Raw genomic sequence first — 53,338 nt, forward strand, 5'->3', positions numbered from 1 at the left:
ACCTACACCACCCAGCTCACCGTCCTGACCATGCTCACCATCGAGCTCGCGAGGGTTCTCGGAACGGCGGATGAGGCGTACCTCTCCTCCCTGGAGGACGGCCTTCAGAGGGTTCCCGACCTCGTGGAGAGCGTCCTTAAGCACGACGCTGCCCTCAGGGAACTCGCCGAGAGTCTCGCGGATAGGAGGGACTTCTTCTACATTGGAAGGGGCATAAACGTGCCAACCGCCCTCGAAGGGGCTCTCAAGCTCAAGGAGATAAGCTACATCCACGCCGAAGGTCTCAGTGCGGGCGAGCTGAAGCACGGCCCGCTGGCCCTCCTCGAAGAGGGCGTCCCGGTCGTCGCGGTGGCCCCGAGCGGGAAGACCTTCGACAAGATGGTGGGCAACGTGGAGGAGTCAAGGGCGAGGGGAGCGTTCATAATCGGCCTGGGGGACAGGGAGGAGCTGAGGCGCGTCTCCAGCGCCTTTATCGAGATGCCCGGTATCGACGAACTGCTAACCCCCATCGTATACATCATACCGCTCCAGCTCATCGCATATCACCTGGCGGTTTTGAGGGGCAACGACCCCGACAAGCCGAGAAACCTGGCAAAGTCCGTTACCGTTGAATGAGGTGATCCGGATGGTGAAAACAGAAATTAAGGAGAAGCGGAAGAAGAAAGGGGAAAACACTCCCCTCCCCGGATACTATCAAAAGTTCAAAAGTTACGGCCTTCCGCTGATAGCACTCCTGCTCGCGTATCTGGGCTTCAAACTGAGGAACATAACCTCCAACTACAAGACCTTCCTTGACCCAGATACGTTCTTTCACTACGAGATGTACAGGCAGGCTATAACTGAGTGGATTCCCCAGTATTTCGCCTACGCCGACCCGCCGGCGGGAGTAAAAGCAGGCGGCTACCTCGGTCTCTACACAGTCCAGGCAATATTTTACAAAATCGTATCCATATTCGGCTACGACCAGCTGGGAGCGTTCAAGCTCTGGCCGCCCTTCGTCGGAGCGATGACCATCGTGGCAGTGTACCTCCTTGGAAGGAAGCTCCACTCCAACTGGGCGGGCCTCTGGGCGGCGGCCTTCATGATGTTCTCCTACGCCAACTTCAGCAAGACTTACTCCGGCAACAACCGCGGTGAAGGACCGTTCATGATGTTCTTCCTCTATGCGGTATTCTTCCTGCTGGTCTACCTCGACGAGAGGAAGTGGAACCCGAAGAAAATCCTCTCAGGTGTCCTGTTCCTGCTGACGAGCGTTCTCTACATGGCGGTCTGGACCGGAAGCCAGTTCGGTGTCGGAATTCTGCTCCTCTTCGCAGGGCTTACCGTGGTGGTATTCTTCACCTTCGGAATGATGGATGTCCTCAGGAGGTTCGTCAGGGACTTTTTCCCACTCTTTGGGCTCTCTCTTGTTATTGGACTAGTGTTCTCGTACACCAGGCTAGTGGGCATCAGAAGCTTCCTCGTGTTTGCTATTGAGGGCCTTGTAGCCCTGAGCGCTCTTGTCGCAATAATGATCTACGGCGAGCGGGTAGGCCTCAACTACTCTGACAAGAAGCACCGGTTTGGAACCATCATCGCCATAGCGATCCTTGGGTTCCTAGCGTTCTACGGATACTTTGGCAGGGACCTCCTCAAGTTCCTCGGCGGCGCCACCCAGTCGAATCCACTCTACCAGACCGTTGCCGAGCTCGCGAAAACGGACTGGAAAACCATAGCGGCATACTACAGCGTCAAGAGCAATGACGCCATAATCTTCATACTATCCGCCGTCGGATTCATCACAGTGGCTGCAAGGTTCGTGAGGAAGCTCGTCAAAAACGACCTGACCGGTCACAAGGAGATATTCCTAGTATCTTACTACGCGGGTTCCCTCTACCTTCTCCTGCTCGCGGTTCGCTTCGTGTTCCAGGCTTCGGGAGCCATACTCCTCCTCGCGGGCGTTGCAATCGGCGAGGCGTTCCTCTTCGTGGAGACCATGAAGGAGAGCGCCACAACCAAGGCCCTCTACGCGGTACTTCTGATAATCCTCTTCCTGCCACTGCCCATCATTGGGGCCCAGTACACGGGAGACATCGCCAAAAGCACCGCCAAGGCCCAGGGTTCCGTCCCAGCCGAATGGATGAACACCCTGAACTGGCTGAAGGAGAACAGCCACCCGCTCGACAGCGCCACGAGCTGGTGGGACTACGGCTACTGGATTGAGTCAAGCCTCCTCAGTCACAGGCGCTCCGCCACCGACGGCGGTCACGCATACGACAGACGCTACATAGTCGCGGACTTCTTCTCCCACTACGGCAACGAGAGCGAGCAGGACTTCGAGGCCTGGGAGCTGAACTACATGATAGTCTGGCAGCAGGACATCTACAAGTTCAACGCCATAAGCTACCTCGGCGGTGCGATAAACTACTACGAATACAGCCACATCCCGATGTTCCAGGTCGTGCCAATGCAGTACGTTAAGTACGCCAACGAGAGTGGAAAGACGGTTGTCTACCTTAAGACGGCCGCGGGTGACAAGCAGCCAGCGATGACAGTGGATCTGGCCAGGGGACAGATTATTCAGGGCAGGGGAGACATTCCGTACGTCCTCTATCTCTTCGGCAACTATGGCATTCTGGCGTACCACAAGATAGCCTTCAGCAACTTTGTCAGGCTCGTGTTCCATATGCCGTACTCCCTCGAGCCGTGGGATGCTCAGAAGCTCTTCGCCAACTTCAAGCCGGTCCACAACGACGAAGGCGTCTCAACCTACGAGTTCAGGCCATTCGCTGTGTATAGAATCGATCGGTACGAGAACGGCACCTGGAAGACATTCTACAGCACTATGGGCGGAGGAAAACTCCCGCTCGGAGAGCAGAAGCTCAGACTCTGGATTTCGGCCTTCGGCAGGGACGTCAAGGACGCAGCCCTGGTCTTCGAGGCATACAACGGAACCGAGCTCATCAAGAGGGAGACCCTCGCTGAGGGCCTCGGCATAAACCACCTCAACGAGACCCCCGTGGAGGTCAGCCTCTTTGTCCCGAACGCCACCAAGTACCGCTTTGTCCTAATCCAGGACGGTCCCGTTGGAGTGCTCAACGGCGAGCCGAGGGTAAACGGGAAGGTCGCCAATCCAACCTACCTCTTGGGTGAAGGCCAGAGTGGTCAGCTCGAGCTCAAAGCCGCGTTCAGAAAGGACTACAGCAATGTGCAGCTTGCACTCAGGGCGAGCATAGTTTACTACGTCGCCCCCAACGGCAAGGACATCTATCAGGATAAGTTCTATCTAGAACCCCACCAGGACATCATAACCTACGTTCCGGTCAAGGAGCTGAGCGTCAAGGCCGGTGACAACGTGATAACGGCGCAGGCTTCGATGCCGTCCGATGTGTTCAGTGCATACATCGAGAAGCTCTACCAGAAGTACGGTGAGGACAAGGTTGTCATAGTCAAGAAGCGCGTGGAGCCGGTGTTCATAACGAAGAAGGAGTACGTAATCTGGGAGGGCTGAGCCCTCCTAATCCCTGACTATTTTTATCCCTCCTATGCCCCTAAGTCCGCTCTTCTCCGCGGTCCTCACAACCCCTGGCAGGAACCGAACCTTCGGCCGCAGCACGAGCGCCTCCACCTCTCTGAAGCCCAGCTTCCAGAGGGCAAAGGCCCTGTGGTGGCCGTCGAGGATATAGTAGCGCCTCCCGTAGGGTATGACTGTTATCGGGGCATCGTACCCGTGTTTTATCTCCTCCAGCACCACGAGAAGCTTCACCTCACTGAGCTCCGCCTGTGTTGGGACGAGAAGCTCCACGGGCAGGAAAGAATACTCCATCTCAAAATCGATACCGTAGGCCGCCCTGTATTCGTTCATTATGTGCTCCGCGCGTTTAAACGCCTCCTCCCGGGTTATGAGCCGTATCCTCCTCAAACCTTCCTCCCCCTGACCGCCACGAACGCCGCAAGGTTCCTGCATTTCCTGTGGCACTTCCTGTCCGTTCCCTCGGCCAGTCCCGTGAAGGGCCAGAACGAGGGGAAGAATATTACCCCCGCACTCTCAACCTCCCCGAATCCCGCCCCCAGGAGGAGCTCCTCAAGCTCGCTGGGAGTGTAAAAGCGAGCATAGCGGTAGGCTGTTTCAACGAAGAGGCTTTTAAGCCGTTTGAAGAGGAACCATACGCTGCGTCCGTTCATGGTGCCGATGACCGCCTCACCCCCCGGCCTCAGGACGCGGTAAATTTCGGAGATGACGTTTTCCGGCTCGTGGATGAACTCGAACATCGTGACGCTCAGAACGAGGTCAAAGCTCCCATCCGGAAACGGCAGGCTGTAGGCGTCTCCTCTGACGCAGTTCAGGCCCTTCGAGCGCGCTACCCTCAGCATCCCCTCGCTGGCGTCGAGGCCGACGACGTCGAAGCCCATTCTTTTGAGCTCCAGGGTATAGTTCCCGGTCCCGCAGCCGAGGTCGAGGGCCCTTCCCCTTCTGGTCCGCAGCATGGAGAATATCAGCCACTTCTCCGTTCTGTCCACGTAGCGGCCCGTCTTCGTCCGGTACCACCCGTCGTAGCGTTCGGCTATCCTGTCAAAGTACTCGACCATTCAGACGCCCACCTTGCCCTCGATTGTCGGCGGCTTATCAATGCGGTCGTCGATTTTGAGGCTTATCACGACGCGCTTTGCCCCCGCTTCCAGAATCGCCCTGTGGCATCTCTCAACCAGTTCGAGAATCTCATCCACCGGGCCCTCCACCACCGTCCCCATTGGACAGACCCTGTACTTCAGTCCGCTGGAGGCTATAACGTCGATAACCGGACGCAGGTACTCCCCGACGCTGGGACTCTCCGTGCCGAGCGGGAAGAGGCAGAGCTCCGCGACCGCCATTCAACCACCCCCCGCGGGAGGGAATATGTGAACCACATCCTCCTCACTCAGCTCGGTATCGAGGCCCTTGAGGTGAAAAACGTTGTGGCCGTTGACGAGGACCATGCCGTCTATGGGCTTATCCGGGCCGACGCGGGGCGTTCCAAGGAGCTGCTTCTTTATCTCTGGGGTATAATGTTCGGCAAGGTAATCTATGAGCTCGCGGACGGTCCTCACCCCGTGAACCTCAACCTTCCGCCTGCCGATTATCTCGCGGAACGTGGCATAGAACATGACCTTCATCTGGGTCACCTAGGGGAGGTTGGACAAAAACCCTTAAAGTGATTTCGCCGTAGAACTATCAAATGACAGTACTAACCGTTGAACCCCCCGAGTACTATCCCGTGGTCGAAAAACTCTTCGCTGGGAACATCCGGGACGCCCTCGAAACCCTAGGCGTGGAGCTCGTGGGTATGAAAGTCGGCGTGAAGCCGGTTGGGAGGGTCATAAAGCTGGCATTCCTCTTCGAAATCCGCAGGCCCGAGACGTTTCTTCCCGGCGAGCTGGACTCGATAATATCGGGCCTCCTTGAGAAGCTAGCCGAGGACGCCACCCGCACGTTTGGGAGGCTGTACGACGCCAGGTTTCAGGTGGCGGGATTCAGAACCATAGAGGCAGCCAGAAAGCCGCGGAAGGAAGAAGTCAGCCTCGTGGTAAGCTGCCCCGACGATATCAGGAGGACGATAGAACGACTGGGGAAGGGACTTGTAATCTACCTGAAGGACAAGCGGGTTGAATTTTCCACCATCACGTTAACAATGCCCGTGGATGGAAGGCCCAAACTGACGATCACTCTGCTCGTTCCGGAGAAAAAGTCACCGCATGATAAAGAGGCCCTCGCAAGGGAGCTTGAACGCAAAGCAACCTCCTACCTCAGAACCCTCAACGCGGGATACATATCCGTGGAGGCCAAGGTTCTGGATCCAGGCGACAAGAAGATAGGGGTAATCATGAAAAAGCTCGACGAGATAGAAAAGGAAGCGGAGGAACTTTCAAGGATGGACGATATAAGGGAGCTTATGAGCGTCCTTGGAAAAGGGACTCCCGAGAGCTGATGTAATCCAGAAGAGGACGTATCCTCTTCCACACCTCCTCGACTCCCCCGTTTCCTTCTATCCTAACGTATATCCCCTTTCCCCGGTAGAATTTTATTATGGGCTCCATGTTTTTCGTGTATATGCTGTATCTGCGCTCAACGATTTCAGGCATATCATCTTTTCTCTGAACCAGCCGCCCCCCGCAAAGGTTGCATATACCTTCCCGCTTTGGTGGATTGAACCTAACGTGATAGACGGCACCGCAGTTGGAGCATATCCTCCTGCCGGAAATCCTTTCGATGCTTGTTTTCAGGTCTATGAATATCTCCATCGCAAGGTCAAGCTTGATGCCGTGATCGTAGAGGTAATTCTCAAGGGTTATCACTTGTTCGGGGGTTCTGGGGTACCCATCGAGGATAAAGTTGCTCCTCTGCCTGCGGAGCTTTGATATTATTAGAGTGTTCACTATCGTGTCGGGTATCAGCTCACCCCTCGATAGGTAGTTGTCCATCTCAACGCCAAGGGCGGTTCTCTTTTCGATCTCCGAACGGATTATGTCCCCTGAGGAGATGTACGTCAGACCGTAGCGCTCGACTATCCGTTTGGCATGGGTGCTCTTTCCACTCCCGGGAGGGCCAAAGAGGAGTATGTTCACGGACACCACCAGTGATTTTCTCTGTACTTCTTCATTGAAATATTTTTTGAGTCGTCCACTCCAACAAATTTAAATTTTCCTAGTACACAGATACTAACAGGTTGAGTACCATGATAATCGGGAGGTTCCTGAGCCCGAGCTATCACATAAGAGTTCTCAAACTCGACAAGTTCAAACCGGAGGAGATAGTTAATGGGTTCCGCCGGAGGGGCGCCCACGTCTCCGAATTCCCGAGGGACATCGATATCGAACTCGCCATAGAGTCGTTCATGGCCTCGAGCTACGGGGACTACGTTTACGTGCTGAAGTTTCCGAAGGGCCGGCTGTTCCTGGCGAGGCACACCAAACGGCTTCATGAAAAGAAATGGCCAAATTCGGGGCGCTACATCGCCCGCGATGAGAACGGGCTTAAGCGCTTCCTTCTGAGGGAGGTCTCAAGGAAATCAATGGTCATTATAGAGGTGCCCCGCATCATCATCTGGGGTGCCGTGTGGTGGCTGGTCTGGAACTACTTTGAGAGGTATCCGCTCGGAACGTTCCTGCTGTTCTTCGTCGGTTTCTTCCTCGACGACCTCTCGAAGGTGTTGGAGTACTTCGTCCTAGGCCACTGCAGGGATTGATTCGCTCCCTTCACCTTCTCGACCACGTGAATACCCTCTATCATCGTGAACGGATATTGACCGTTCTCGTCCTTCTCAACGGCCTTGACCATGTCCCATATCGTCAGCAGGGCGACGGTGACGCCGGTGAGGGCCTCCATCTCAACCCCGGTCTTGTAGGTGGCGCGAACCTCGCAGGTGGCTTCTATGTAGTCTTCACCGAACTCGAATGAGATGTCAACGCCCGTGAGGGGTATCGGATGGCAGAGCGGAATCAGCTCGGGCGTTTTCTTAACGGCCAGGATTCCCGCTATCTGGGCCGTTGCGATAACGTTCCCCTTCTTCGTCTTCCCGGATTTTATCAGCTCGATGGTTTCGGGCTTCAGTTTTATCCTGCCCTTTGCCAATGCCCTCCTAAAAACCTCGTTCTTATGGCCTACCTCCACCATTTTAACGCCCTTTTCATCAACATGGGTCAACTCCATCCCAAACGCCTCCGGGAATGATAGTGAATACAAAAACAGAAAGGATTCACCCCTTGGCGACGCCCATCGGGCGCATTCTCGCCACGAGGTTCGCTATTCCTGCCTGGTGGACGACGTTGACGACGTTGTCAACGCTCTTGTAAGCCCCTGGAGCCTCCTCGGCAACGACTCTGAGAGACGCCGCGCGGATGTAGATTCCCTGCCTTGCGAGCTCGTTCCTCAGCCTGTCGCCGCGGTACTGTCTCGTCGCGGCGTGCCTGCTCATCAGCCTTCCCGCACCGTGGCAGGAGCTACCGAAGGTCTCCTTCATCGAACCCTCCGCACCGGCCAGGACGTAGCTCGCGGTTCCCATCGAGCCAGGAATCAGAACCGGCTGGCCGACGTCGCGGTAGGCCCTCGGCACGTCGGGGTGGCCGGCCGGGAATGCCCTCGTCGCTCCCTTCCTGTGAACCACGACCTTGACTTTCTTCCCATCGACCTCGTGCTCCTCGACCTTAGCTATGTTGTGGGCGACGTCGTAGACGATGCTCATCTCCATGTCCTCAGCCTTCCTCTTGAAGACCTCCTCGAAGCTCTCCCTGACCCAGTGGGTTATCATCTGCCTGTTGGCCCACGCGAAGTTGGCAGCGGCCTTCATCGCGGAGAAGTATCTCTGTCCCTCCTCTGTCTGGAAGGGAACACTGACAAGTTCTCTATCTGGCCACGGAACCCCATACTTCCGGTTGGCCTTCTCCATTATCCTGAGGTAGTCGCTCGCCACTTGGTGCCCGAGCCCCCTGCTTCCGGTGTGAACCATGACAACGACCTGCCCCTCGAAGAGGCCGTAGGCTTCCGCTATCTTCTCGTCGAAGACCTTATCAACCACCTGAACCTCAAGGAAGTGGTTTCCTGAGCCGAGGGAACCGAGCTGTGGAGCGCCCCTTTGCTTTGCCTTCTGGCTGACGGCATTTGGATCCGCACCTTCCATCCTTCCGCCTTCCTCGAGGTGCTCCAAGTCCTCCTTCCAGCCGTAGCCGTTGTCAACTGCCCACTTGGCACCGTCAGCGAGAACGTCGTCAAGCTGCGTCCAGTGGAGTCTCACCCTTCCCTTGCTTCCCAGCCCGCTCGGGACGTTCTTGAAGAGCGTGTCCACGAGCTCCTTGATGCGAGGTCTTACTTCCTTCTCGGTGAGGTTGGTCCTGATTAAGCGGACGCCGCAGTTGTGGACGACAACGCCGTTGGCTATGAAGTTGTGGGCCTCGTGATAGACTCCGATGTCGTAGAGCCTTTTGGAGTCACTTTTTATCCTTTTGACTTCAATTACTGGATCAAGCACGAAGCCACCTTCAAGCCCGTAGGTCTTGAGAAAGCTCTCGAAGTCGGGTAGAAGTTCTCTCATCCTTCTGTTTCTCTGGACTAAGTTGCTCTCTGAGATGTTTTCTCCTATCACGATTTTTCTCCTCAAGTATTCCGCGAAGATCAGTGCGTAGGGTTTCTGGGCGGTGTATTCGTAGCCAATTCTGGAGAGGAAGTTGTACATCTCCCTCGTGTTGGAGTATATTACAAGCCTGTACATTACCCGATTGTCGTACTCTTTGACTTTTCTTACGTGCGAGGTGACTTCAAACTCCGCCAGCAGTTCTTTAATTGAATTTAGGAATCCCACGAGGCTTTCTTCGAGTTCTTTGGTCTTAACTGCAGTTAGGGATATGGAATTTGGCGTGTATTTATACTCATCTGAAATCAATGTCGGCTTGCTTCCGTCTGCACCGAAAAGCCCCGCTAGGAAGTTCCTCTTAACCCATTTGGGAGCCTTTTTGATCCATTCCGGAACGTCGAAGTCAACGTTGGTTTTCTTGCCCACCGGAGCACCCAGCTTAATGAGGAGTTTTGAAAACGCCTTTGATGTAACCTTTATCGAGTACTCAGTTCCCTCGGTCTCAAACTCTCCCCATGCAGTCTTAACGTTCTCTTTTCTGATCCTTTTGTAGACTCTGGAGGCCCTGACGTTAAAGTAGAACTCGATATCCTTTCTAAGGGCCTCCAGTCCCACCTCGTCTCCGTAGAAGCCGGTGATTATCCGTTCCCTACCGTTCTTCTCGCGGTAAATGTTAAAGGACCCATCGCCTATAAAGTATCCCAGTATCCTTGCCAGAATCCCAATCCTTGGGTCGTTCATCCTCAGTGGGAGCAGTCCCCTCTCTTCCAAGTACTTAACCAGCTGTCTGTCTTCGTTTTTGAAATCTTCGCGAGTTAAGAGAACCCTCGGTTCGGGTTCTTCGTATTTCACTCCTTCGAATGGATAGACCGCAACTAAATCGCCGGGATTTAGGTCTTTTGCCATTATGTACCCGTTCTCTGTCAATACTGGATGGTCTCCCGAAGCCTTAAGGATTCTCCCACTTGCAAGATTTATTTCGTATATCTCCTCATCGGCGTCCCTCTCTGCAACCAGCATTATCCTTGAGTGATCGTTGTGGCCCTCCTTTGCGTCGTAAACCTTCAGTGGAACCTTTTTGAATGAATCGGGAAGATCTTTTACCTGGATCTTGAATCCCAAATCACTTATGACCTCAGTCTCTTCGTGAAGACAATTCACATCGTATCCCACGCCCCCAGGGCTTATTATACCTTCTCTGGCGTCAAACGCCGCCACTCCGCCAATCGGGAAGCCGTAGCCCTGGTGACCGTCGGGCATGACGATTGAGTACTTGTAGATGCCGGGCAGCATCGCAACGTTGGCAGCCTGCTCAAGGGTTCTGTCTCCCCTCATCTTCTCTATCAGCTGGTCGTCAGCGTAAACCCTGCCCGGAACGCGCATTCTCTTGTCGTACTTCGGTATCTCCCAGCGTATTTTATCTATCCTCTTCAGCGGCACCATCCTCCCACCTCCTGTTTAGATTACCCTAACGTTATTTTAAGCTTTCGTGGGGTCTTCGAGCTTCAGCCTCCTCTCCTTCGGCACGTAGTTTATGAGCCTGCCTTCCTTGGCCTTGGCCGAGCCGAGGTAGTAGGAGCGCCACTTGACTATCACCCATCCGTGAAGGTCTTTATCATCAATCTCCACGCTCTCGCCGGCCAGATACCGCTTAGCCCTCCCGTCGTCCAGCTCAACGACGTTCTTTGTGGCTTTCGGCCCAACGAGGAAGGAACCTTCGATGCTCAGCCTTATCCCGTCGCTCTCCACCCTGCCGAAGTACACCCCGTTTCTGTCGGGGCCCCTGATTTCAAGGGAGCAGGGTTTCCAGGCGTAGACCTTGTGATACCTCCCGCGTATCTCATAGAGGAGCTCCGGCGCATAGCCGTAGTTCTCAATGAGGAGCCTTTTGACGAGTTCGGCGTCATTTGTCTGCCCTATCTCCGCCCTCGGATTGTCGTTCATGCCCCTCCCTCCGGCTTTACAATCTTTGCGATGAAAAACGCCTCGGTGTCGTTGTCGTTGGGATGAATCCTCAGGGCCTTTCTCAGCTCCTCCGAGTAGGTTCTCCCCTCCCACTCGAGGATCGGCTCGCTGGTCTTCACGGGCAGGTCTATGCGCTCGAGCCTCGCGTCGGTCTTCCGGAGCAGGTAATCGACGACCTCCTCGTTCTCTATGGGGTCTATGGTGCAGGTGGAGTAAACCAGCGTTCCGCCGGGCTTGAGCGCCCTGTAAGCTGCCATGATGAGCCTCTTCTGGATGTTCATGTACCGGACAACCTCTTTCATGCGCCACTCTGTCAGGAACCTCCATTTCTTCCGTATCATGCCAACCGAAGAGCACGGGGCATCCAGCAGGATCCTGTCAAAGCGATTCTCAAAGCGGGCAAAGTAAACGCCGTCCTTCACACTCACCCGGGTGTTCAAAACCCCCATCCTGTTGAGGTTCGCTATGAGAACGTTCGCCCTGCTTATTTTGGGGTCGTTGGCTATTATGCAGCCCTCGTTATTCATGTACTGAGCAATCTGGCCCGTCTTCGAGCCCGGCGCGGCGGCCATGTCGAGAACCAGCTCACCAGGTTTGGGGCCGAGGACGACGGGGGGTATCATGGAGCTCGCTTCCTGGCCAAAGATGAGGCCCAGGCTGTGCTCCGGCACCTTCGCGAGGTTGTCAACGTTGATGAAGAACCCCTCACGAACCCAGGGAACCGGTTCAAGCTCGAACTCCTCCTTAAGCCTCTCAACGACCACATCAAGCGGAGCCTTGAGGGTGTTCACCCTTATGCTCTGCCGCAGGGGTCGGATTATGAACTCCCAGAACTCGTCCGTGTCTTCAAGCATCGAATAGCGCTCGTAAAAGGCGGGATTGGTCTCCTTAATCCTGTCCCTCGCGCTCATGGAACCACCTCAGATGTCCGGAACCAGCTGCGCCATCCATCTCCCGTCCGGCAGCTGTTCTATCTTCATCTCGTGGTAGGTTATCGCCTTCACCTCTTCCTTCGGCTCGTGCTTCTCGTAGTCGAGAACCTCGCCGCAGGCCTTCGCCCTGAGCCGGTAGCCTTCCCCGGCATTCTCTATCTCGACGTTAACGTCCCCAAAGACCAGACCATCCATGTCGTGAAGCACGAGAAGCTCCTCAAGGAAGTTGTACAGGAGCGCCATCAGGTCCTCGCCCTCGGCCTCGACCTCACGGCATTCTTTGCTCTCCACCTTCCTCACGTCAACCATCACATCAAAGAGCGCTAGGGCAACTGCTTCAAATGCCTCCTCGAGGCTCTCACCGTAGCCGCGGATGCCCACATCCGCCGTGTGCTCGTAGTGCTCCCACTCCCTCATTCCCTCACCTCCCACAGCCCTTTCTTTGAAAGCGCTGGCGGAAATTTCGTTACTTTTAAATCCGCCCCTTCAAGATGCCGAGCATCAATTAACGTCTCCTCATGAGCGTCCGCACTTGAAACGTACTGAGCCTGCATCTCCTCCATCACTCTCAAGGCAGGTTTTCCCTTGGCTTTGACTGATCCAAAGGATGGCTCCCCCACTACTGGCACCTATACTATCTCCGCTCACTGCTTAATAAACCCAACCATCGAAACCGTTAATTAGACCGCCGTCTAACCCTTCAGAGGTGGAGAACATGAGGGAAATAACGGCGCGAAGGATTATCGAGATGAAGGGGAAGGAAAAGATCGCGATGATAACCGCCTACGATTACCCGTCCGCACTGATAGCCGACAGGGCAGGGATGGACATCATCTTCATCGGCGATTCCCTAGGCATGGTTGTTTACGGCGAGGGGAACACGCTGAACGTTTCTATGGAGCAGATGGTCTTCCACACCAGGGCGGTCTCGAAGGCCGTCAAGAGGGCGCTCGTTCTGGCGGACATGCCCTTTGCGAGCTACGAGATAGACACCGACGAGGGCCTGAGGAACGCGGTTAGACTGATACAGGCCGGTGCGGATGCCGTTAAGATCGAGGGCGGCTACGACCACAGGAAGCTCGTCAGAAAGCTCGTGCGCATGGGAATACCCGTCATGGGGCACACCGGGCTTACCCCGCAGCGCTATCTGAGGTTCGGGGGATACAGATTGATGGGGGAGACCGAGGAGGAGATCGAGGAAATCCTCCGCGACGCCAAGGCACTGGAGAAGGCGGGGGCCTTTGCGGTTGTCCTCGAGTTCACCCTCGCGGACGTGGCAAAACTCGTGACCGAAGAGATATCAATCCCCACGATCGGCATTGGTGCCGGGCCGTGGGTCGACGGCCAGGTTCTCGTCTGGCATGACCTTCTCGGCATCTACGAGGAGACCCCACCCTTCGTCAAGAAGTACGCTGACATCGGCGGGATGATGCGCCTGGCGATTGAGAACTATCGTGAGGAGGTTAAGGGCGGCGCGTTTCCAGGCAGGGAGCACTACTGGGAGTTCCTCGATAAGGAGGACTTCAGGAAAAAGGCCGCGCGTGCCCTGGAGAAACTGAGAGAGGAGGATTGAATGCTGGATGAAAAACGGGTAAGCGTTGTGATTCCAGCGTACAACGAAGAAAAGCGCCTTCCCAGCGTTCTGGGCAGGATACCGGACTTTATCGATGAGGTAGTGGTCGTGGACGACGGCTCCGGCGATGGGACTTACAATGTAGCACGGGCGTTCTCCGAGAAGGACCCCAGGACAAAGGCGATTAGACTCGAGAGGAACTGCGGCAAGGGCTGCGCAATGAGAAGGGGCGTTGAGGAGGCCTCTGGGGACGTGATAGTTTTCATCGACGCCGACGGACAGCACAGGCCGGAGGAGATAATAAAGCTCGTCGAGCCCATAGTCCGCGGTGAGGCCGATCTGGTGATAGGGGCAAGGAAGGTCGAGGAGGCTGGAAAAAGGCCGCTGCACAGGAGAATCAGCAACATCCTGACGACACGGCTTATACGCCTCAAACTGGGGCGCTATGTCTACGACACCCAGAGCGGGTTCAGGGCCTACAGACGGGAGTTCCTTCCGGAAATAGAGAGCGACCGCTACGAGGTTGAGACGGAGATGCTCCTGAAGGCCGCAAAGATGGGCGCCAGGATAAAGGAAGTTCCTGTGGGCATGATATACGACCCATCGAGGGAGGGCCGCTTCGGGATCAGGGACGTGTTCCGCTTCATCAGGGCGTACCTTCGGTTTTGACCTTACTTTTAACCTTTATCGCCCCCAAGGTTCCAGCGGTTATGAGGGCGAAACCAACGACATGATAGAGGGTCAGCGTCTCCCCCAGCAGCACACTGACGCCTATTGCAACCGCCGGGGCCGGGGTTATTATGGCCGTTGCCTTGGAGAGGTTGATGCGCTTTATCGATCCGTACCACACGAGCTGACCGGCCGCTATCACCAGACCCTCTGCGATTACAAAGCCTGAGAACTCAAGTCCGGACGCAGCCGCCAGAGGCAGGAGAAGGAGGAACCCGAAGGTGTTACGAAGGGCCGCTATCGTCTGGGGGCTGTAGGGAAGCCTCTTGGCTATAACGTGGCCCAGCTGCCAGAAGAGGGGCACGAGGAGGAGCAGAAGATCACCCAGCCTGAGCTCAACCGAATGTCCCGGAACCATGATAAAAACCAGGCCCACCAGGATAACTAGGGAATACACCACAAGGCGCTTCGTTATCCTCTCCCCCAGGAGGAGCCACGCTAGAAGGAACGACCACAGAACCTCGCTCCTCGTTATGAGGGCGGCGTTTATTGCGGTGCTCATCCGGGCCCCAAAGGAGTACGCAAGATAGGCGAGCGCAGTTCCGAAGAAACCTACCAGAAACGCCGGTTTTATTCCGGCGGGATTTTCATGGATCTCATCCAGCCCCCCACTCCAGCCGACCGCTGTCCAGAGAATGAGAGATGCAAGCAGGGCAGAGAGGGCAGCGAAACTAATGGGACTGGTTGGGTTGGACTTTATAACAACCGGCTCAAGTCCGTATATCACCATCCCCAAGAGCGCCAGGGCGGTCCCCAGAGCTTCGCGCCGCATACCCAACCTTTGGTTCTCTGGGTTTATAAACCTCCCAGTAGTGCGCCTGGAAGCCGACCACGGGTGGATAGTACCTGCCGCCGCGGTGCTCCAACATCCTGGATTTTGTCCAAGTATGTATTAAAACAGCAAAAATTGGGGATATTGGTGATAAAATCGTCTAAAATCAAGACTTTGAGTCACAATGTTTAAATAGGGCAGATACTATTTTGTAAATCGAGGGAATGATGATGGCCGCGATAACCGTGAGGCCCCCGACCCTGAAAAAAATGGAAGCCCTCGGTTTCTCCCTCATGATAGTGGTAGCCGTGCTTATGGCCGCCGCGGTGTGGGGGGGCCCTCACAGGTTCCAAGAGGACGTCGTGCTGAACTCCGGGGAGTACTATCTTTACACGCTCAACGGTCATCAGTGGAGCACCGTGTACTTTTCGATAAAATCCACACAGCCGGTGACGGTCTGCATCACCGATGGAACTGGCGTTGAAATGCTCAAATCTGGAGAAGGGCCCCTGTGCTTCTTCAAGGCGGAGGACACAACCAGCATTGAGAAGATCTGGAGGTTCCCGGAGAAGGGTCCGCTCTACCTGGTGCTGGTCCCGGCCCCGGGTACTCGGCAGGCCATAGTCTCAATTACGGTAAAGAGCGGGCTGGTTCTGTGGTGACCATCGGGATGATCTGACTCTGTCAAGGCTTGAACGTTAGGATCTCCACGGTTGCAACGTATAATAGGAGCCGTTACATAGAAGACGCCATTTTACAGCGGCTTTCGACCAAAAGCGTGGCTTTTAGAAGGGAAGGACGGTTGTGGAGCCGGGAGCGGGATTTGAACCCGCGACCTGCGGATTACGAGGGCGTCATCGCACTTAAAACGCTAAACGAAGTGTGGAGCCACGAGAAAAAGGCTTTTCTAAAGTGGCTTTCCCGTAAAATCGAGAGAGAACGGACAGTGAAGGACTACTACAACGCGCTTGAGACAATGTTCAATAACTATCAAATAACCTTGAACAAGAAGAGTATCAAAAGAACAATTGACACTCTCGGAAATAAGAAGAGGTACGTCTACGGTCTCAGGAACTTTCTCAAATATCTTGCAGAGAAGGAAATCCTCGACGAAGAGTTTTCCAAGATGCTCCAAGAGGCCGCAAAAGCAAAGCGGAGTGGTGTGAGAGAGGTTCACCTCAATGACTATGAAGTGTCTGAGGCCTGGAAGCGCATTCAGGACCGCCGCGAGGAGGCTAGGCTCCTCTTCAAGGCGATGGTTTTCTCGGGAGTCCGACTCGCTCAGCTCATCAGGATGTTCGAGAGCTATGACCCGGCGAGGCTCCAGTTTCCTCTTGAAGGTATTGCCAGGTATCCGATCAAAGACATCTCCGAGGGCAAGAAGAGGGGATTTTGGGCGTACTTCCCGGCTGACTTTGTGCCAGAGTTGAAGAAATTCTCGGCAAAGGAGACGACCGCTTGGAAGTGGGTTCGCTATGGCCGCGTTTCGGCGAATAGCATCAGGAAATGGCACTACAACTTCCTGATCCGCAGAGGTGTTCCGGCCGACATCGCAGACTTCATCCAGGGCCGCGAGGCGGAGACAGTAGGCGCCAGGCACTACCTCAACAAAACGCTTCTCGCCGACGAGTGGTATTCTGCCGTGGTTGAGGATTTGAAGCTTGTTTTGGAAGGCGGCTGGCGCTCCAAACGCGCCAGGTTGGGAATTTCCCTCAGGGGTGATGATAAATGAGTGTCCTGAACTGGATTTTTACCCTGCTCGTGCTCGGAGCGATGCTCTCTATACTATACGATATACTGTTCAGGCCCTGGAAGCTCATCAGAGAAGGCATCAATGACTTGGAGAGGCAACTCAAACTCCTCAACGGGCGCTTTGCCCGCTTGTGGGCTTTCATCATCGCGCCCTGGCTTTGGGGTGACGTGGAGCGGACTCGTGCTTTCGTTTCTCACAAGCTCACCCTGAAGAGGGCCGAGCTTGAGCTTTTTAAAAAGATACGGGAGGAGAGAAAATGACTCCGCTCGGAATTATCTGGCTGTTTTTTGGTGGAGCGTTCGCGGTAGTGTTCTCTGCGCTGGCGTATGATGCTTTCACCGCCTGGTGGGAGGCCCGGAAGTGGGCCGAGCGGTACGGCAAGGAGGGATGAGGCCATGATTAATCTCGCACCAGCCCTCAACAAGGCCCTCTATCAAGCAAGTTGCTACACGATTTGCCTTACTTTGACTTTCATTTTCGTGCTGACACTTGCTATGGTCACCCTCATGTTCGTGTTGATCTACTTGAAAAAATGTAGGAGGTGAGCGGAGGATGGCCCGGGAGAAGCTGAATGGTTCTGGTGCTTTTGTTTGGTCGGTTAGCATCGATAAGGAGACCCATAGTATGATTAAGAAGCTTGCAAAAGAGACTGGAGTAAACAACCAGTCAGCAGTCGTCAGGATGGCGATTAGAGAGCTCTACAGGAAAATCCTTGGGTAAATCCCTGTATTTTTATTTAATCCTTAACTAACCATTCCCTAACGCTTTTCTAATATTCTTAAATATCATCGCCGTAATTTCTATTTTAGGCACACTCGGGCCTTCCTCCGCTCTAATCAGTTCTGTGAAATCGCATTCATAGTTGAGGGCTGAGCCGAAAGGGAGAACACTCCCGCGGTGATGAGGCCCGCCGATAGTCCTCCGGAGGCGGTAGTATGGACACTCTTGAGAAGCTTGAGCGGGAAGTTGAGTTTTGGAAGCGGTACAACTCGCAGCTTTCTGAAATGCTGAACGGGCTACAGAAGGAAAAGGCGAAGGCGGTTCGGGTTCTACAGCAGAAGCAGGCTGAGCTCGCACGTTTGAAGCAAGTCCGCATGGCAAAAGCGCGGAAGGTGATGGCAGTATGAAGCCGAAGAGCCTCGCGCAGCTCATCATCTTCTTCGTGCTCGTCGGAGCGTGGTACTACATCGCCTGGCCGCTCATGACGAAGGAAGCCTTGGCGATTGGAGCGGTTGGCGGTGTCATCATGCATTGGGCGCTCACGAACAAGGGGAACAGGGCAATCGTCCTCATCGAGCCGTTCACATCAGGCTGGCGCGTGCTACTCTACGACATGATGCTCTTGAGCTTCCTGGCGGCGCTCTGGCAGGCGAACGGCACGGCTCTTCTCGACGCTCTGAAGAACAGCGTTCAGAACCTCGCGCTTCTCCTCGGGCTTGTGGGCGCAATCGGCGTTGACTACGGCGTGGAGGGATGAAGAATGAAGAAGACGGCGGTTTTGCTCGCTCTGTTGGTGCTCGGCTCGCTTTTGGCGGTAGGGACGGGGCAGGTTTCGGCTTTGACGGTAACTAAACATGAGTATGTTGGGCCGTTGTCATATGAGACTTTTCCTGTTGTTGTCTGGATCAATAGCACGCTTGCATCACAGTACGGGTTATCTAGTGCGGGATGGTATCTGTTTGGTGGGAGCAGGTATTCGTCTGATAGGGTTACGATAACAATTGACGGTCAGCAGCTAACTCTTTCGCCGCAGAATAATATCAACAGGGCGTACTGGTTTATCACTTCTAACAAGACGATAGGCGATGTTTACTTGGGAGATACAAAACTGACGAAGGTTGTTGCTGTTGCTGCTACTGAGACTAGTATCAGTGCTGGAGGTACAAAGTCTATTTACACAACTGGATATTTGTGGGTGTACGGAGGTTCTGAGGTGTCTGTTGAGGGGATACCTGCATCTGACACGTCTGGCTTGAGGGTGCTTTATGTTGAGAGCGATGCGGGTAATATTGCAATTCATAATTCTGACAGTCAATATACTCACATTGTAGTATACCTTACTGGATACCCATTGACTGCTGTAACCTTTCACTTTAGCGACGGCCTCACCGGTCAGGCCCTTTCAGGGGTTACGGTGAAGGAAGGGGATTCCACGCTTGGCACTTTGAATGATGGAGACACACTGGAACTTCCAGTAAGCCAGCACACGCTAACTTTCGAGAAAAGCGGGTATTGGAGCACCACGGCGACGGTGGACGTTCAGAACGACACTTCTCTCTCCGTCGTTATGTATCCCTCTTCAGCCGCCTTCAAGTTCGAGAACTTCCCCGAGAGCATCAACATTCTTGAAAACACGATTTACACGCTCACCTTCACACTCTCGCCGATCACGACTGACGCGGCTTATAACACCTACCTGTCCATAAGCGGCCTCACCAGTCTCCTCGAAGTTCAGAAAGACGGCTCCACAATCAGCCCCGAGAGCGGCAAGTACTACCTCGGCGACATTTCCTCGCCTGTTCAGGTCAGCATCAAGTTCAAGGCCGGCGCGGTCGGCCAGCACGGGTTCACTCTGAGCGTTGAGAGCCACGACGCCATCATGTCAAAGACCTACACGACGACGAAGCAGGTCACTTATACCGTCGAGCCGCTCCCGTTTTCGGTTCAGATGCCGCAGGAATGGCAGGTCGGCCAGAATGAGCTGAGAATCAGCGAGAGCAGCGGCCAGAGCTACCTCATCACGGCAGTTCTGAAGGACAGCTCTGGAAATGAGGTCTGGAGTGACTCCCACGCCTTCAGCCCCTACGAAGCGTACTCCTTCAGCGTCAACGTGCCGAGCGAGGGCGCCTATACCCTGGAACTCCAGTGGAACGGCCAGACGGCCAGCTACGACGTCACCGTGAACCCTGCCATCTCACTCACCACGAAGACCCTCACGGTCGAGAAGGGCGGCGAGGGCACGATTGTCCTCCACTTCAAGAACCCGAGCTCCAGCGTGCAGTACTACACGATCAAGGTGAGCGGCGGCTTCCTGCCGAGCGAGATCAACCAGAGCATTTCAGTTGCTCCACTAACGGAGAAAGACGTCAGCATTGCCTTCGCCGTGCCGGAAGACCTGACCTACGACGCCTACGAGCTGAACGTCCAGGTTCTCCAGGGCAACGCGACGGTCTTCCAGGACAAGGTGGCCGTTAGCATCAGCGATTCTGGAGGATTCAGCCTGCTCGGCGGCGGCTCGAGCGGGAACACCTGGCTCTGGATCGGCGCCGGCGGGCTCGGGCTACTCACACTCATAGCCCTCGCGAGGAGGAGGTGAGGAGATGAACGTTTATGTTCCGTTTCCGTCTTTTTATCTTGAAATTAAGCGCAAGAGAGTGGACAGGGCTTTCAGGACAATCGCCACAATAGTGGTAGCAGTTCTGATCTTGGCGGCTTTCGCAGCGGGAGCGGGAATAGGGTACTATCATGCTAAAGGTGGAGAGAAGAAGGGCACTGCCGTTGGGGAGGACGCTAATAAAAACGCCACACGGAAGGATATACTCAATGGTACGGATTATGCGGAATGGTTGAAGCTCTCAACAAAGGCTCAACAGGAGGCATACGTGCAGCTTGCCAAATATACTCAGCAACTTATGAGTGATTTTGTGAGCTATGACTATCAGCAGCAGGGATCGCTCGGAGATCTGAAAGTACAAGTATATGGCCCCGACAAAGTCTATGGTTTCAGTGCGTTTCCAGTCCAAATCAAGATAACTGTGGATAAGAAAAAACCAGATTGGGCCTACTTGCACCTGCACAGTGTTAAAGTTTACGTCATAAACACTGAAACCGGGCAGAAAATCTGGACGAGGACGTGGTCATGGTCTGGAGACGACGTTCCACTCCTTAACGGCGATGAATTCGTTTTGGGGACCGTACTCAAGGTTCCCGACGATTATGCCTACATGGTCCGTGACGCAGTGTACTCCGGAAACTTCAACAGGGCAGTATACCACAATCTAACAAACGCAGTAGTGCCACGTTTTGAAATCGGGGTCGAGATTGATGCACAAAGAGAAATGTGGGAGTGGAAGACTGCAGACAGCCAAGAAGAGTGCAATAACCTCGCAGGAGGTAAGGAGCATGTCTATGACAGTAACTCCTCAACATGTTACATCCTCACTGACATGGTTGACACCGACGTCACTGGCGAAACAACCAGCGCCTACATGCATACCTCTGGAGTCCCTGACTTTGGACAGTGGGGCAATTTAACTGCGAGCGCTCCAAAGAGCATGTTAAATTCTGAGTACGTGGAAATGTATCAAATCTTCCAGCAGCGGCTTTACGGGGCCCTGTCTAACTTTGAAGTCATCAGTATGGCGACGCCAATTCACGTGATGGACTCAACGGCAAACTGGAAGTTCATATTTGAAGCCGTTCCAGATTACTTTGACCCGCTAACAAAAATCAACGGAAAACTCCCGGTTTTTGGCGACGACTTCAGGATTGCCGTTGCGAGAATTATCAAAGGCGGACAAACTTGGGAAATAGCCTACACCAAGTCCACTAAAATGACCGACTTTACCACATCATATGAACTAGGCCTGCCCGTGAAGTACACCTCAACAAACGACACAATAGACTACGTCGTCGCGGGCCTGGCTTATCTTGAGCTCACACGTGACGATGGAACCAAAATCCCTATATGGTACATGGTGGTGCCGAAGGTCTCTGTCCAGGAGAACATTGAGGTAGCGTTCAAAGACAGCAGAATACGACCCCTCGTCGAGCTCACGAACAAGTCCCAAGTCTCTGATGCAGACATCCAAGCGGCGCAGCAGCTTGTTGATACTATCAAACAGGAACTCGAAAAGAAGAAGCTCCAGGCTGATGAACTTAGGGCAAAAGCTGAGACAATGAATATTCCTGAGGGCATTGAGTATGCAAAGAGGGCGAAAGACGCGTATGAGAACTCCGAGAGGGGCCTTGACAAATATCTTGAGGAAGTCAAGAAGGGCAAGGATGGGAAGTGGGCGCTCAACTGGCTGAACTACGCGAGAAAGATGGAAGACGCCGGTGACTTCTGGCTGAACGCGGCGATAAAGATAACCAATGGCCTCAAAGAGCAGGCCGAATGGAATGCAGAACAGGCGCAGAACATTGAAGGCCTTGCAAAACAGTACGAACCACACTTTGACATCTATGGATTCCTTCAGAACGGGATACAGTTACCCTTCGGATTGACACTTGTGGATGTCCTCGTGATAATCATTGCAGCGGCGGTTACCTGGTTCGGCAGACAATTCCTTGGGCCAATAGGCTCGATCCTTGGATTGGTCATCCTCGTGGGCTGGTTCTCCGGCAAATTCATCGGAGAACACCTGTTAGGCGGACTTTTTGACAAGCTGAAGTTTTGGTGAGGTGGTGAAAAGATGGCGGACGGGAAGGGCGGGGGCGCCGGCCCCCGTTTTTCCGGATGGAGTTTCCGGCTAGTAGTGATGGTCGCAATGGCATTGATAGCGTGGTACGCGGGCCAGCACAACGTTACAGCGCAGGAGTTCAATGAGGCTTTCGCTAGCATTCCAGTGACCGCCATCCTGCTAGCAATGTTCTTCGACTACGGGCTGGACAGTGGAAAGCTCTACGACAAGATGATCAAAAAGCCAAGCAACCGCATGCTCGGGCTGGTTTACGCCATACTGGCCACGGGGGTGTTCTTCTTCGCCTTCCTGTGGCTGATATCGGGCAGCATCCAGGCAGCCAGCGCTGCGGCAGTGGTGGCCTCGGCCCTGGTAGCGCTGATAGTGCTCATGCCAAGGACTGGAACCAGCGAGTGGCTCCTCTGGCTCTGGCTGGCTGAAACGCTCGTGACTGCCGGAAAGTTCCTGACAATCCTACCGGGGGTGCATTGAAGTGGTTGATTGGGCTGCTCAAGGAGCGAAATTAAGGACCACGGACTACTTGGCTAAAGTAATAATCGTTGCAGTGCTCGGTGGATTCGGGCTGATGTGGGCCGCCAACAAAGCAGTCACGGTCGGGGACTATGTTACTGCAATCGCAAAGACACCAGTGTGGATTGTCCTTGCAATAGAGCTCCTTGACAAGTTCTCTGACAAGAAGGACTACACATATTGGGGCATCACAATGAGCAGGAGATACGGCGGTCACCCCGTTCTTTGGGGCATCATTATCGCAGTGCTCGCATTCGCAGGAACCCTCTACGTCATGACTGGAACGATAGCAATGAACATGAGTTCGTACTCTGCTGGAGTCCTGTTAGCAGCAATAACCTACTCCCTCTACATAGTCATGCCGGAAACCGGAGACGACGAGCTGATCTTATTCCTCTGGATAGCGGCCACTATTGCCACGAAAGGCCAATACCTCAATGAGGCCGTCTTCAGCCTGCCCTTCATCAGCAAGCTCGTGAACGTCGTGATCAGCAAGGTTCCGATTTCACTACCCATCTGAGGTGACTCGCAATGCTCGGCAGGGTTGCAGCGGCTCTCACTGCCTACCTCCTCTGCATTTTCCATTTCAGCGACGCAATGACTTCAGTAGCCGGCCTCTTCGGCCTCACGGGCTTTTGGGCGCTCTTCATACCCTCGGCCCTGATCGGCCTTGCAGTCTACAGAATAGCCGACCTGGACAATTGGGGGCTGTGGGACGCGGCCAGCTTCCTTATCGTGGGCAGTATTGCGATGCTTGCAATGACTTCAGACCCTAAAGCAACGATGTTCGAGCTCGTCAAGGGTGTGGTTTCATTCAGCGTTGCAGCCATACTCGGTGCACTCGCCCTCCGCGGAGATGGGCGCTGATGGACGCGAACAGTCTCATCTCTCAAGGGCAAGAACTCGCTCACACTCACCCGTACCTCGCCCTCGGGATTATCCTAATCTTCATCGGCGTCCTGGCAAAGGGCAAGGTGAGTCTAGTATTCTATGCCCTCGGTGCTCTAGCGCTCTTAAAGTCATTCGGGTTAGTTGACACTTTCTTTTCTTTCCTGAAAGAAGTCCCGGACATGCTCAAAGAAGCGATCGGAGGATTAGGAGGTGTTTGAAGAATGAGAAAGAAGGAAAGACAGCTTATAACAATCGGCCTGGTGGTCCTCTTCGCCGCAATCGCCTGGTGGGCGTACGGCCACCAGAGCGGCGGAGGCTGGTTCGACCTTAGCGGCTGGCTCAACGACGAGAACAACACCACGACCGACAACGCGACCACCTACCAGCTCGCCGTGAGCGGCCTCGCGGCGACCGTCGATCAGCAGACTGGTCACGTGACCGTTAGCTTCAGCCTGACGAACGAGGAGCACTTCAACATCAGCAGTGTCCAGGTTCTCTACGCGCTCAACGTCGCCGACCCGAACAACGCGAGCTACACCACCCTCACGGCAACCGAAACCAATAGCACCTGGAGCGCTGAAATCCCGGCCAGCTTCGGCGATGTCGTCTACTACAAGGTCGAGGTCACTTATGACACCGACAAGATCCTTGTAAGTGACGTCCAGAGCATCACTGTCACTGACACGACCGCTCCGACTCTGAATTCAGTCAGCATCAACTATAACAGCACCGCGGGCGTCTTCGACCTGACCTTCAACGCCACTGACAACGACGCCATAGCGACCTACTACGTCTACTACCTCGACCTCGGGACCAACAACACCCTGCCGGCCAACGCGACCTTCAGCGTCGTGAACAGCACCACCCCGGAGCTTAACATCTCCAACATTACGGACGGCCACTACTACGCGCTCTACTTCGTCGTTGAGGATCTGAGCAACAACAAGGCCATGCTCTACAACGAGACCGACCCGTACATCATCCTCACCAACAGTACCGCGACCTGGCCAGTCGAGATAACCGAACAGGCCTCGAGCTGAGGTGGGCTGAAATGTACGCCCACCGCTCCTCCCCTTCATTTTCCAGAGTGATTCTACGCCTGTTTGCGATAGTTAGTCTAATTTTTTTGCTCGGATTCGGCTATTCGACATTTGCCGAGCACGACGAGCTCAAAGAGAGACTCTATGAACTCGGTTACCCCGAGAGCGGCTACATCTTCACCAACAACACGATTCTGTGGGCCGACGGGCACTTAACAATCGTCCAGGGCGCTTATGTCGAGGACTACCCAATCACCGCGGAGCAGGCGTACGAGATCGCGAGGAACTACCTTGCGAGCTACAACAAGAAGCTGAAAGAATACGACTCCAGCTACCATCTTGAGCCCGAGAAGAAGTCTCTGGCGGAAAAAGAGGAGAACGGGAACCGCTATTGGGTCTTTGAAGTCTACCTCCACACTGGCGGGAGCAAGATATTCACAGGCTTCGCTTACGTCAATCGCAAAACCGGAACGGTCAAGATGAAGGGCCTCTTGGGGTGATGGTCATGAGAATTTGGAACTTTCTCATGGTTCTAGTGTTGATTTCAGGAATAATGGCTTCGGCCGGCTGCATTAGGCAGGACGGGGGCGCTCTCATCATAGACTTCAACAACGAAACTTACACCCTGCCCCTGCCAGGAAACAACACTACAACATCAAACGAGACAAACAGCCCCACCTCAACTCCAACATTGTACACGTACACCGAACAGGTCCAAGTAGGGGAAGAATTAGTCATTAAAGAGCTGAACTTCACGATCCGGCCAGATTATGACTTCACAAAAGGCAAATTCTTCTTCATAACGCCGAGCGGAGTTTATTGGGAGCCAATGAACATCACTGTCGGCAACGTCACGATTCTTGGAAAGGAGTACTTTGTCGGAACGACTGTCTACATGGTGGAAATCACAATCCAAAGCCCTGAACAGCTGACGATTGTAGTGAAAGAGGTGAATGAAGCATGAGCTTCAGAGGTATGAAGTTACTAGTTCCTGTTATATTATATATGATAATAGGCTTCGGGTCAGCTTCGGCGGCATCATTCTACAAGTGGAGCGGGAGCCTCGAGGTCAGGCAGAGCATCTACATTGAGGACCTCACCATCACAGTCGACCAGGACAACGCAACTAAGGAACTCGCCCTCATCGTCAGAGATGATGGCAGTATTCTCGGCCTGCTCAAAGCCGGTGAGGACGGCGAGTTTGAAGGGCTGAGCATCAGCTTCAACGAGTTCAACGGCTACGGCGTAATTGACATCTCGAGCGAAAAGCCCTTTGCCGTGACATTCAATGCGACAGAGGACTATCAGAAGCAGATTGACGGGCTGAAGCAGGAGAACGCGCAGCTCAAGAGCGAGAATGAAAAGCTCTCGAAGCAGGTTCAGAGCCTTCAGACTGAGAACAAGCAACTCAAGCAACAGGTCTCCGACCTGAAGAACAAGCTGAAGAACCAGCCCAACACCGCCGAGCTGAACGCGAAGCTCGTGAACCTCACAAAGGAGAACCGCGCCCTAAAGGCCGAGCTGGCGAACATGACGAACAAGTACAACGCCGTCAAGGCGAAGGCTGACTTTCTCGAGCAGCAGAACGAGGAATACCGCAAGATGATTCAGAGCCTGCTGAAAGAGACTGCACAGGGGAGCGAGCAAGACTACGTCGAGAAAGCGAAGAAGGAGAAGCTCATCGGCTCCGTGCTGCTGAAGAGCATAGTGTTTGCCCTAGTGGTCGTGGGGCTGATTGGATACGGCCTGTACAGGAAAAAGAGGAGTTGGGAGTTAACATAGCTATAACACAGGAGGAGGCGGGAGTTTTGAGGGGAAAAGGCCGACGGCAGGGAAGGAATCGTGTAAAAACATTATGTGTGTGAAAGGGGTTATTTTATTTTCAGTAAAGAAATGGAGGGGTTAGCGTGGAGTATGTTAGCAACAATCCAGCCTCATGGGAACCCGTGACTAAAGGACGCCTAAACGAGATTTACCTAGGGCGAGGCGTCTCAAGCATCTTCAACCCCTACACCGGCAAAAACACCCTTGACAGGTGGTTGGGCATAAATGAGGACGACGCGAACCATGTGCTCTTCCTTGGCCCTTCAGGGTTCCAGAAGTCCACGACAATGAAAGCATTCCTACAAGAGCTCTGGCTGAACACTAGGTGGGGTCGAAATCAAGAACCCCCTCTCATCATCGTGTTTGAGAGGAAGTATGACAGGGCAAAAGCACAGTTGGTCAAGCGGACCTTTTATCAGCTCTTAAGGGAGCGCGGAGAAGGCTGGCTTAGGGCCAGAATGGACCAAGTTACCGAGCTTAAGCTTTACATCCAGATGCTTGAACTTCCTGCCTATGAGGGCCAGCTCGGCCTAATGGGCGACTTTGCACTCGGGTGGGAAAATATCCTCGGCTGGTTGAAGTACGACAAACAGCACACCCTCTTTAGCCTGTTCGGGATAAAGCCTCAAGCTTTCCCGATTCGCAGGTTTGTCTTCAACCCGACGCGGAACCCGCATCACATTGCCCTTGACTCGGGGCCAGAAACCGAGGTCATTGCGACCTTCCTCAAGTACGAGCGCCTGGACTTCGAGGACGTGGCCAAGGTAGTCAACATCAACCCCAACACCATTTACGCGCAGATAATCAAGTCCGCGTGGGACGAGGAAAAAGCCAGGGATCCTGACGAGCTGGTCTTTGAAGCCAAGAGGATTTACGATGAAATGCTTGAGTTTCTCGAGGTGGAGAACAAGAAGCCACCCACGAGCTTATGGGGCGTTTACAACGTTGCTAAGAGCCTCAAAAAGGTTCGTTGGCTAAAAACGAGTGGCAAGGACCTCTTCGAGCAGTTGGACAACACGAAAATCAACGTGATTGACTTTAGCCAGAACTCCGACCTGACCGAGAGCGCAAAGAACATCATCTTCAAGAAAGTCGTAGAGTGGGTTTTGAACGAATACGTCCAGGAGAAGGAGACGGCCGTCTTCATCGCTGGCGATGAGATCCAGAATTACCTCCGCTCCCGGTGGGGCAAGGCAATGGCCGCCAAGCTCTTCAGAGAAGGCCGTTCCAACCAGGTGAACTTTCTCGCCGCCACACAGTACTTGCACTCCCTCCCATCTGAACTCATATACGGAGCCAGCCACATCGCCATTCTCGGGACTCTCGCTTCAGCTGACGATTACACGCTCCTGAAAAAGGTCGTTCCTGATTTTGACGTCAGCTTTGAGCGTATCGTTGCTTCTTCGCCCTCGGAAGTTGAGGAATTGAAGAGGAAGTACCGCGGGCGCGGGTATTTCATTTATAACAAGTTCTTCACCGAGCGGATCCATTTCCGCCCTTCACAAACCCTGTGAGGTGAGTTGAGGTGCTCGAGTGGTTGAGGAGGAAAAAGAAAAGAGAAGATGGCCTTCCAAGGAGGAATTATTATATCGAACCCCAAAGCGGGCTCCAAGAGAAGGTCCTTGAGCGGGCCGAACAGACCGAACAGAAGTTGATGCACGAGGAAAAGCCAGTCCTCCAGGACTGGAGGCAGAAACAGGCCGTCCGGTCCCTAAAGTTTGTGAGAACTCACCACCAAGTTCTGAAGGTTTACTACAAATTCAAAAGCGGCGACAGCATGGTGAAAGAGATCGTAACCCTTGGCTACGTCCAGGGCGTTGCGATAGCTCCCAACAACATGCTCGTGATTGCCTACACTCCAAGGCCGCCAAGCTGGCTTGATGAAGTGTTTCTGTCCCTTGCTAGGGTTCTTGGTAGAGGGCCACAACAGAAGCTCCTCTGGACCTTCCCACAGTTCGCCCCACTCTCTGCCATGGATACAACGATAATCGTGGAGACCTCTAGGATAATGAGCACGGTGTGGGGCGACTTTGCAATGCCTCCAGAACTGAGCGAGGAGCAAATAGCAGCCTTCTATGCAATCTACCAGAAGAGCCAGACGCTCGAGGCCCTGATTGATAACGTGCTCAAGAAGACCGGTTCGCTCGTGAACACGGCTCTGGACATTAACCCGTTCGTCAAGAGCTACCAGCTCATCGAGAAGACCAAGAACCAGAAGAAGAAAGAAGAGCGCTTCAAGGTGGCCGAAGGTGGAGAAATCATCCTTAGCAGAGGAGAGAAAGACATTTGGGAGGAATTCAACATATGAGTGAGGTAGCTGAACCAACCACCCCTCCACAGGACGGACAGAAGGTCCTTGCAAAGGATCTCTTCAAGGAAATAATTGAACAGCAGGAAACCGTTGAAGTTCAAGAAGAGCTCCCTCAAGATGAAGCGGTAGCCGTTGAAGAGAAGAAGCAAAAGAAGAGCAGTGGAAAGCGCCGTTACATCTCCATCACCGACAGAACTAACTCGGCGCTGATGCTCCTCGTGCTCCGGAGACTGAAGACAGCGGAGGAGTACTCGTTCCAGCCCGACGTCAAGGAGAACATCCGCGAGGCTGTAGTGCTTTTGAAAAGAATCATCGAAGAGAACGAGGATATGTTTCCGGGAGTGCTAAGGTCTAAACCTTAACTTCTTCCTTTTCTACCGTAGAAAACTTTATAAGGTAAAGCCTTCTACAGTATAACGGTGGAGAAAATGCTCAAGGTTCAGGTCCGCAAGCAAATCAAGAGACAGAAAAAGAGGGGCAAAATCTATAACGTCGAGCAGAGGCTTATCTACATTCCCTCCAAAGCCAAACTTCCAGAGGAAGTTTACATCCTCACTCCAGAAGAGATTAGAGAGCTGGCCGAGCTGATTCCAGAGGAGAAGAGGCCGAGCTGGCTGGTGATGGAATGAAGACACTCGTGATCTCCGTGGACAGGAGCAGAGAGAAAAGAACAATCTATGCCCTCGTTGAGATAGATTATAATAATCTCGGTGAACTCAGAAAACGTGGAGGTTGGCTTAAGCACATTGCAGAACTTAGAAAACAAGAAAAGAGGAACTACATCGCGAAATTCCCAAAAAGGTTTGATAGCATTAAGCCACTCCTCAAACGAGTTATCGTGACACCCTTCTTCAACGAGATCAAAGATGAAATAATGAACCTGGATAAGGAGATTAGAGTCCTCATAGTGGATGATGCCGTTCTCAAAAAGCTCAAAGAGTATAAGAGCCGGAAAAACGTCTTCAAAGAGAGTGTTGCTAAGGGAAGGTGGGAATTCCGCCACGTGGTTCTTCTCACCGACAACATTGCATACATAAGCAGAGAGATCCATGAAAAGAACCCAAATCCTAACGCTCTCAAAAAAGAACTTCGTAAAAGAGGAATATTGTGACGCCCTTCTCACGGTGCGTCCCCGGCTTCATGAGGATCTGCCAGGGCCACCACTCAAAGGGCCCGCCAACTCCGTCCCCAACGGGACTTCATGCTCATGCGGCTCATCGCCCGATCATTCTCACGGGCTCGCCTATAGATAAACCCAACAAATATATAAAGGTTTCCTCACGGCAACCGACCGACCTCGCGACCATCGACCTTAAAGATCCACTGCCAGGTCCACGTCCAGGAGAACTTCCGCTCAATCTCGAGCGTGTGCTCATCATTAGGGCCAATCTTGAAGGCCGCATGCTTATCTACCCTCTCGGGCACCTCTATGCCATTGACTCTTATCTTCAATTTGCCCCAATACCACGGTTGAAACTCATAGACAGCCTCTCCGTCGTCTATCGTCAATATCGGCGCGTTTCCGATTATCATAAGAACTATCATGAGCACCGCAATGATTATGCCCACAAAAGCCATTTCAAGGGCCCACCAGTTGACGTCCGGAGTGTAAACCTGAGCAACCACTGCCACTTTCTTGGAGATAAGCGTGCTGAAAGAGTTGTCAAACTTTATGATGTACTTACCCTCGCGGGGGGGCTTGAATTCAATGCTAAACTGGCCTATGAGCCTCCCATAATCCTTAACCGTTTGCCCCGTGCCTGCATCCACGACAAACACACGGATGTCATTGTTGCCCCCCTGCACAGTTCCATTTATCACGAGGTAGGATTCACCGCTTGTTTCCCACTGTAATTCCCTCATGTCCTTGGGAAGAACCGTGAAATAATAACTCTTGCTCGGACCAGGAGAATAATCCTTCCAATATGCCATTCCAACCCCGAAGAGGACCAATCCTATCATAAACCATGCCAATAGCACTCCCCACGTCCTGACGCGGCGCTTACTCACTCTAATTCCAGAAGGGGGCTTCAACGACCTCGGCTCAGCAACCTTCTTCAAACTAGGTATCTCATCACTCATCCAGGGCCCTCCTCCGCTCTTTTTGACAATGCAATACCCATATTACGAGCATGTATAAGAGCATTGCGGTACTCGCGCCAGAGACAAATACACCAAAGGCTTTTTATCCTTCTTTCATACTATTAGTGGTGATGCCATGCGGAGGAAGGCCCTAGCGCTAAGCCTTGCGATAGTGCTCCTGGCCTCAATAATCAGCGGGTGCATCGGTAGTGGGGGGACCAAAACCATTACAGTTACTAAAACAGTCGGGCCGGAAGAGGATAGCAAGGCTCCAACGGCTACGAGCACCTCTCCAACTTCAACTCAAATGACGGATACTACAAGCACTACATTGACACAGGTAGACAAAGATGAAACCACATGGCAAACAGTTCCAAAACCTGAAAGCTGCAACAACTGGAGGGAAGATTTCGAGAAAGCCATTTATTGTGCCCTAACTCCTAGCACACTACAGCAATTGGGTCAAATGCTTCAGTCCACCATAGCTCCCCAAGCAACAACACCAAGTGAGAAAGTGTACTATGCACTGAGCTACGGCACGGTAACCGTCGCAATAGACGATGTTAAAGAAAACAGAAGTATGGAAATCGGGCATTATTATGATATCAAAGCTCCACTCGAGACCCTAGAAAGCAAAGGAGGTTCCAGAGCTGACATTGCACTCTTATATACTGGATTCTTCCTGAATATCTTCGATGAGGCTTACATCTTCTATGCGATTGAAAACGAGACCAAATTCGACGTGGAAGCGGGCTTCTACTATGAGGACATCAATTACACCACACTCTGGCCATACCCATTCCCCCTACCGTTTACACAGTATGAAAGACTCGCAGCAATGCATGGGCACTTCGAAATCCGCGATGTTATCATGTACCGGATCAAGAAACAGCCGACGGGCGAAATCATGGTCGAAAAACGATACATCCCAATCAAAGAAAGGGCAGAGTGGGACTCTCAATTCCACAAGAGCGGGATGTACCTAACAGCACAGAACCTCCAAAAACTCCAGGAGGACATGAACGCGCTGTTTGGCCAAGCAATGAAACAACAGGGATATAACTACAAACACGACCCCAATCTTCAGTACGACTACCAGGCTAAGGTCTACAGATACACATATACCTTTGGAGACTTCTTTTACAGCAAGCCATTCCACAAAGAATTCGCGACAGGAATGCTGATCGCCCTGCTTTCTGGCTCAGGAGTCGGAAATGATCTAGCAAAATACTCAAAATACCACATCGAAGTCGCACCGTCTCTAGACGACTTGGTCCTAATGCTCTACGTCAAGTGAAATCCTTACTCCTTTTCTTTATCCATTATCTCACATTTCCTGGCAATATCACTCAACAAACTGAAAAATCACTGAAACCAGCACCTCGAGAAATTCCCTCAGCAGAGAATTTTTCGCAATCTTTATTTAATTAAATAAAGAACATCATAACAATCATGGTGACAGGGGCGGGCAACATGGCGGGCGAACCTAGCGACAGGATCATCGAGCCACTGGCGAAGTTTCACGTGAGTGTGGAAGAGGGCCACATAAATCCATTAGTGGACTCTTATGGACACATAAAACATTTAATAAAAGTGTATCCCATAATAATTGGTGTGCACAGATGGAAGGCCCTTCGAAAGAGCTACAAGAGAAGTACGATCAGACTTTCTTAAACTTTCTCAAAAATACTGGAGAAATGTTAATCTCATATGGTGAGCTTGAAAAGCTCTCTGAACAAATTTATGGCAAGAAGCCCGATCAAATAGACCTAACAAAACTCTTTGATTGGGATGAATTGAGAAATCGCATAGAGGACACTGATCCAGAGATTATCAAAAAACTTGCAGTAGCCATGTTTGAGATGATAACAATCTCCAATAAACTCCAAAACTTAAACAACCTACCTCCCGAAGAAAAGATTGACGTTGGAAAGCGGCTAAAAGAAATCGCTAAAATCCTTGAAGAAATAGATAAAACCTGTCAAAAGGAGGGCACTCAATGACAACACCTGAAACAGTCATACATCAAAATGGCATATTTTTCCCACCGATCACATACTCCAACCCATTCGAGAAAATAAAAAACGCTATCATGAACATAATATACATTGGTATTAAACCGCTAGAGGCTTCGCTCCAAGCTAGTATCAGTAAGGAATTCCTACAATTACCAGAGAACGTTCAATATAGCACTTTTATAACAACACTCCACTTACTTGAGAGACTCCCAACAAGATACATACCCCAAAAAATTATCCTAGAAGTCGACCCTGAGAATAGCACAACCCCCACAATAGTTCTCAAGTATTCACATTCGCTAAGTACAAGAGAAGAAAACACCATACTCAAAATAATCTCCCAACTGAAATACGAACTCCTAACCAAGCATGATGATCCAAGTGCTCTCCTCACTCAGATAGTTTTAGAATACCCCTAAGGGAGCCGAAATGAAAGCGCAGGACTTCCGAGAATTAGCAACCCGCTTGGACAACTTCAACCCTGGACTATATGCTGAAGCAAAAATCCGAACCCAAATCAGCCGATACTATTACTACATCTTCCTCCATCTTAGGGATGAAATAATACTCAAGTACGATAAAAGACAAAAAACCAAAGAAAAACTCACCAAAGGCTCGGTACATAGTGCACTCGGAACGTATCTGGCAAAAATCGTAATAACACTGAAAACTCTCAAAGTCGAAGACTATATTATAAGAGATTTAACAGACCTGATAACCAACTTAGACCAACTCAAAAAGGACAGGACAGACTCCGACTACCAACTCGACTTGCCCATAAGCACTAAACGGTTAGAAAACGCTGAAAAAAGAGTCGCTAAAATCGAGAGATACATCCCCCTATTAGACAAAGCCATCAACAACCTATCCGAAAAAGGGAAGTTGCCTCCCGTCTAGATTTCTCACACTCCCTCCTACAACCCGCAAAATGTTTTAATACTTTCCGGGCAATTTCCAAATTAGCTATTCGCTAATACTACCACGGAGGCCCTTCAATGCCCGAGAACCAGGCTAAAATCATCGAACCTTTGGCGAGATTATTCTGCTGATGATGAGGATAGTGAGCCCAAAATCTTATTAACCTCAAAAGTATTACTTTGGGTTGAGGTGACACTATGTATTCTATACGAGATGTTCAAGATATAATCTCCCATATAGTCTCTACCAAAGGGCATGTAGGAGTTCGGGACAGAGGCATAGAGATCCACATCCACGGAGGCCTTTCCGGCCAAGAATTCAGAGAGATAGAAAACACGGCCTGGAAAGGTGGGCTGGTCTTAGACAGGATATACTACCACAGAAACAGCGACAGCCTCGCAATTAGGTTCAGAAAGCTAAGGGAATGGGGTGAAACCATGAGGAAAATATTCGAAGTATGGGCCCAAATCTCCAAGTCCAAAAGATACACCATTGACATCGTGGACCACCTAAGACAATTAATCGAATGGGAATTTGACGAACCCTACGAAGACTACATCACCCTAATCTCAGAGCAAATAGCCCGCGCCGAGCTCTTAGGAATAGCACAAAACCCCGACGGAACCTCTGGAGGCAAATACATCTTCTACCTCATGGAAATACAATGCCTCGGAAACAGCCTCTACTTCATCGTAATGGCCAAAAAATACTACTGCAAAGACCAGAAAAAGGAATGCTCCCACCTTCACTCGTTGTATGTAGAACCCCAAGACTACAAACACCTACTGCAAGTGATGACACTAATCAGAAAACTCGATGATCTAAATGGTAAAGCCCTGGATAAAGTCCTAAGAGACCTCCCACAAGATACACAGGATAAAATTTGGGACAAATACCTGGCAACAATGGAGTCCCAAATCAAAGGAAACCTCCAGCTCCTTTAGTGGAAAAAGTTTAAACCTTCCATCTCCTAGTCTAAGCCAAGCAAACATTTCCCTAAGTGAGTAATTTAATAAATAACAAACACATACTTTAGGACACTGTTAAGACAGGAGGCCCACATCATGGCCGAACAGGATAATACTAAAATCATCGAACCACTAGCGAAATTTCACGCCCAACCCACCACCAAAGGCCGAATCACCATTCCCAAAGAAACCCGCCGAGTCTTCGGCATCGAAGAAGGCGACTACCTCGAACTAATCGTCCGCAAACTCGACCAACAGACCAAGAAGCCAACGAAAAGGGCAGTAGTGATAATTAAACTAAATATCACTGGCCAAGGAGTCATTCCAGCAGAACTCATTAGAAAAATGGATATAAAAATCAAAAAAGATGTCCTGGAAATTCTTTTAGTCCAGTTCTTTAAACCAGAAGAGGTTCTAAAAGGAAGGATTGTATTCGAGAAATATGTACAAGACCTCTTGAAAAAAGGATATGCCATCATCTCCGAAGAGGATGAAAGGAACACTATCCAGTTTGACTTCAAAGTGTGAGTGCTTATTTTTTGACTTCTTAATTTAATTACTAACCAAAGTTGTCGAAAAGGTCACATAATCCGCATGTGACCCAATGTGACCTCGTGTGACCTATGTGACCCTACCCTTATTTTCCTTTATTTCAAAAAAGAAAGAATCATAGAGGAGTTTAGGTCACATGATTTTTGTCCCTAAAAACACCCTATATGTGTTTTTTCTTGGTTAGATTAACCTAATTTTGAACATATGTTCAATTTCAAAGCAAAAATCCTCAAAAAACAAAATAATAAGGGGGGGTGTTTTTCTGGCGTGTGACCTTGTGACCTTAAAGTGGGGTTTAAATCGCTTTTTTCGCCAAAAGAAGGAAAATAAGCCCTGGTCACAAGGGTCACATGGGGTCACATACATCTTGGTGTAACCTTATGTGGCCCTTCCTTAATGAGTTCTCAATTTTGTATAATGTTAGTCAAGAATAACCACAAAAAGCTTTTATAGTTTGTACTAAAATTAAGTACTGTACTTAGATAACGTACGGTGGTCGCAATGCCTCGCGAGGGATACAAGAGTATTGCGGTTCGTGAAGACACGTACCAGCTCTTCCAGCGCTACCGCGGGAAGCTCTTCATGGAGAAAGGCCGGAAAGTGACGGAAGACGAAACCCTGCGGGAACTTCTCTCCCACGTTCTGCCCGAGATAAAAACCTAACCGAGGCGAAGACTCATGGACCAGGAGGAAGTCAGAATCTACATCGAAACCTCACCGCTCCTCATGGCCTTCCAGGAACTGCTCAAGGAAGCCAGAACCTTAGAGGACGAGAACTACCTTCCAGCCGAGTTCAGGGGCTACCCGCTCGACTACATTGACTTCTACACCGTCATCTTCAAGCGCAGAGGAAGATACTATTGGATTCTCGACTATCACAGGCCCCGTGTGATCCTCCACAGAATCATTAGGAGAAAGGTCGTGGACGAGGAGGGCAAGCCTGTAAAGGACGAGGCCACGGGTGAGCCTGTTGTTGAGGAAGTTCCAATCCACGAGCAGACAATCCTTAACCTCGTGCCCATTGAGATACGGGCCTTCAGAGACTTCACTCTCGAACTCGCCGCGAGGGAACTCGGAAGGAGCCCGCCAATCCTCTACCAGTGGACTGTCGCACTCAACAGCTGGAAGGGCCCGGTAATTCAGGAGCTTGAGCCTGTTTTGGCGGTGGAGCTCCTTGACAGGCTGAAGGAAATCGGTGGCCTGTTCTCCAGCGAGCCTCTAGCAAAGGAGGCTATTGACACGATTCTAACCCTCGCCCGCTACCTCAACGCCCTCCGTGTCGAAGACCGCCCAATGGCTCCTGGCATCTACTGGAACCCCAATACAGGCCAGCTTGAGGCGTATGACTTCGCCACGAGCATGCCCTCACCCGAGGAAGTCAAAGAGGCTCTCCTTTTGCTCGACGAGATATCAAGGACTGTGAACAAAACCTCGTGGCGCGAGAGCTGGCCCTACAAGTTCGGCAGGGCCATTAAATGGGCGCTCGTGGGTGGCCTTGGCTACGCATACAAGGTCTACAACGAGAAGCGGCGCTGGATTCCTTACTTATTATTAATAGGAGAGTCTCAAACCGGCAAGACCCACAGCGTTGGAAGGGTCATCGCGGAGATGTGGTCCTCTCCGTTCACCTCCTCAGGTGCTTCATGGAGCCTCTACACTCTCAGTGAGCTGATTGCCTCAAGGGCGAGTGTCCTCATTCTGAACGAGGCGGCCAACCTCTTCCGCTCCCTCAACAGGGGCGACGAGGACGACAACCTGTTCAACTTGCTCAAGAACGCTCCGGAGCAGTACCTCTTCCGCTTCAAGAGCTACAAGGGCTCAATCAAAATCTACCCCTCGCTGGCCACGTTCGTTTTCACGGCCAATATGAGTGCTCCTCGGAACGAGGCCATTAGGAGGCGTTTTCTCACCGTCGAGTTCACGAAGGTGGACAAGATTCCGAAGGAGGCTCAGGGGAGGTTTGAGCGCGAGATTGTGCCAAAGATGGGCGTCCTCTCGGCAATCGGCAGGTTTGTTTTCAACCTCGTGAAGGCTGACCCTAAGCTCCTCGACAACCACTGGATTGATCTGGCGGAGCTTCTTGTTAGGGCAGTGTACTCCTACGCAGGTCTGCCTGTTCCTCAGTGGCTCAGGGAGGCAAGCCTTGAGGAGAACTTCATCGAGGAGCTTGAGGCCGAGAAGGTTGAGTACGTGACGACGTGGCTTAGGAGGCACTTCAACGAGCTTTACCTCAAGAACGTCAAGAAGAGCTTCGAGGACAGGGCTGACTACATCCGCGAGCGCGTTGAGTACGTTCTCCGGGCGAATTACAGCGAGTATTTCTATCTCAGGGACGGCGAGGTTATCATCTTCAGGAGCCTCCTCGATGCTTTGAAGGCTGACAAGAAGGACCTCGACATCTACAGCTTCCAAGACCTTTCCAGACTCATGGATTGGACATACACTTTCAAGAAACTACATGGACGTTCTTACCGCGTCGCCGTTGTTCCTCTCCAGGACTTCCTTGACCAGGTCGCGCCGATGGAGCGGGAGGAGTATGGGGCCGAGGTTTTCAGCGTTCTGGACGAGGTCGTGAACGTTCTGGCGATGCAACCGCTGTCCTTTGAGGAGCTGGCTGAGCAGACGAGGATTCCTGAGACTATCCTTAGGACGGCTCTGGACGTTCTAAAGACTAAGGGCGTGGTCTTCGAGGCGGGCGATAAGCTGGTTCTGGACCGGAAGAAGGCGGTTGCTGAGGGGTTTAACATCGTTTATTTGGGCGAATCGCGCGCATGAGGTGGTTCGGAATGAGGGCTGTGGTTGTTGGTCCCGCGTTCCCGCGGGAGTTTCGGGCCAGGGTGGAAGTCCAGTCTAGGGGTGACGTGGAGAGGATTGCCAGGATGGCAGGCGTGCCGGTGCTGGAGAATTCCGCCACGTGGTTCTGCGTGGTGGATGGGACGGTTTACGTTGCCATGAAGCGGAGGAGGTGAAGGCCGATGTCTGAGCCTGGCTATTTGGAGGAGTTGTTGGAGATGCTGGAGAGTCCGGACGAGGAAGAGCGCTGGCTGGCCATGGAGTTGCTCGACGATCTTGAGGAGGAGTTGTTCTTCCTTCAGGTCACGGGGGGATTGTGAATGGGGAAGCGTGGTCGTCCTCCGGTGGTAAAGCCCTGGCTGGTGACTATCAGCGGGAAAACCGCCAGGAAAATCGTAATCCTCGCTCGGACTCGACAGGAAGCGGAAGAAAAAGCCCGCTTCATGGTCAAGCAGAGTTTTCCGTTCTCGACTTTTTCAGTTAGGAGGTACTACGGGAGGGTTAGCGCATGACTGAAGTTTTGCCCGAAAAGGTCAGCATTACCAAGCCTTCCGAGGTGCCCGGTGCCGTGGTGCTGAGCCTCACAACGCCAGCCTCGTGGGAGGATTTCCAGGGCTTCCTGAAGGCGGTTGAATCTCTGCAAAGTGATGGTTTCGTTGTTCGCTCGGTCGAGTCGAGCTACAAGCTGTTCCGCGTATGGTTGAGGAGGGAGGAGGGATGAGCAGGCCAAGGATTTTTGACCTCTATGGTGCTGTCGTCGGCGAAATCATGGAGTGGGGCCAGCTCTTGCCCGAAGAGCTTGCCCAAGTGCCGCTCCCGGAGTGGTTCCTTGAGATGATGGTGCTGAGGAGGGCAGTGTATCCAGACCAGGTCAAGAGGTACATTGTGGAGTTTGCCGCCCACGGCCTTGTCAAGTTCCGTTCCGCCGTGCCGAGGATGCCAGATTACCCGTCTTGGCTTCCGAAGGTCTTCGATCAGCCAGTTGATGTCGTTTACCTGATTCCAACCTCGAACGTGCCGCCTGTCACGATCCTGAATAGGGTTGAAGAATTCACTAAGGCGGCTTTTCGTAGGGGCAGGCTGGACAAGGAAGAGGGAGGGGTAATAGTCGGATGGAATGACGCGAAGCGCCTCAACGTAATGTTGCTTACAACAACTCAGCTTTCACGGGCCCTCTTTAATCATATTAGGGATCCTCTGCCAAACGAGGTCGCGTACAATTTCTATCACTACGCGCTCAGGTCACTACAGTGGTTCTTCAGGTTCCTTCAAGAGAGGGGAGTGCTGAGGATGGAGGACGAGGGCATTAGGCTTCTTGTTTCTCTCGGTGAGGCTGTTGAGAAGGTTGACGAGTACCTTGTAAGCCTGACGGGAGGCGAAAGCCATGAGTGAGGCGGACTTCTGGAGTTGGGTCGCTTCGGAGAAGCGCAAGCTGGATGTTGCCTTAGAGCAGCCCGTGGAAGTGCCGACCCTGCTTGAGTACGTCGAGCGCGAGCTCCAGATTGCCAGGGACACGGCGTTCTCCCTCTCTGCTCGCGGCGAGAAGGAGAACGCGGCCTACTGGTCTGGCTACGCGGATGCATTGGAGGACCTGCTGAAGAGGATTGAAAGAAGGGAGGTGAGGGCATGAGTGAGTACTCATTCACCTTTGTGAAGATAGATGGGGAATGGATGGATGAGGACGATGCGATAGAGGAGTATGGCATGAGCTACGTTGACATGGTTGAGGACTCCTTCGAGCTCAAGGTCGAGGCCGAGAACTGGAAGGACGCTGAGGAGAAGATCCGCATCGCTGCGGAGGCGCTGAGGAGGTGAGGGCATGAAAAAGAGATGGTTTGTTTTGACGACGTACACGCCGGCAGGAAACATTGCGGAGTTGACGGAGTTTGACAACGTCTTGAAGGCAACGGACTATGCACTCGAAAACAAGGGCGTCATCATCTCTGAGAAGAACATTGACGACATCATCAAACTGTTAGAGGAGGTGAGGGCATGAGCGTAATAGTCCAGCTCTGGAAGAAGGGGCATGAGGGAGAGCCATATTCTCTGATAGGCACGAGAAGAGTGGAAAGTCCTGAGGAGTTGAGGTACCTCGAGGAGCACTATGATGTCGAGTGGATTGGCATCGCAGACGACCAGGTCGAAAATTCTTCGACCAGGACGGGGGGCCGCTCATGATTCTCCGTCAGGAATTCTCCCCTCTCACCGCCCACCTACTCCTCGAGCACCCCGAGGCTAGCTGGACTTCGACGGCTGGTTCGACTACTACATGCTCGAGGTTCGCCCCGGCAGGGGCCTGCACCACATCTACCTCACGCCGTGGGCGCGCTCGTGGAAGCTCAGCATGGAGTGCGAGGATCCGGCGAACTGCAGCGACGTGCTCAGCATTCGCGGGGACGTGGAGTTGCACTACCTGCGGCGCCCGGCCGACCCGTATGTTCCTGGCCCTGAGGAGATGTGGAATATGGTCCGGGAGGAGGTTGGCCTTCCTCCTGTCGCGTTCCCCTCGAGCCGGACGCACGTCATCACGTGGGCGCCTTGAGGGCGAACTGGACCTGGAAGGTGACCTGGCACCGGGGGGTGAGAGTATGAGCTTCCAGACGGCTCTGGAACTCTACTCTGAAAGGGAGCGGCAGGAGCGCAGAAAAATCCTCGCGGCGGCGCAGGGCTTGAAGAAGCGCGTTCAGGCGTTTCAGAGAACCTACCGCAAGGACATCATGCGGGAAGTCATGGAGGTCCTCCTTGGGGGTGACGAGTGATGGTTGCGGCTCTCTATCGTCTCCACCCCCAACAGACCTCGCTGAGAGATGCACTGCGGGCGGCGGAGCTGGCAGGCTTGGACGGACAGGTTGTGCTGGACCCCTTTGCCGGCACTGGCACGCTCGTCTATGCCGCTGCCCGGGCCGGTGCAAGGTTTGTTGTCGGCTCGGATATAGAGGATTGGAGTGAGTACCTTCGCCCGCAACTCTCAGAAGTTCAGAATTTCGCGCTGTATTGGCGCGTTGATGCAATGCATGCTGTCAAACGCTTTGAGCATGATGTCCTCTTCACGGACCCGCCGAACCCGGCCCGCGTCGATGGGTCCGCACCGATTTCACTCGTGAGGGACTTCGGCATCAGCGGCTCTCAGTTGAAGAGTATGTTCAGCTTCAACGAGCGCAATCTCATGGGTAGGGAGTGGGTCACAGTTACTTATGTAGTGAGGCTCATTCGCTATGAGCTTGAGCAAGGAAGGCGAGTCGTTGTTCATGCTTTCAGGGATTCTGGCAGGGATTTCGACTGGAAGAAGATTCTACGTAGGCACTTTCACGTGAGGACGATCTACGACGATTATGTGGAGGTGGTCTGATGGCTGCAGCTCGGGCCGAGATGGTCAGGCTTTCCGCCGACGCCGGAAAGCCCATTTACAAACCGTTCTTTGATTATATGCGCCGCTCTCTCCTCGACATGGAGAACAGGTACCTCTTCAGTGACTTGATCGAGTACCTGTTCCCTGGTGGGTTTGCCCTCTATGATGTGGATTCCATAGCTTTTGACAAGGAGTCGAGAGAGCCTGTTGCAGCCTTCGAGTTGAAGCGGAAGAGCTGGCGGGTTGCTCAGCGTGCATGGGAGAATGGCATGATTGAAGTGAACGGCTACCAGTTCCTCAGGCTAAAGAGGCTCTCAAGGCGCTTCAGCGTGCCTTTGTTTTACTTCATTTGGGCCGGTGAGAAGTTTGCAGTGTTCAAAGTTGACGATGTTTGGGCTGACTTGGAGCGGAAGTACGAGGGGACCTCGGCGGAGGACTTGTACGCTGTGATACCGCTTGAGAGCGTCCAGGTGGCTGAGGACTTTACCGAGCTGAGGAGGATAATGGAGGGCGTCTTGGGGAGGTGATGGGGTGATGGTGAGGGTGGTAATAGTGATTGAGACTGGAGCCAGAACCGACGTCTTGAGACCTTTCGGCGAGATAGAAGTGCCAGTAACATACGACGAGTTTTACTTTGACGCTCCAGAGGGCCTCAGCGATGATGAACTCCTCGAATTTGTGAGGAAGATGCAGAAGAAACTCTACGATGAAAGTGGCATGTTCGTCCACGGCCCGGTTTTCGTTGAGGGTCGGGACGAACCAATTGGGCGGGTGTGAGGTGACGGGGCGATGAATGAGTTTGAGGGTTTCAAAAATGCTGTTGTCAGGAACTGGAAAAAGCGGCGCCTTCCGAGCTTTATCAGGAAAAGAGCCCTCGACGTTACTTACACTTACAGCTATGAGACTCGGGAGACGTACATTGTTGCGTGGATGCAGTTCGGGAGCAAAATCTATGTTGTTGACATTGAGTATTCGTATGAGCGCGGTTGGCTTGAGCTCGCAATTTCAGAGCTTCCAGCACCGTACTCAAAGCTGAAGGGTTTCGACCCACTTCTTGTTCCTCCAGGAAAGAGTATTTACCGGTACGAGGTGAAACAGGGTGCTTAGCGTTAACTTTCATACGTATGTTAACAGCGATAATAACAGCACCGCGTTATTATCATTCTTTCCAAAAACTTTCCCGTGTGACCACAAGGTGAAACGGCACAAATCCAGAATACTTGCACCACGGTGCAGTATTCTCCCCCAACTCGCTCACCACAACTTGAAGAATAATGTGAATTCCCTCGCAGTTAATAACTGAGGTGGTGTAAGTATGCCGAGGAAAAGGCGCCTGCCTGATGTCGTGACCCTGAAACTCCCCACTTATGAACAGCCGGGAGACATTTTTGACGTGATCTTTGAAAGTGAAGAAGCCCGCAAAATGGCCGAACAGATTGTAGAGTACATCAAAAAGAACAAACGCATGGGTTGGGAAGAGTACAGAGAGCTCTTCCCTCCAGAGAAGCATTACCTCTACTTCCGCGTCATGAAACGCATGGAGGCCCTTGGCCTCATTGGTCGTGGGGCTTACAACACGTACATCCTCTCCAAGAAGTTCTGTGATAGGTTAGAGTATCTCTCGAAGCTCTGGCTCTTCAAGATTGGAAAAGCCGAGGAACTCTGGTGATTATCATGACCGCAATGGCTATATCCAGTCCGCAGGTATTACCTCAGTGTAGCCACATGTGGCCACGTGTGGCCACACAATATTGGGCGGAGGAGGGCCTTGAAATGGTCAAGAGGAAGCCGAAAAGAGCACGTATACCAATTCACATCACACTTAGTCCGCAGGTCATCGAAATGCTCGATAAAGCCACTTATAATAGGAGCCGTTACATAGAAGACGCCATTTTACAGCGGCTTTCGACCAAAAGCGTGGCTTTTAGAAGGGAAGGACGGTTGTGGAGCCGGGAGCGGGATTTGAACCCGCGACCTGCGGATTACGAGTCCGCCGCCCTGCCGAGCTAGGCTACCCCGGCACCCGATGTTAAAGACCAGCGGGGAGTTTATAAGCTTTTCTCAGGGACCACCAAGGAGCCCCCCGAAGATGGCCAGGGCCCTGGCGGGATCGGCCGCCACTATCAGGACTATGACCGCGAGGAGGAAGTTTAAGACGGTGACCCTCTGGAGCGAGGAAACCTCCCACCGGTATATGACCTCGGATATCCTTGCGCTCCATTCCCAGGAGGTCTTTGACACGGCAATACCAAGGAGGAAGCCGGCAATGACATCGTAGATCCAGTGGTGCCCCAGGAACACCGTTGCGAACGGTATAAGGCTGTTCGTGAGTATCAGGACCTTTCCGCCGAGGCGCTTCCGGTATTTCCACAGGGTGATTATGTTTATCATTATGAACGTGTTGTGAAGGGAGGGGAGGACGAATTCCTGCCTCGTCAGGAGGGTATTGTTGGAGGTGTAGCCGGGCAGGTTGTAGACTATATGCGGAGCGTAGATGTGGGCTATCAGGTATACCGAGCCCGCGACGCATACGCCATCAGATACCGGGCAAGCAGCCGGTCGGACGCCTCTAGATCCCTCAGATACAGCAGGAGGTAAGCAACGATAAGGGCTATGGAACCGGCGAAGCCGAGATAGTACACGACAGTAAAGAGTGCGTGGAGGGGCGGCACACCCTTGGTGAACTCCACCAGGCCAACGATCAGATCCCTCGATGTGAGGGGGAGTCTGAGAAACTGTGGCGTTAAGTCCACACTCCAGCGCCCGATGACGCCGTACAGAACGCCGAAGGCAACCCATCCAAAGTAGCTGAGGAAGAACGCGTTCAGCCTTACTAACACCTCCGGATCTTCAAGGCGCCGCTGGAGCATGTTCATAACTTCTACCCCCAAGTAGTCAAGCCTTTAACTTCGCCTTCTTGAACACTGCAGGTTTGACTCCAAGCCTTAAAAACCTTACACCCCAACCTGTGATGGTGAAAGGGCATGGAGATTCCGAACTACGGGAACCTGGAGATAAATGCGGTACTTTTTGACCTGAACGGCACCCTGGCGGAGGGCGGAAGGATCGATGACGAAGTTAAACACCTCCTAGAGAGGCTCGCGGAAAAATACACGGTCGTCGTTCTGAGCGCGGACACCTTTGGAACACTGGAGGAGGAGTTCAAAGGTCTTCCTGTGAGGATCGAGAGGGTTTCGAGCGGTGCTGAAAAGGCGGAAATCGCGAGGGGCTACGAACCCTACATAGCGGTAGGCAACGGAAACAACGATGTGGCCATGCTTGAGAGCGCGGAGTTGGCCTTCTGCATAATAGGGCCGGAGGGAGCGACAACCGACGCCCTCCTCGCCAGCGACGTAGTGGTGAGGGACGTTAAGGACGCCATAGGCATGCTCCTCGACGAGAGAAAGCTCATAGCAACGCTCAGAGGGTGAGTTATGGACTACAGAACGCTGAAGGGTATCGGAACAGCGGAGCTGGTGATCAAGAAGTCGGTCTTCATAGGCTACGCATCACCCGCGGAGACGGAGGATGAAGCGAGGGAGTTCATCGCAAAAATCAAAGCCCACCACAGCGACGCCACTCACAACGTTTCCGCATACCTCATCAATGATGGAAAGAACTTCGCCGTTCGCTACGATGACGACGGCGAGCCGAAGGGTTCGGCGGGAAAGCCCGTGCTCAAGGTTATCCAGAACAGGGGGCTGAGCAACGTTGTCGTCGTTGTTACCCGCTACTTCGGCGGCATAAAGCTCGGCTACGGCGGTTTGGTCAAAGCATACAGCGATACGGCAAGTTTGGCCATCGAAAACGCGGGTATCATTGAGGTGTACGAGACGGAGCGCTTCCAGGTCACCTTCCCCTATAGCCTCTTTCACACTGTCAGGGAAACCGTTGAAAAGGCTGGAGGAGGGGTTGTTAAGGAGGACTACGGCGAGCTGGTGACGTTCACCGTTGAAACGAGGAAAGGAGAGGCGGAGAAGCTGATGGAGCTTTTGACGGAGAGGACGAGGGGAAGGGTTCGGCTGAGGAGGCTCTTCATGAGCTCCTTCGAGGGGAGTCTTTGAGTTTTTACATCCCATCTGACCTCCTTCCCGCCGTGAGGGGCGAGGGTTCCAACGAGTTAACCCCTCGCCAATGGCGGGAAGGTTTTCGGGCACTCATTCACCTACTCCTCTCGCGAGTTTCGGTTCAGCCCGAAGGCCCGGTCTCACGCCCATTACCCCTACCGGCAAAACCAGATCGGGGTTATCGTCCCAACGGCCACCAATCAGCCCTAACCGCTCAAAGGCGGTCTTTTGAAAGGACGCCTAACGGCGTCTTCCTCCCGAGGACGGGAGGACACGCTGAAACCCCCTCTCACCGGGTTCTTTTGAGTGGCCCCTCCGAGGCCTTACTACCTTACAGAGTTTAAAAGGGTTTCGACTAATTAAAGGCGGGATTGTTGATTACTGCATCCCCGCCCTAAAGGGCGAGGCTTTCGGAAGAAAAATGTCATCCCTGCTCCCGGAAGGAGACCCTTCCAGAACCCTCTCCCAAACCCTTATCGCGGCCCATTTGTCTAAGAACTCGTTGAAGGTGCCGCACTTCGGGGAGAGCGTGCAGACGGGGCAGCCGTCCTGGCAGGAACAGGAACGAAGGTGCTCAAGGCTTTTCTCCATCAGCCTCGCAGCGTTCTCGTAGATTATCGGTGCGAGGCCCGCTCCCCCCTCGTTGCCGTCGTAGATGAACACGACCGGCCTTCCAGCGTGGGGTAAGCCCGGGAAGCTCGCGTAGCTGTAGCCCCCGAGCTCCCTCGAATCCACGTAGGTAAAGATGGGGGCGATTTTTATCATGTTGTGCTCTATCGCGTGAAGCGCCGAGCCGATTCCGTCCTTGCTGTCGATCATCTTCTTTATCGCAAAGGTCAGCTCTTCATCGCTGATTCCAAGCCCCTGGAGGGCATCGCCGATGCTCTTCTTTATGACGTGTGTGGTCGTCCCGAGGTAGAGCGGGAAGAGCTTCCTCCTGTCGAGGTTGCCGTAGAGGGTGAAGGCAAGGTCTTCAAAGCCCTTCTCGGCAGCCACATCGAAGAACTCCCCGAACTCCTCGCTCGTGACTTCCCTTATTGAGTCCGGAAAGACTAGCCATATTCCCTCCGTCTCAAACTCCCGGACGTAGGGTTCCTCGAACTCCACCTTCGCGAACTTCTCCCAGTTGAGGATCGAGAAGTCCTCCTCGGCCTCGATCCTCTCGCCGGTCATCGGGGAGTGTATCTCGCCACGCAGGATGCAGTCCTCCTTCAGCCTGACCAGCTCACCGACGTAGTTCCCAGTGTCTGCCCCTTTGACGGCGAATCCGGTGTAGACGTGCCTGACCATCAGCCGGCCGAGATGAATCTCCACTCCCCTGTAGGTTTTCTCGTCCCGGCTCTCAAGTATCTCGACCTCCTCACTCTTGGCCACGAAGGTTTCCACGTCCCAGAAGCGGTTAAGTCCCCTCGCGAAGACGAAGTGGAACTTTCCGAGGGCGAGTCTGTCCCTGGCCATGTAGAGCTCTCCCCTCGAGAAGTAGGCCATCCCCGGCAGGAGCGAGCGGTGGTACTCGTCGGAATCGACCTCCTCGATGATGTAGCCCTTGAGCTTGAGCCAGTTGATGAAGTTGAGCAACTCCCTGAGCGAGGATTTCTCCATCAGCTTGCCCCTTATCCAGGGCTCGTCCTTGACGAGGAAGAACGTCTCATCACTCGCCGTCCTCAGAGAGGAGTAGCTGAAGGCCGGCTTCCTCAGGCGAATCTCGAGCTTGCCAGTGAGCGGATTTTTCTTCAGGTCAGCCTTCCGTTCGATGACGAGCCTTTCGGCTATCTTCCTCTCGAACTCGTCAAGCTCGTCCCAGTCGATTATTCCCAGCTCGGTGAGGAGGTAGTGAAGGTGCTTCTCGGCTATGCGCTCGTTCTCGAGGTTTACCGGCATGTACTCGATTATTCCCCGCTCCAGCCTCTCAACGAGCTCGTCGAAGTGCTCTCGGTAGTAGTAGTCGAGACCGTTCTTTCTGAGGACTATGGCGTTGAGGGCCTCCCTGTCGGCGCTCCTTCCGGCCCTGCCGAAGCGCTGGATGAGGGAGAAAAGCCCGTCCGGAGGGATGCCGTAGTTGATGACTGCATCAAGGTCGCCGATGTCTATGCCGAGCTCAAGGGCGTTGGTTGTGAGCAGGACGAGCAGTTTGCCCTCCTTGAAGTCCCGCTCTATCTCCCAGCGGACGTTCTTGGGCAGGGTTCCCTTGTAGGTACTCGTTTTGTGAAATACCGGCGAGCCGAGGAGGAAGCGGAGGAGCTTTTCGGTTCCCCTTCTGCTGTCGAAGAAGACCAGCGTCTTGATTTTCTCACCGACGAACCTCTCGATAGCACTCCTTATGAGCTGCCTCTCGTCGAGGTTCCTCGGCTCGAAGAGGACCAGATATCTCCGGGGAAATGGATTCGTGGCACCGTTTACCGCCTCGAAGTTCTTCCGGAAGAGCTTCTCCGCGAACTCCTTCGGGTTCCTAAGCGTTGCCGAGAGCGCTATGGTTTGGGGCTTTGCTCCGAGTCTCCTTAGCCTGAAGTCGAGGCGGCGGAAGAGGTAGGCCGCGTTGCTCCCGAAGACGCCCCTGTAAACGTGAAGCTCGTCAACGACCAGGTAGCGGAGGTTTCTGAGGAGCCACTCGTAGTCCCTCCAGCGGCGCAGGATGTTGTAGTGGAGCATGTCCGGGGTCGTGAAGATAACCCTCGGCTTCTCGCGGAGGAGCTCCCTCCTCTCCTCCCACGGAACATCGCCCGTCAGGATCCTCGCGCTCACGTGCTTTCCGGTGAGGTGGTAAAAGACGAGGTTCTGGATGGAAAACTTTTCGAGCTGGTTGTTTATGAGGGCCCTCGTGGGGTATATGAGCAGGTAGGTCGCGCGGGGGTTGGATAGATAGGAATCGAAGATGGCCAATCGGAATATCTCGCTCTTGCCGCTGGCCGTTGGCGTCGTGACGACGATGTTCTCCCCGGAGTAAAGCCTCTCGAGGGCCTCGACCTGATGACGGTAGAGGGTAAAGCCGAGTTCTTCGAGGAGGGTGTTTACCTCGGGGTTGTTGAACCGAAAATCGCCGAACTCGCCTTCCTTTGGAGGAAAAACGTGAACCCTCGCTATCTCGGACTTGAGGGGCTTGAGCGTCTCGAAGAGGGACATGGGGGTAAATTGGAAAGAACGGCTAAAAAAGTAGCGGCACCCTCCGTAGAGCGGGCAAAGCTTTCCTCCGACCCCCGTTTCAAAAGGCCTTTAAGGTCATGGCGCGTTTCTCTTTTGGTGGTGATATGAGGGCGTACGTTACGGCTGTAGGAACCTCCCCAGAGGCCGTTTTTAACCCACTCTGGTGCCTTGCCGAGTGCCATTCCTGGGTCCCGGATGAGGTTTACCTGCTCTGGAATGATAATGTCGCGGGGGAGCTCGGGGAAGTTTATGAGTTGATCAAACGGCTCTCCACTGCCTACGGCGCGGATATAAAGGTAATCGCCGACGAGTCATTGAAGTTCGACGAGGCCGATGCCGTTGAGTTCAGGGAGAAGGTCGGGAGCTTGGTTGAGGCGCTGAAGGGGAAAGGCTATGATGTTGTGGTGGACATAACCCCCGGCAGGAAGTTCATGAGTGCCCTGCTCCTGGGTGCGGCGATGGCAAAGAACGCCGACGACGTCACGTACCTCCACCTGCGGGAGTGGACAAAGTACGTCGGAAGGCTTCTCTTTGAGGTTCCGATGGTAAAGCAGAGGCTCTTTACGGGACGCGAGCTGGCGGGCGTTAATGGAACGCTGGATAAGGCGAGAAGAAAGAAAGAATCCCCAGGGGTTTTCAAGATTGATAGAGAGCACATAATGGCGGTTCTCAATTCCCTCCATATCGATGGTGTAACGCGCTTCCCGCTCAAGGTACGAAACACGATCATTGGAAGCGTGACCCTCGGGGAAACTGCAAGTGTAAGGATCCCGGATTACATAGACCTCGACGACCAGCTCCACGGCGGGCACACGATGGTCAAGGAGGCCCTCATAGCGGGAGGGATGGCCAAGTTAAAAAACTGGGAGGAACTTGTCTCCATGGTGAAGCGGCTGAAGGGGGACGGAAGACCGCTGTACATCGGCTTCGACACCAACGCCCTCTACTTCCGCCTTCCCTCAAAGCTCCTCGGCGAAGGAAGGTTCTACTCCGGCGGAAGCCTGATTTTTGATTTCGTGTACTCCGATGAGGTAGCCCTGGAGGTCGGAAGGGCGGTAAACGACAAGCTTCCCTACGACAGGGCCCTTGGTGTGTATTCTAATCAGCCGAAGCCCAGGGCAAGACTGGCATCCCTTGGAAGAGTAGAGCTCGAGAGGCTCAGGGAACGCGGGGCGGAGAGGGCAGACTCCAGGGAAAACTTCCACGGGGACACCAAGATAGCCCTCGACTACAAGGTCTTCGCCGAGGAAAAGGATTCAAACGTTCTGGTGATTACCCTTGACGACAGGGCGTACGCAGAGATGGAGAGCCTGAAGGGAAGCGGACTGATACCGTTTAAACTTGAGTGGAGCTTTTCCTTCGGAGAGACCTTTGAGGGGACTTGGGAGGAGCTGAGGGACACCCTCTACGCCCTGGCAGCAACCCTCGGCGAGCTGAACCTTCACGGCTACAAGCTCCGTGGCCTGTGGCACGGCAAAAGCTCGACCGATTGGAAAAATGAAACTGTGGAGCTGAGGGGCTTCGAGTACGGAAGGCTCTTTAGGGTTCTTGGGGCCCTTTGAGCCTTTTGTTTATCATTCTAACATAGGGTTTCAGGACTCTCCGGTCCATTCTTTCCATTCTCCGAAAGAAACGAAACGGAGAACTCCCCTCATGGCTGAAACCAAGACCACCAAACTACCTCAAAGAGGGCAGGAAGAGAAAACAGTTAATCGTCCTCAGGAACGATCAATACAGAATTGAAGGCAACAAGTTGATCCTCAAAGGCCTTGGAAAATTTAAACGCCTTGAAATCCAATTCAAGGGGAGAATTCATCTCAAGGGAAAGCAGGAGCGGTTAGAAATCCAGTATGATGACGTTAAACGCAAGAGGTATGCTCACATCTCCAGTTCAAAAGTTGGGGGAAGACTGAAAGGAGAAGAGGGGATTGAACTCCCAAGACAGCCGAAAGGAAACCTCTCGGCAGGAATTGATTTGGGTATTAACAACTTGATAGCGGTGTATGTGGAAAGTGGCTAAAGCTTTCTCGTGAGTAGCCGACCTTTAAAGAGCATGGCCTTCTACTGGCAGAAGAGAATAGCCGAATACCAATCAAAACTTAACAAATCAAGAGCAAAGAAAAGCAGGAAACTAAAAAGAATGCACGAAAAGGCGAAACTCCAAGCTAAACACTACATCAATACTGCCCTGAGACAAACCGTCAGGAAACTCCATGAGTTGGGAGTTTCAAAAATCGTCGTCGGTTATCCTAAGGGAACTGCCAGAAACCCTGAGAAAGGCAGGAAGCAGAATTTTCTCCTCTCCCACGTCTGGCGGTTCTCCATAAAGGGGCTCGCTTTGTTCGTGGTCTTTATTCGTGTCCCGCAACGGGGCTTATCTCCAACGCTGATTTGGCTGGAGCCTTCAACATTTTGAAAAAAAGCCGTGAAAACAATAACCCCGGATTTGGGTGGCTTGTTCGCCCAAAGGAAGGCCCGGCCAGAGGGGCTGAAAGCCCGCTTTGAGTTGGGTTTGAATGAAGCCCCCAAACTTTCCCGTCCGTGGTGAGGGATTAATTCGTTGGAACCCTCGCCCTTCAGGGCAGGGAGGAGGTCAGCTGTGGGAAAGGGAGTATCATACTGGTGGGACAGTTTCCAAACCCGCAGGTAGTTCTGAAACGGTTAACTTTTCGCCCCGTTGAGCATTTAATACCCTGCAGAACTCTTATATAAGCATTACGCTCTCCTGAGCGCCCGGAAAGTAAGGCCTCTCGGGCTCCAGCCATAACTACCCCCGCGCCGAAACAATTAACTGACGCTATCTCGGCACTGAACGCGGCACCCGGTCAAAGCTTTATGCTTCGTATGGAATACACCGGACGGGGGCATTGTGCAGCCAGCGGTGTGGAGTTCTCTGGAATTGCCCATAGAAAGCGCGCGGAACGCCCCGACATCGCCCGCGGAGGCACAGAAAACCCCATTTTGGGCTGATTTTAAATCCGTCCAATTCCGCCCCGTTTCACGTCTAAGGGCGCTCAACGTTCAAAACCTTAAATAAACCCCACGCTACTCCAGAAGCTCATCAACGTTTAGGGGCACCACATCGCCGACCTTCACGTTGCCGCCATGTACTTCAACCACAACCGCACCGCCGAGCCTCGGGTCATAAGTGGCGACCCAAAGTGTTGGGTGGTACCAGTGAACGAGGAAGGCGTAGAGCCATATGGGGCCACGTCCGCTGAGCACCACGCCCCGGCTTCCCTTTACCGTGGGGGGCTTCAGGGACTTAAGTTCCTCCGGACTCACGTGCCCGTCCGTCTCAAAGTGAACAAGGGTGAAATCCTCAAGGTCAACAGTCTTAAAGCTCAGCATCCCCCACACCTCCCGATTCATCCCTTCCGCGGATGGTTCCGGCTTGATATACCCCAGAATAAAAATTTTGGGGAACCGGGTCACTCCCGGAGGAGCACCCAGCCCATGGGCTTTCTGTTGGCGACCCTCCTCGTCCGTGGAAAGTCACTTGAGAGCCTTTTGGTCACAGGGTTCCTGCCAAGTTTGAGCTTCCTTCTGATGTATTCAAACATATGGCTGTCAAAGAAAAGGGCTCCCAGGGTCATTGAGTACCAGCCGGAACCCCAGCCGAGCCTAAGCCTGTGTCCGTTCAGCCCTTTCAGCCCCCTGTAAAAGCGTTCGATGTCCCCGCTGAAGCTATCGTACTTTTTCAACTGGTCTCTCCTCAGCTCGAAGGATATTATCTCCCTGCTGAAGCTATCAACGGCACGCCATATCAGGTTCTCGAAGTCCTCCTTGCCGGACATCTCCTCGGCCAGCAGACCGTTGAAGGTTCCCGTCTTCAACCCCCTCTCTAGGAGCTCCCCATCAATCCTAAGCTCCATCTCAACGCTCAGCCCCTCGATACCCTCGACGTACTGCGGTATTCTTCCGGCCCCCACGGTCGCGACCTCGTAAACGGTCAGGTGTTTTGGGCCGAACGGTTTTCCGTCCCTGATTACGAGGGCTCTCATTGGGTCGTGCTTCGGCTCATATCTCCTGTCATTCCCCCTCCGAGCGTAGCCGAAGACGAGCGTTTCCAGTCTCTCGCCCACCCACTTGGGGGATACCCTCCTCATCTCCAGCAGGCCATTCAGGAAAGCGTCCAGCTCCCTGGCCCTGTCCTTGATCACCTCATAAAACACCGCCGTTCTTATGGGGCCCTTGAGGGACGAGCCTGGCACGTAAGGCTTTCCAGAGGTCTTTATGAACTCCCAGATTTTCATACTCTTGGGTCTGATGCTTCCGTTTACGGGAAGGATGTATCTGGACACGTCACCGGGGGCTATGCCGTATCTTTTGAGGTATCTCTCCCAGATGTAGTGGCTTCCTCCACTCTCAACGTTCCGGAGTTCGTCCAGTATCTCCTCCATGTCCGCCCCGAGTTCAATGAGTCTCTCCAGGAGCCCCTCAGTGTCGAGTATATGTATGGTCCCGTTTTTTCCGGGCAGTATATCCACCACGGTGAGTGTATCGCCGCTGCCTACGTGCACGGGGGAGATGGCTTCCAGTATCATTTCAGCATCACCCTAACTGGGAACGCCTTGCCATAGACGTGAACCTTGTGACCTATCTCCTTGGAAAAGTTGCCGTAGTCGTCGAGGTCAATAACAG

General features: G+C 53.0%; 73 protein-coding genes, 1 tRNA gene and 2 pseudogenes (1 of these 76 cut by a window edge). 56 read left to right on the forward strand and 20 right to left on the reverse strand.

The annotated features are described in order from the left end of the window. Together APY94_RS03865 and APY94_RS03870 are read left to right on the forward strand one after the other, a co-directional pair. Positions 1-615: SIS domain-containing protein (locus APY94_RS03865; protein ID WP_157065461.1), on the forward strand; the 615-nt coding region annotated here is incomplete at its 5' end. Positions 616-625: 10 nt separating this feature from the next. Then, the gene (locus tag APY94_RS03870; protein ID WP_058938385.1) at positions 626-3,490 is read left to right on the forward strand and encodes an STT3 domain-containing protein; all 2,865 of its coding nucleotides are present in this window, start codon (positions 626-628) and stop codon (positions 3,488-3,490) included. Positions 3,491-3,496: 6 nt separating this feature from the next. On the opposite strand, the gene APY94_RS03875 is transcribed toward APY94_RS03870, so the two are convergent. The 4 genes from APY94_RS03875 to APY94_RS03890 are packed head-to-tail and all read right to left on the reverse strand — an operon-like array spanning position 3,497 to position 5,133. Continuing rightward, a complete protein-coding gene (locus APY94_RS03875; protein WP_211259698.1) occupies positions 3,497-3,901 on the reverse strand; it encodes a ParB/RepB/Spo0J family partition protein in 405 nt (134 codons plus the stop codon). Beyond that, positions 3,898-4,569, reverse strand: coding sequence for a class I SAM-dependent methyltransferase (locus APY94_RS03880; RefSeq protein WP_058938387.1), 672 nt, complete (start codon positions 4,567-4,569; stop codon positions 3,898-3,900). The genes APY94_RS03875 and APY94_RS03880 overlap by 4 nt, the downstream gene beginning before the upstream one ends. Further along, entirely contained in the window at positions 4,570-4,851 is a 282-nt protein-coding gene (locus APY94_RS03885) for an MTH1187 family thiamine-binding protein (RefSeq protein ID WP_058938388.1), read from the reverse strand. After that, positions 4,852-5,133 carry a MoaD/ThiS family protein gene (locus APY94_RS03890; protein WP_058938389.1) on the reverse strand — a complete coding sequence of 94 codons (282 nt, stop codon included), beginning with the start codon at positions 5,131-5,133 and terminating at the stop codon, positions 4,852-4,854. Between the two features lie 62 nt (positions 5,134-5,195). Between APY94_RS03890 and APY94_RS03895 the strand changes: the two genes are divergently transcribed. After that, positions 5,196-5,945: a hypothetical protein gene (locus tag APY94_RS03895; protein WP_058938390.1), complete on the forward strand. Its 750-nt coding sequence runs from the start codon at positions 5,196-5,198 to the stop codon at positions 5,943-5,945. Here APY94_RS03895 and APY94_RS03900 read toward each other — a convergent pair. After that, positions 5,908-6,582 carry an adenylate kinase gene (locus APY94_RS03900; RefSeq protein ID WP_058938391.1) on the reverse strand — a complete coding sequence of 225 codons (675 nt, stop codon included), beginning with the start codon at positions 6,580-6,582 and terminating at the stop codon, positions 5,908-5,910. The genes APY94_RS03895 and APY94_RS03900 overlap by 38 nt on opposite strands. A 110-nt stretch (positions 6,583-6,692) precedes the next feature. Between APY94_RS03900 and APY94_RS03905 the strand changes: the two genes are divergently transcribed. Beyond that, positions 6,693-7,202 (forward strand): hypothetical protein, encoded by a 510-nt coding sequence (locus tag APY94_RS03905; RefSeq protein WP_058938392.1) that lies wholly within the window; start codon positions 6,693-6,695, stop codon positions 7,200-7,202. 8 nt (positions 7,203-7,210) lie between these two features. Here the strand turns inward: APY94_RS03905 and moaC are convergent. The 6 genes and pseudogenes from moaC to APY94_RS03935 all read right to left on the reverse strand — a co-directional run. Next, positions 7,211-7,666, reverse strand: a pseudogene (moaC, locus tag APY94_RS03910) (cyclic pyranopterin monophosphate synthase MoaC); the annotation flags it as partial. A 46-nt stretch (positions 7,667-7,712) separates the two neighbouring features. Next, the gene (locus APY94_RS03915) at positions 7,713-10,526 is read right to left on the reverse strand and encodes an RtcB family protein (protein WP_058938393.1); all 2,814 of its coding nucleotides are present in this window, start codon (positions 10,524-10,526) and stop codon (positions 7,713-7,715) included. A gap of 36 nt (positions 10,527-10,562) precedes the next feature. Then, positions 10,563-11,027 carry a methyltransferase RsmF C-terminal domain-like protein gene (locus APY94_RS03920; protein WP_058938394.1) on the reverse strand — a complete coding sequence of 155 codons (465 nt, stop codon included), beginning with the start codon at positions 11,025-11,027 and terminating at the stop codon, positions 10,563-10,565. Further along, the gene (locus tag APY94_RS03925) at positions 11,024-11,959 is read right to left on the reverse strand and encodes a tRNA (cytosine(49)-C(5))-methyltransferase (protein ID WP_058938395.1); all 936 of its coding nucleotides are present in this window, start codon (positions 11,957-11,959) and stop codon (positions 11,024-11,026) included. Before APY94_RS03925 ends, APY94_RS03920 begins: the two co-directional genes overlap by 4 nt. A 9-nt stretch (positions 11,960-11,968) precedes the next feature. Next, positions 11,969-12,397: an archease gene (locus tag APY94_RS03930; protein WP_058938396.1), complete on the reverse strand. Its 429-nt coding sequence runs from the start codon at positions 12,395-12,397 to the stop codon at positions 11,969-11,971. Beyond that, a complete protein-coding gene (locus tag APY94_RS03935; RefSeq protein WP_058938397.1) occupies positions 12,394-12,609 on the reverse strand; it encodes a hypothetical protein in 216 nt (71 codons plus the stop codon). The genes APY94_RS03930 and APY94_RS03935 overlap by 4 nt, the downstream gene beginning before the upstream one ends. An 86-nt stretch (positions 12,610-12,695) precedes the next feature. Here APY94_RS03935 and panB point away from each other — a divergent pair, with 86 nt between their 5' ends. Both panB and APY94_RS03945 read left to right on the forward strand, forming a co-directional pair. Then, positions 12,696-13,553: a 3-methyl-2-oxobutanoate hydroxymethyltransferase gene (gene panB, locus APY94_RS03940; RefSeq protein ID WP_058938398.1), complete on the forward strand. Its 858-nt coding sequence runs from the start codon at positions 12,696-12,698 to the stop codon at positions 13,551-13,553. Beyond that, positions 13,554-14,222, forward strand: coding sequence for a glycosyltransferase family 2 protein (locus APY94_RS03945; RefSeq protein ID WP_058938399.1), 669 nt, complete (start codon positions 13,554-13,556; stop codon positions 14,220-14,222). On the opposite strand, the gene APY94_RS03950 is transcribed toward APY94_RS03945, so the two are convergent. Further along, positions 14,200-15,054 (reverse strand): DMT family transporter, encoded by an 855-nt coding sequence (locus APY94_RS03950; RefSeq protein ID WP_058938400.1) that lies wholly within the window; start codon positions 15,052-15,054, stop codon positions 14,200-14,202. The genes APY94_RS03945 and APY94_RS03950 overlap by 23 nt on opposite strands. A gap of 224 nt (positions 15,055-15,278) precedes the next feature. On the opposite strand from APY94_RS03950, the gene APY94_RS03955 reads away from it, so the two are divergent. The 22 genes from APY94_RS03955 (at position 15,279) to APY94_RS04050 (ending at position 29,917) form a co-directional block, all read left to right on the forward strand. Then, positions 15,279-15,716, forward strand: a complete 438-nt coding sequence (locus tag APY94_RS03955; protein WP_245610403.1) for a hypothetical protein — start codon at positions 15,279-15,281, stop codon at positions 15,714-15,716. A gap of 29 nt (positions 15,717-15,745) precedes the next feature. Continuing rightward, on the forward strand, positions 15,746-16,786 hold the full coding sequence (locus tag APY94_RS03960; protein ID WP_157065462.1) for an integrase: 1,041 nt from the start codon (positions 15,746-15,748) through the stop codon (positions 16,784-16,786). Then, positions 16,783-17,067, forward strand: coding sequence for a hypothetical protein (locus APY94_RS03965; RefSeq protein ID WP_058938402.1), 285 nt, complete (start codon positions 16,783-16,785; stop codon positions 17,065-17,067). Before APY94_RS03960 ends, APY94_RS03965 begins: the two co-directional genes overlap by 4 nt. After that, positions 17,064-17,198 carry a hypothetical protein gene (locus APY94_RS13835; protein ID WP_281175993.1) on the forward strand — a complete coding sequence of 45 codons (135 nt, stop codon included), beginning with the start codon at positions 17,064-17,066 and terminating at the stop codon, positions 17,196-17,198. Before APY94_RS03965 ends, APY94_RS13835 begins: the two co-directional genes overlap by 4 nt. A 161-nt stretch (positions 17,199-17,359) precedes the next feature. Beyond that, a complete protein-coding gene (locus tag APY94_RS12895; protein WP_083500611.1) occupies positions 17,360-17,527 on the forward strand; it encodes a ribbon-helix-helix protein, CopG family in 168 nt (55 codons plus the stop codon). Between the two features lie 215 nt (positions 17,528-17,742). After that, on the forward strand, positions 17,743-17,934 hold the full coding sequence (locus tag APY94_RS03970) for a hypothetical protein (RefSeq protein WP_058938403.1): 192 nt from the start codon (positions 17,743-17,745) through the stop codon (positions 17,932-17,934). After that, positions 17,931-18,284, forward strand: a complete 354-nt coding sequence (locus tag APY94_RS03975) for a hypothetical protein (RefSeq protein WP_058938404.1) — start codon at positions 17,931-17,933, stop codon at positions 18,282-18,284. Before APY94_RS03970 ends, APY94_RS03975 begins: the two co-directional genes overlap by 4 nt. 657 nt (positions 18,285-18,941) lie before the next feature. After that, positions 18,942-20,123, forward strand: a complete 1,182-nt coding sequence (locus APY94_RS03980) for a hypothetical protein (RefSeq protein ID WP_245610404.1) — start codon at positions 18,942-18,944, stop codon at positions 20,121-20,123. A gap of 4 nt (positions 20,124-20,127) precedes the next feature. Further along, positions 20,128-22,209 carry a coiled-coil domain-containing protein gene (locus tag APY94_RS03985; RefSeq protein WP_058938406.1) on the forward strand — a complete coding sequence of 694 codons (2,082 nt, stop codon included), beginning with the start codon at positions 20,128-20,130 and terminating at the stop codon, positions 22,207-22,209. Positions 22,210-22,287: 78 nt separating this feature from the next. Beyond that, entirely contained in the window at positions 22,288-22,701 is a 414-nt protein-coding gene (locus tag APY94_RS03990; RefSeq protein WP_245610405.1) for a hypothetical protein, read from the forward strand. A gap of 1 nt (position 22,702) precedes the next feature. Then, positions 22,703-23,260 carry a hypothetical protein gene (locus APY94_RS03995; RefSeq protein ID WP_058938408.1) on the forward strand — a complete coding sequence of 186 codons (558 nt, stop codon included), beginning with the start codon at positions 22,703-22,705 and terminating at the stop codon, positions 23,258-23,260. A gap of 77 nt (positions 23,261-23,337) precedes the next feature. Beyond that, positions 23,338-23,607, forward strand: coding sequence for a hypothetical protein (locus APY94_RS04000; protein WP_245610406.1), 270 nt, complete (start codon positions 23,338-23,340; stop codon positions 23,605-23,607). Further along, the gene (locus APY94_RS04005) at positions 23,607-23,849 is read left to right on the forward strand and encodes a hypothetical protein (protein WP_058938410.1); all 243 of its coding nucleotides are present in this window, start codon (positions 23,607-23,609) and stop codon (positions 23,847-23,849) included. The genes APY94_RS04000 and APY94_RS04005 overlap by 1 nt, the downstream gene beginning before the upstream one ends. A gap of 3 nt (positions 23,850-23,852) precedes the next feature. Further along, positions 23,853-24,671 (forward strand): hypothetical protein, encoded by an 819-nt coding sequence (locus APY94_RS04010; protein WP_058938411.1) that lies wholly within the window; start codon positions 23,853-23,855, stop codon positions 24,669-24,671. Positions 24,672-24,682: 11 nt separating this feature from the next. Beyond that, positions 24,683-25,171, forward strand: coding sequence for a hypothetical protein (locus APY94_RS04015; RefSeq protein WP_058938412.1), 489 nt, complete (start codon positions 24,683-24,685; stop codon positions 25,169-25,171). Beyond that, positions 25,171-25,635, forward strand: coding sequence for a hypothetical protein (locus APY94_RS04020; protein WP_058938413.1), 465 nt, complete (start codon positions 25,171-25,173; stop codon positions 25,633-25,635). The genes APY94_RS04015 and APY94_RS04020 overlap by 1 nt, the downstream gene beginning before the upstream one ends. Beyond that, positions 25,632-26,453: a hypothetical protein gene (locus APY94_RS04025; protein WP_083500612.1), complete on the forward strand. Its 822-nt coding sequence runs from the start codon at positions 25,632-25,634 to the stop codon at positions 26,451-26,453. Before APY94_RS04020 ends, APY94_RS04025 begins: the two co-directional genes overlap by 4 nt. Positions 26,454-26,578: 125 nt before the next feature. Continuing rightward, complete coding sequence (locus APY94_RS04030; RefSeq protein ID WP_058938414.1) at positions 26,579-28,009, forward strand: hypothetical protein; 1,431 nt, start codon at positions 26,579-26,581, stop codon at positions 28,007-28,009. An 11-nt stretch (positions 28,010-28,020) separates the two neighbouring features. After that, a complete protein-coding gene (locus APY94_RS04035) occupies positions 28,021-28,803 on the forward strand; it encodes a hypothetical protein (RefSeq protein WP_058938415.1) in 783 nt (260 codons plus the stop codon). Then, the gene (locus APY94_RS04040; protein WP_058938416.1) at positions 28,800-29,168 is read left to right on the forward strand and encodes a hypothetical protein; all 369 of its coding nucleotides are present in this window, start codon (positions 28,800-28,802) and stop codon (positions 29,166-29,168) included. Before APY94_RS04035 ends, APY94_RS04040 begins: the two co-directional genes overlap by 4 nt. A 66-nt stretch (positions 29,169-29,234) precedes the next feature. Then, positions 29,235-29,435 carry a hypothetical protein gene (locus APY94_RS04045; protein ID WP_058938417.1) on the forward strand — a complete coding sequence of 67 codons (201 nt, stop codon included), beginning with the start codon at positions 29,235-29,237 and terminating at the stop codon, positions 29,433-29,435. Beyond that, entirely contained in the window at positions 29,432-29,917 is a 486-nt protein-coding gene (locus tag APY94_RS04050) for a hypothetical protein (protein ID WP_058938418.1), read from the forward strand. The genes APY94_RS04045 and APY94_RS04050 overlap by 4 nt, the downstream gene beginning before the upstream one ends. A 167-nt stretch (positions 29,918-30,084) precedes the next feature. Here the strand turns inward: APY94_RS04050 and APY94_RS04055 are convergent, their stop codons facing one another. After that, complete coding sequence (locus APY94_RS04055) at positions 30,085-30,888, reverse strand: hypothetical protein (RefSeq protein ID WP_058938419.1); 804 nt, start codon at positions 30,886-30,888, stop codon at positions 30,085-30,087. Between the two features lie 136 nt (positions 30,889-31,024). On the opposite strand from APY94_RS04055, the gene APY94_RS04060 reads away from it, so the two are divergent. The 24 genes from APY94_RS04060 to APY94_RS04155 all read left to right on the forward strand — a co-directional run bounded on the left by APY94_RS04060 (position 31,025) and on the right by APY94_RS04155 (position 43,155). Further along, complete coding sequence (locus tag APY94_RS04060; RefSeq protein ID WP_058938420.1) at positions 31,025-32,185, forward strand: hypothetical protein; 1,161 nt, start codon at positions 31,025-31,027, stop codon at positions 32,183-32,185. Positions 32,186-32,510: 325 nt separating this feature from the next. Further along, on the forward strand, positions 32,511-32,891 hold the full coding sequence (locus tag APY94_RS04065; protein ID WP_058938421.1) for a hypothetical protein: 381 nt from the start codon (positions 32,511-32,513) through the stop codon (positions 32,889-32,891). Then, positions 32,888-33,325 (forward strand): hypothetical protein, encoded by a 438-nt coding sequence (locus APY94_RS04070; protein ID WP_058938422.1) that lies wholly within the window; start codon positions 32,888-32,890, stop codon positions 33,323-33,325. The genes APY94_RS04065 and APY94_RS04070 overlap by 4 nt, the downstream gene beginning before the upstream one ends. A gap of 10 nt (positions 33,326-33,335) precedes the next feature. Beyond that, positions 33,336-33,803, forward strand: a complete 468-nt coding sequence (locus tag APY94_RS04075) for a hypothetical protein (RefSeq protein ID WP_058938423.1) — start codon at positions 33,336-33,338, stop codon at positions 33,801-33,803. A 218-nt stretch (positions 33,804-34,021) separates the two neighbouring features. Beyond that, positions 34,022-34,768, forward strand: a complete 747-nt coding sequence (locus APY94_RS04080; protein ID WP_058938424.1) for a hypothetical protein — start codon at positions 34,022-34,024, stop codon at positions 34,766-34,768. A gap of 120 nt (positions 34,769-34,888) precedes the next feature. Then, positions 34,889-35,320 (forward strand): AbrB/MazE/SpoVT family DNA-binding domain-containing protein, encoded by a 432-nt coding sequence (locus APY94_RS04085; protein WP_058938425.1) that lies wholly within the window; start codon positions 34,889-34,891, stop codon positions 35,318-35,320. Between the two features lie 525 nt (positions 35,321-35,845). Next, positions 35,846-36,007 (forward strand): hypothetical protein, encoded by a 162-nt coding sequence (locus APY94_RS13145; RefSeq protein WP_157065463.1) that lies wholly within the window; start codon positions 35,846-35,848, stop codon positions 36,005-36,007. A gap of 15 nt (positions 36,008-36,022) precedes the next feature. Continuing rightward, positions 36,023-38,119, forward strand: coding sequence for a hypothetical protein (locus tag APY94_RS04090; protein ID WP_058938426.1), 2,097 nt, complete (start codon positions 36,023-36,025; stop codon positions 38,117-38,119). 11 nt (positions 38,120-38,130) lie between these two features. Further along, positions 38,131-38,313, forward strand: coding sequence for a hypothetical protein (locus APY94_RS04095; RefSeq protein ID WP_058938427.1), 183 nt, complete (start codon positions 38,131-38,133; stop codon positions 38,311-38,313). 6 nt (positions 38,314-38,319) lie between these two features. After that, positions 38,320-38,457 (forward strand): hypothetical protein, encoded by a 138-nt coding sequence (locus APY94_RS13150; RefSeq protein ID WP_157065464.1) that lies wholly within the window; start codon positions 38,320-38,322, stop codon positions 38,455-38,457. Further along, positions 38,458-38,649 (forward strand): hypothetical protein, encoded by a 192-nt coding sequence (locus tag APY94_RS04100; protein ID WP_058938428.1) that lies wholly within the window; start codon positions 38,458-38,460, stop codon positions 38,647-38,649. Then, entirely contained in the window at positions 38,646-38,858 is a 213-nt protein-coding gene (locus APY94_RS04105; RefSeq protein WP_058938429.1) for a hypothetical protein, read from the forward strand. Before APY94_RS04100 ends, APY94_RS04105 begins: the two co-directional genes overlap by 4 nt. Then, entirely contained in the window at positions 38,834-39,529 is a 696-nt protein-coding gene (locus tag APY94_RS04110; RefSeq protein ID WP_157065465.1) for a hypothetical protein, read from the forward strand. The genes APY94_RS04105 and APY94_RS04110 overlap by 25 nt, the downstream gene beginning before the upstream one ends. Beyond that, a complete protein-coding gene (locus APY94_RS04115; RefSeq protein ID WP_058938431.1) occupies positions 39,522-39,767 on the forward strand; it encodes a hypothetical protein in 246 nt (81 codons plus the stop codon). The genes APY94_RS04110 and APY94_RS04115 overlap by 8 nt, the downstream gene beginning before the upstream one ends. Next, on the forward strand, positions 39,764-39,952 hold the full coding sequence (locus APY94_RS04120; RefSeq protein WP_058938432.1) for a hypothetical protein: 189 nt from the start codon (positions 39,764-39,766) through the stop codon (positions 39,950-39,952). Before APY94_RS04115 ends, APY94_RS04120 begins: the two co-directional genes overlap by 4 nt. A 4-nt stretch (positions 39,953-39,956) precedes the next feature. After that, positions 39,957-40,133 carry a hypothetical protein gene (locus APY94_RS13155; RefSeq protein WP_157065466.1) on the forward strand — a complete coding sequence of 59 codons (177 nt, stop codon included), beginning with the start codon at positions 39,957-39,959 and terminating at the stop codon, positions 40,131-40,133. Continuing rightward, positions 40,130-40,315: a hypothetical protein gene (locus tag APY94_RS04125; protein WP_058938433.1), complete on the forward strand. Its 186-nt coding sequence runs from the start codon at positions 40,130-40,132 to the stop codon at positions 40,313-40,315. The genes APY94_RS13155 and APY94_RS04125 overlap by 4 nt, the downstream gene beginning before the upstream one ends. 91 nt (positions 40,316-40,406) lie before the next feature. Then, a complete protein-coding gene (locus APY94_RS04130; protein ID WP_058938434.1) occupies positions 40,407-40,679 on the forward strand; it encodes a hypothetical protein in 273 nt (90 codons plus the stop codon). Between the two features lie 46 nt (positions 40,680-40,725). Next, positions 40,726-40,896 (forward strand): hypothetical protein, encoded by a 171-nt coding sequence (locus APY94_RS13160; protein ID WP_157065467.1) that lies wholly within the window; start codon positions 40,726-40,728, stop codon positions 40,894-40,896. Next, positions 40,896-41,486, forward strand: a complete 591-nt coding sequence (locus APY94_RS04135; RefSeq protein ID WP_058938435.1) for a TRM11 family methyltransferase — start codon at positions 40,896-40,898, stop codon at positions 41,484-41,486. The genes APY94_RS13160 and APY94_RS04135 overlap by 1 nt, the downstream gene beginning before the upstream one ends. After that, positions 41,486-42,013 (forward strand): hypothetical protein, encoded by a 528-nt coding sequence (locus APY94_RS04140; protein WP_058938436.1) that lies wholly within the window; start codon positions 41,486-41,488, stop codon positions 42,011-42,013. The genes APY94_RS04135 and APY94_RS04140 overlap by 1 nt, the downstream gene beginning before the upstream one ends. A gap of 7 nt (positions 42,014-42,020) precedes the next feature. Next, positions 42,021-42,263 carry a hypothetical protein gene (locus APY94_RS04145; RefSeq protein WP_058938437.1) on the forward strand — a complete coding sequence of 81 codons (243 nt, stop codon included), beginning with the start codon at positions 42,021-42,023 and terminating at the stop codon, positions 42,261-42,263. Between the two features lie 12 nt (positions 42,264-42,275). Next, the gene (locus APY94_RS04150) at positions 42,276-42,593 is read left to right on the forward strand and encodes a hypothetical protein (RefSeq protein WP_058938438.1); all 318 of its coding nucleotides are present in this window, start codon (positions 42,276-42,278) and stop codon (positions 42,591-42,593) included. Between the two features lie 208 nt (positions 42,594-42,801). Beyond that, positions 42,802-43,155, forward strand: a complete 354-nt coding sequence (locus tag APY94_RS04155) for a hypothetical protein (protein ID WP_058938439.1) — start codon at positions 42,802-42,804, stop codon at positions 43,153-43,155. A gap of 275 nt (positions 43,156-43,430) precedes the next feature. On the opposite strand, the gene APY94_RS04160 is transcribed toward APY94_RS04155, so the two are convergent. The 3 genes from APY94_RS04160 to APY94_RS13620 all read right to left on the reverse strand — a co-directional run bounded on the left by APY94_RS04160 (position 43,431) and on the right by APY94_RS13620 (position 44,362). Beyond that, positions 43,431-43,507, reverse strand: a tRNA-Thr gene (locus tag APY94_RS04160). Positions 43,508-43,547: 40 nt separating this feature from the next. Then, positions 43,548-43,994 (reverse strand): phosphatase PAP2 family protein, encoded by a 447-nt coding sequence (locus tag APY94_RS13615; RefSeq protein WP_245610408.1) that lies wholly within the window; start codon positions 43,992-43,994, stop codon positions 43,548-43,550. After that, the gene (locus tag APY94_RS13620; RefSeq protein WP_245610409.1) at positions 43,991-44,362 is read right to left on the reverse strand and encodes a hypothetical protein; all 372 of its coding nucleotides are present in this window, start codon (positions 44,360-44,362) and stop codon (positions 43,991-43,993) included. Before APY94_RS13620 ends, APY94_RS13615 begins: the two co-directional genes overlap by 4 nt. A gap of 108 nt (positions 44,363-44,470) precedes the next feature. On the opposite strand from APY94_RS13620, the gene APY94_RS04170 reads away from it, so the two are divergent. Further along, on the forward strand, positions 44,471-44,917 hold the full coding sequence (locus APY94_RS04170; protein ID WP_058938440.1) for an HAD family hydrolase: 447 nt from the start codon (positions 44,471-44,473) through the stop codon (positions 44,915-44,917). A 3-nt stretch (positions 44,918-44,920) separates the two neighbouring features. Then, positions 44,921-45,550 carry a YigZ family protein gene (locus APY94_RS04175; protein ID WP_058938441.1) on the forward strand — a complete coding sequence of 210 codons (630 nt, stop codon included), beginning with the start codon at positions 44,921-44,923 and terminating at the stop codon, positions 45,548-45,550. 381 nt (positions 45,551-45,931) lie between these two features. Here APY94_RS04175 and APY94_RS04180 read toward each other — a convergent pair whose 3' ends face one another. Then, positions 45,932-48,673 carry a DEAD/DEAH box helicase gene (locus APY94_RS04180; RefSeq protein ID WP_058938442.1) on the reverse strand — a complete coding sequence of 914 codons (2,742 nt, stop codon included), beginning with the start codon at positions 48,671-48,673 and terminating at the stop codon, positions 45,932-45,934. A gap of 125 nt (positions 48,674-48,798) precedes the next feature. On the opposite strand from APY94_RS04180, the gene APY94_RS04185 reads away from it, so the two are divergent. Beyond that, positions 48,799-50,256 carry a hypothetical protein gene (locus APY94_RS04185; RefSeq protein ID WP_058938443.1) on the forward strand — a complete coding sequence of 486 codons (1,458 nt, stop codon included), beginning with the start codon at positions 48,799-48,801 and terminating at the stop codon, positions 50,254-50,256. Between the two features lie 41 nt (positions 50,257-50,297). Continuing rightward, positions 50,298-51,242: pseudogene (locus APY94_RS12900) on the forward strand (transposase); the annotation flags it as partial. Positions 51,243-51,739: 497 nt separating this feature from the next. Here APY94_RS12900 and crn3 read toward each other — a convergent pair. The 3 genes from crn3 to csm4 form a co-directional block, all read right to left on the reverse strand. Then, positions 51,740-52,045: a CRISPR-associated ring nuclease Crn3/Csx3 gene (gene crn3 / locus APY94_RS04200; protein WP_058938446.1), complete on the reverse strand. Its 306-nt coding sequence runs from the start codon at positions 52,043-52,045 to the stop codon at positions 51,740-51,742. Positions 52,046-52,125: 80 nt separating this feature from the next. After that, on the reverse strand, positions 52,126-53,241 hold the full coding sequence (gene csm5 / locus APY94_RS04205; protein WP_058938447.1) for a type III-A CRISPR-associated RAMP protein Csm5: 1,116 nt from the start codon (positions 53,239-53,241) through the stop codon (positions 52,126-52,128). Then, positions 53,238-53,338: the final stretch of a type III-A CRISPR-associated RAMP protein Csm4 gene (gene csm4, locus APY94_RS04210; RefSeq protein WP_058938448.1), read on the reverse strand. 829 nt of this gene lie beyond the right edge of the window; the window shows 101 of its 930 coding nt (coding positions 830-930); the start codon falls outside the window, past its right edge — the gene reads right to left on this strand; its stop codon occupies positions 53,238-53,240. Before csm4 ends, csm5 begins: the two co-directional genes overlap by 4 nt.

The organism is Thermococcus celericrescens (assembly GCF_001484195.1).
Taxonomy (GTDB): Archaea; Methanobacteriota_B; Thermococci; order Thermococcales; family Thermococcaceae; genus Thermococcus; species Thermococcus celericrescens.

Coding starts and splice junctions, on each gene's coding strand:
- APY94_RS03870 (WP_058938385.1), top strand. CDS start 626: ATGGTGAAAACAGAAATTAAGGAGAAGCGGAAGAAGAAAGGGGAAAAC.
- APY94_RS03880 (WP_058938387.1), bottom strand. CDS start 4,569: ATGGTCGAGTACTTTGACAGGATAGCCGAACGCTACGACGGGTGGTAC.
- APY94_RS03885 (WP_058938388.1), bottom strand. CDS start 4,851: ATGGCGGTCGCGGAGCTCTGCCTCTTCCCGCTCGGCACGGAGAGTCCC.
- APY94_RS03890 (WP_058938389.1), bottom strand. CDS start 5,133: ATGAAGGTCATGTTCTATGCCACGTTCCGCGAGATAATCGGCAGGCGG.
- APY94_RS03895 (WP_058938390.1), top strand. CDS start 5,196: ATGACAGTACTAACCGTTGAACCCCCCGAGTACTATCCCGTGGTCGAA.
- APY94_RS03905 (WP_058938392.1), top strand. CDS start 6,693: ATGATAATCGGGAGGTTCCTGAGCCCGAGCTATCACATAAGAGTTCTC.
- APY94_RS03915 (WP_058938393.1), bottom strand. CDS start 10,526: ATGGTGCCGCTGAAGAGGATAGATAAAATACGCTGGGAGATACCGAAG.
- APY94_RS03920 (WP_058938394.1), bottom strand. CDS start 11,027: ATGAACGACAATCCGAGGGCGGAGATAGGGCAGACAAATGACGCCGAA.
- APY94_RS03925 (WP_058938395.1), bottom strand. CDS start 11,959: ATGAGCGCGAGGGACAGGATTAAGGAGACCAATCCCGCCTTTTACGAG.
- APY94_RS03930 (WP_058938396.1), bottom strand. CDS start 12,397: ATGAGGGAGTGGGAGCACTACGAGCACACGGCGGATGTGGGCATCCGC.
- panB (WP_058938398.1), top strand. CDS start 12,696: ATGAGGGAAATAACGGCGCGAAGGATTATCGAGATGAAGGGGAAGGAA.
- APY94_RS03945 (WP_058938399.1), top strand. CDS start 13,554: ATGCTGGATGAAAAACGGGTAAGCGTTGTGATTCCAGCGTACAACGAA.
- APY94_RS03950 (WP_058938400.1), bottom strand. CDS start 15,054: ATGCGGCGCGAAGCTCTGGGGACCGCCCTGGCGCTCTTGGGGATGGTG.
- APY94_RS03955 (WP_245610403.1), top strand. CDS start 15,279: ATGATGATGGCCGCGATAACCGTGAGGCCCCCGACCCTGAAAAAAATG.
- APY94_RS03965 (WP_058938402.1), top strand. CDS start 16,783: ATGAGTGTCCTGAACTGGATTTTTACCCTGCTCGTGCTCGGAGCGATG.
- APY94_RS13835 (WP_281175993.1), top strand. CDS start 17,064: ATGACTCCGCTCGGAATTATCTGGCTGTTTTTTGGTGGAGCGTTCGCG.
- APY94_RS12895 (WP_083500611.1), top strand. CDS start 17,360: ATGGCCCGGGAGAAGCTGAATGGTTCTGGTGCTTTTGTTTGGTCGGTT.
- APY94_RS03970 (WP_058938403.1), top strand. CDS start 17,743: ATGGACACTCTTGAGAAGCTTGAGCGGGAAGTTGAGTTTTGGAAGCGG.
- APY94_RS03975 (WP_058938404.1), top strand. CDS start 17,931: ATGAAGCCGAAGAGCCTCGCGCAGCTCATCATCTTCTTCGTGCTCGTC.
- APY94_RS03985 (WP_058938406.1), top strand. CDS start 20,128: ATGAACGTTTATGTTCCGTTTCCGTCTTTTTATCTTGAAATTAAGCGC.
- APY94_RS03990 (WP_245610405.1), top strand. CDS start 22,288: ATGGTCGCAATGGCATTGATAGCGTGGTACGCGGGCCAGCACAACGTT.
- APY94_RS04000 (WP_245610406.1), top strand. CDS start 23,338: ATGACTTCAGTAGCCGGCCTCTTCGGCCTCACGGGCTTTTGGGCGCTC.
- APY94_RS04005 (WP_058938410.1), top strand. CDS start 23,607: ATGGACGCGAACAGTCTCATCTCTCAAGGGCAAGAACTCGCTCACACT.
- APY94_RS04010 (WP_058938411.1), top strand. CDS start 23,853: ATGAGAAAGAAGGAAAGACAGCTTATAACAATCGGCCTGGTGGTCCTC.
- APY94_RS04015 (WP_058938412.1), top strand. CDS start 24,683: ATGTACGCCCACCGCTCCTCCCCTTCATTTTCCAGAGTGATTCTACGC.
- APY94_RS04020 (WP_058938413.1), top strand. CDS start 25,171: ATGGTCATGAGAATTTGGAACTTTCTCATGGTTCTAGTGTTGATTTCA.
- APY94_RS04025 (WP_083500612.1), top strand. CDS start 25,632: ATGAGCTTCAGAGGTATGAAGTTACTAGTTCCTGTTATATTATATATG.
- APY94_RS04040 (WP_058938416.1), top strand. CDS start 28,800: ATGAGTGAGGTAGCTGAACCAACCACCCCTCCACAGGACGGACAGAAG.
- APY94_RS04045 (WP_058938417.1), top strand. CDS start 29,235: ATGCTCAAGGTTCAGGTCCGCAAGCAAATCAAGAGACAGAAAAAGAGG.
- APY94_RS04050 (WP_058938418.1), top strand. CDS start 29,432: ATGAAGACACTCGTGATCTCCGTGGACAGGAGCAGAGAGAAAAGAACA.
- APY94_RS04055 (WP_058938419.1), bottom strand. CDS start 30,888: ATGAGTGATGAGATACCTAGTTTGAAGAAGGTTGCTGAGCCGAGGTCG.
- APY94_RS04060 (WP_058938420.1), top strand. CDS start 31,025: ATGCGGAGGAAGGCCCTAGCGCTAAGCCTTGCGATAGTGCTCCTGGCC.
- APY94_RS04065 (WP_058938421.1), top strand. CDS start 32,511: ATGGAAGGCCCTTCGAAAGAGCTACAAGAGAAGTACGATCAGACTTTC.
- APY94_RS04070 (WP_058938422.1), top strand. CDS start 32,888: ATGACAACACCTGAAACAGTCATACATCAAAATGGCATATTTTTCCCA.
- APY94_RS04075 (WP_058938423.1), top strand. CDS start 33,336: ATGAAAGCGCAGGACTTCCGAGAATTAGCAACCCGCTTGGACAACTTC.
- APY94_RS04080 (WP_058938424.1), top strand. CDS start 34,022: ATGTATTCTATACGAGATGTTCAAGATATAATCTCCCATATAGTCTCT.
- APY94_RS04085 (WP_058938425.1), top strand. CDS start 34,889: ATGGCCGAACAGGATAATACTAAAATCATCGAACCACTAGCGAAATTT.
- APY94_RS13145 (WP_157065463.1), top strand. CDS start 35,846: ATGCCTCGCGAGGGATACAAGAGTATTGCGGTTCGTGAAGACACGTAC.
- APY94_RS04090 (WP_058938426.1), top strand. CDS start 36,023: ATGGACCAGGAGGAAGTCAGAATCTACATCGAAACCTCACCGCTCCTC.
- APY94_RS04095 (WP_058938427.1), top strand. CDS start 38,131: ATGAGGGCTGTGGTTGTTGGTCCCGCGTTCCCGCGGGAGTTTCGGGCC.
- APY94_RS13150 (WP_157065464.1), top strand. CDS start 38,320: ATGTCTGAGCCTGGCTATTTGGAGGAGTTGTTGGAGATGCTGGAGAGT.
- APY94_RS04100 (WP_058938428.1), top strand. CDS start 38,458: ATGGGGAAGCGTGGTCGTCCTCCGGTGGTAAAGCCCTGGCTGGTGACT.
- APY94_RS04105 (WP_058938429.1), top strand. CDS start 38,646: ATGACTGAAGTTTTGCCCGAAAAGGTCAGCATTACCAAGCCTTCCGAG.
- APY94_RS04110 (WP_157065465.1), top strand. CDS start 38,834: ATGGTTGAGGAGGGAGGAGGGATGAGCAGGCCAAGGATTTTTGACCTC.
- APY94_RS04115 (WP_058938431.1), top strand. CDS start 39,522: ATGAGTGAGGCGGACTTCTGGAGTTGGGTCGCTTCGGAGAAGCGCAAG.
- APY94_RS04120 (WP_058938432.1), top strand. CDS start 39,764: ATGAGTGAGTACTCATTCACCTTTGTGAAGATAGATGGGGAATGGATG.
- APY94_RS13155 (WP_157065466.1), top strand. CDS start 39,957: ATGAAAAAGAGATGGTTTGTTTTGACGACGTACACGCCGGCAGGAAAC.
- APY94_RS04125 (WP_058938433.1), top strand. CDS start 40,130: ATGAGCGTAATAGTCCAGCTCTGGAAGAAGGGGCATGAGGGAGAGCCA.
- APY94_RS04130 (WP_058938434.1), top strand. CDS start 40,407: ATGCTCGAGGTTCGCCCCGGCAGGGGCCTGCACCACATCTACCTCACG.
- APY94_RS13160 (WP_157065467.1), top strand. CDS start 40,726: ATGAGCTTCCAGACGGCTCTGGAACTCTACTCTGAAAGGGAGCGGCAG.
- APY94_RS04135 (WP_058938435.1), top strand. CDS start 40,896: ATGGTTGCGGCTCTCTATCGTCTCCACCCCCAACAGACCTCGCTGAGA.
- APY94_RS04140 (WP_058938436.1), top strand. CDS start 41,486: ATGGCTGCAGCTCGGGCCGAGATGGTCAGGCTTTCCGCCGACGCCGGA.
- APY94_RS04145 (WP_058938437.1), top strand. CDS start 42,021: ATGGTGAGGGTGGTAATAGTGATTGAGACTGGAGCCAGAACCGACGTC.
- APY94_RS04150 (WP_058938438.1), top strand. CDS start 42,276: ATGAATGAGTTTGAGGGTTTCAAAAATGCTGTTGTCAGGAACTGGAAA.
- APY94_RS04155 (WP_058938439.1), top strand. CDS start 42,802: ATGCCGAGGAAAAGGCGCCTGCCTGATGTCGTGACCCTGAAACTCCCC.
- APY94_RS13620 (WP_245610409.1), bottom strand. CDS start 44,362: ATGAACATGCTCCAGCGGCGCCTTGAAGATCCGGAGGTGTTAGTAAGG.
- APY94_RS04170 (WP_058938440.1), top strand. CDS start 44,471: ATGGAGATTCCGAACTACGGGAACCTGGAGATAAATGCGGTACTTTTT.
- APY94_RS04175 (WP_058938441.1), top strand. CDS start 44,921: ATGGACTACAGAACGCTGAAGGGTATCGGAACAGCGGAGCTGGTGATC.
- APY94_RS04180 (WP_058938442.1), bottom strand. CDS start 48,673: ATGTCCCTCTTCGAGACGCTCAAGCCCCTCAAGTCCGAGATAGCGAGG.
- APY94_RS04185 (WP_058938443.1), top strand. CDS start 48,799: ATGAGGGCGTACGTTACGGCTGTAGGAACCTCCCCAGAGGCCGTTTTT.
- crn3 (WP_058938446.1), bottom strand. CDS start 52,045: ATGCTGAGCTTTAAGACTGTTGACCTTGAGGATTTCACCCTTGTTCAC.
- csm5 (WP_058938447.1), bottom strand. CDS start 53,241: ATGATACTGGAAGCCATCTCCCCCGTGCACGTAGGCAGCGGCGATACA.